The organism is Cryptosporangium japonicum, from assembly GCF_039524755.1.
GTDB lineage: Bacteria > Actinomycetota > Actinomycetes > Mycobacteriales > Cryptosporangiaceae > Cryptosporangium > Cryptosporangium japonicum.
Window position 1 is genome coordinate 195,145 of record NZ_BAAAGX010000016.1, and the last position, 54,527, is coordinate 249,671.

At 72.3% G+C, this 54,527-nt stretch carries 57 protein-coding genes (1 of these 57 running past the window's edge); 24 read left to right on the top strand and 33 right to left on the bottom strand.

From position 1 onward, the window contains the following. Positions 1-198 (bottom strand): VOC family protein (locus tag ABD437_RS20500; protein ID WP_486304009.1); only part of this gene is annotated, 198 nt, incomplete at its 3' end. Then, complete coding sequence (locus ABD437_RS20505; protein WP_344650492.1) at positions 195-749, bottom strand: DinB family protein; 555 nt, start codon at positions 747-749, stop codon at positions 195-197. The genes ABD437_RS20500 and ABD437_RS20505, both read right to left, overlap by 4 nt. Before the next feature lie 61 nt (positions 750-810). On the opposite strand from ABD437_RS20505, the gene ABD437_RS20510 reads away from it, so the two are divergent. Then, positions 811-1,767, top strand: a complete 957-nt coding sequence (locus ABD437_RS20510) for a helix-turn-helix transcriptional regulator (protein ID WP_344650493.1) — start codon at positions 811-813, stop codon at positions 1,765-1,767. On the opposite strand, the gene ABD437_RS20515 is transcribed toward ABD437_RS20510, so the two are convergent. Beyond that, positions 1,741-2,967, bottom strand: a complete 1,227-nt coding sequence (locus tag ABD437_RS20515; RefSeq protein ID WP_344650494.1) for an MFS transporter — start codon at positions 2,965-2,967, stop codon at positions 1,741-1,743. The two genes, ABD437_RS20510 and ABD437_RS20515, sit on opposite strands and share 27 nt — an antisense overlap. Positions 2,968-3,034: 67 nt before the next feature. Here ABD437_RS20515 and ABD437_RS20520 point away from each other — a divergent pair, with 67 nt between their 5' ends. Further along, positions 3,035-4,003, top strand: coding sequence for an ArsR/SmtB family transcription factor (locus ABD437_RS20520; protein WP_344650495.1), 969 nt, complete (start codon positions 3,035-3,037; stop codon positions 4,001-4,003). Here ABD437_RS20520 and ABD437_RS20525 read toward each other — a convergent pair. Beyond that, on the bottom strand, positions 3,992-5,686 hold the full coding sequence (locus ABD437_RS20525; protein ID WP_344650496.1) for a cholesterol oxidase substrate-binding domain-containing protein: 1,695 nt from the start codon (positions 5,684-5,686) through the stop codon (positions 3,992-3,994). The genes ABD437_RS20520 and ABD437_RS20525 overlap by 12 nt on opposite strands. Before the next feature lie 111 nt (positions 5,687-5,797). Next, entirely contained in the window at positions 5,798-6,994 is a 1,197-nt protein-coding gene (locus tag ABD437_RS20530) for an SfnB family sulfur acquisition oxidoreductase (protein WP_344650497.1), read from the bottom strand. Between the two features lie 56 nt (positions 6,995-7,050). On the opposite strand from ABD437_RS20530, the gene ABD437_RS20535 reads away from it, so the two are divergent. Beyond that, positions 7,051-7,509, top strand: a complete 459-nt coding sequence (locus ABD437_RS20535) for a hypothetical protein (RefSeq protein ID WP_344650498.1) — start codon at positions 7,051-7,053, stop codon at positions 7,507-7,509. A gap of 319 nt (positions 7,510-7,828) precedes the next feature. Then, positions 7,829-8,758, top strand: coding sequence for a DUF7710 domain-containing protein (locus tag ABD437_RS20540; RefSeq protein WP_344650499.1), 930 nt, complete (start codon positions 7,829-7,831; stop codon positions 8,756-8,758). 74 nt (positions 8,759-8,832) lie between these two features. Here the strand turns inward: ABD437_RS20540 and ABD437_RS20545 are convergent, their stop codons facing one another. After that, the gene (locus ABD437_RS20545; protein WP_344650500.1) at positions 8,833-9,396 is read right to left on the bottom strand and encodes a TetR/AcrR family transcriptional regulator; all 564 of its coding nucleotides are present in this window, start codon (positions 9,394-9,396) and stop codon (positions 8,833-8,835) included. A gap of 66 nt (positions 9,397-9,462) precedes the next feature. On the opposite strand from ABD437_RS20545, the gene ABD437_RS20550 reads away from it, so the two are divergent. Beyond that, the gene (locus ABD437_RS20550; RefSeq protein WP_344650501.1) at positions 9,463-9,840 is read left to right on the top strand and encodes a VOC family protein; all 378 of its coding nucleotides are present in this window, start codon (positions 9,463-9,465) and stop codon (positions 9,838-9,840) included. Between the two features lie 41 nt (positions 9,841-9,881). After that, a complete protein-coding gene (locus ABD437_RS20555; protein ID WP_344650502.1) occupies positions 9,882-10,481 on the top strand; it encodes an AAA family ATPase in 600 nt (199 codons plus the stop codon). On the opposite strand, the gene ABD437_RS20560 is transcribed toward ABD437_RS20555, so the two are convergent. The 5 genes from ABD437_RS20560 to ABD437_RS20580 form a co-directional block, all read right to left on the bottom strand. Further along, on the bottom strand, positions 10,445-11,104 hold the full coding sequence (locus tag ABD437_RS20560) for a response regulator transcription factor (RefSeq protein ID WP_344650503.1): 660 nt from the start codon (positions 11,102-11,104) through the stop codon (positions 10,445-10,447). The two genes, ABD437_RS20555 and ABD437_RS20560, sit on opposite strands and share 37 nt — an antisense overlap. After that, on the bottom strand, positions 11,101-12,219 hold the full coding sequence (locus ABD437_RS20565; protein ID WP_344650504.1) for a sensor histidine kinase: 1,119 nt from the start codon (positions 12,217-12,219) through the stop codon (positions 11,101-11,103). The genes ABD437_RS20560 and ABD437_RS20565 overlap by 4 nt, the downstream gene beginning before the upstream one ends. A 4-nt stretch (positions 12,220-12,223) precedes the next feature. Continuing rightward, positions 12,224-13,720 carry a multicopper oxidase family protein gene (locus tag ABD437_RS20570; protein WP_344650505.1) on the bottom strand — a complete coding sequence of 499 codons (1,497 nt, stop codon included), beginning with the start codon at positions 13,718-13,720 and terminating at the stop codon, positions 12,224-12,226. Between the two features lie 104 nt (positions 13,721-13,824). Beyond that, complete coding sequence (locus ABD437_RS20575) at positions 13,825-14,937, bottom strand: SGNH/GDSL hydrolase family protein (protein ID WP_344650506.1); 1,113 nt, start codon at positions 14,935-14,937, stop codon at positions 13,825-13,827. A gap of 22 nt (positions 14,938-14,959) precedes the next feature. Then, positions 14,960-15,361 (bottom strand): nuclear transport factor 2 family protein, encoded by a 402-nt coding sequence (locus tag ABD437_RS20580; RefSeq protein WP_344650507.1) that lies wholly within the window; start codon positions 15,359-15,361, stop codon positions 14,960-14,962. A 78-nt stretch (positions 15,362-15,439) separates the two neighbouring features. Between ABD437_RS20580 and ABD437_RS20585 the strand changes: the two genes are divergently transcribed. Both ABD437_RS20585 and ABD437_RS20590 read left to right on the top strand, forming a co-directional pair. Then, positions 15,440-16,006: a TetR/AcrR family transcriptional regulator gene (locus ABD437_RS20585; RefSeq protein ID WP_344650508.1), complete on the top strand. Its 567-nt coding sequence runs from the start codon at positions 15,440-15,442 to the stop codon at positions 16,004-16,006. 18 nt (positions 16,007-16,024) lie between these two features. Beyond that, positions 16,025-17,368, top strand: coding sequence for a glucose-6-phosphate dehydrogenase (locus tag ABD437_RS20590; RefSeq protein WP_344650509.1), 1,344 nt, complete (start codon positions 16,025-16,027; stop codon positions 17,366-17,368). A 78-nt stretch (positions 17,369-17,446) separates the two neighbouring features. On the opposite strand, the gene ABD437_RS20595 is transcribed toward ABD437_RS20590, so the two are convergent. From ABD437_RS20595 to ABD437_RS20605, 3 genes are all read right to left on the bottom strand, one after another. Beyond that, complete coding sequence (locus ABD437_RS20595) at positions 17,447-17,716, bottom strand: hypothetical protein (protein ID WP_344650510.1); 270 nt, start codon at positions 17,714-17,716, stop codon at positions 17,447-17,449. Between the two features lie 144 nt (positions 17,717-17,860). Further along, the gene (locus ABD437_RS20600; RefSeq protein WP_344650511.1) at positions 17,861-18,286 is read right to left on the bottom strand and encodes a universal stress protein; all 426 of its coding nucleotides are present in this window, start codon (positions 18,284-18,286) and stop codon (positions 17,861-17,863) included. Between the two features lie 43 nt (positions 18,287-18,329). Further along, positions 18,330-19,442, bottom strand: a complete 1,113-nt coding sequence (locus tag ABD437_RS20605) for an NDMA-dependent alcohol dehydrogenase (protein WP_344650512.1) — start codon at positions 19,440-19,442, stop codon at positions 18,330-18,332. A gap of 108 nt (positions 19,443-19,550) precedes the next feature. Here ABD437_RS20605 and ABD437_RS20610 point away from each other — a divergent pair, with 108 nt between their 5' ends. From ABD437_RS20610 to ABD437_RS20620, 3 genes are read left to right on the top strand one after another with little or no spacing between them, the layout of a single operon-like run. Then, positions 19,551-20,447, top strand: a complete 897-nt coding sequence (locus tag ABD437_RS20610; RefSeq protein WP_344650513.1) for a helix-turn-helix domain-containing protein — start codon at positions 19,551-19,553, stop codon at positions 20,445-20,447. 24 nt (positions 20,448-20,471) lie between these two features. Further along, positions 20,472-21,188, top strand: coding sequence for an alpha/beta fold hydrolase (locus ABD437_RS20615; RefSeq protein ID WP_344650514.1), 717 nt, complete (start codon positions 20,472-20,474; stop codon positions 21,186-21,188). Further along, on the top strand, positions 21,185-22,540 hold the full coding sequence (locus ABD437_RS20620) for an amidase (RefSeq protein WP_344650515.1): 1,356 nt from the start codon (positions 21,185-21,187) through the stop codon (positions 22,538-22,540). Before ABD437_RS20615 ends, ABD437_RS20620 begins: the two co-directional genes overlap by 4 nt. On the opposite strand, the gene ABD437_RS20625 is transcribed toward ABD437_RS20620, so the two are convergent. Continuing rightward, positions 22,503-22,934, bottom strand: a complete 432-nt coding sequence (locus ABD437_RS20625) for a MarR family winged helix-turn-helix transcriptional regulator (RefSeq protein WP_344650516.1) — start codon at positions 22,932-22,934, stop codon at positions 22,503-22,505. The two genes, ABD437_RS20620 and ABD437_RS20625, sit on opposite strands and share 38 nt — an antisense overlap. A 54-nt stretch (positions 22,935-22,988) precedes the next feature. Here ABD437_RS20625 and ABD437_RS20630 point away from each other — a divergent pair, with 54 nt between their 5' ends. Genes ABD437_RS20630 through ABD437_RS20645 form a run of 4 tightly spaced genes read left to right on the top strand, consistent with a single transcriptional unit; the run spans position 22,989 to position 26,710 of the window. Then, positions 22,989-23,888, top strand: coding sequence for an SDR family oxidoreductase (locus ABD437_RS20630; RefSeq protein WP_344650517.1), 900 nt, complete (start codon positions 22,989-22,991; stop codon positions 23,886-23,888). Beyond that, entirely contained in the window at positions 23,885-24,754 is an 870-nt protein-coding gene (locus tag ABD437_RS20635; RefSeq protein ID WP_344650518.1) for an amidohydrolase family protein, read from the top strand. Before ABD437_RS20630 ends, ABD437_RS20635 begins: the two co-directional genes overlap by 4 nt. Further along, positions 24,747-26,252: an acyl-CoA synthetase gene (locus tag ABD437_RS20640; RefSeq protein WP_344650519.1), complete on the top strand. Its 1,506-nt coding sequence runs from the start codon at positions 24,747-24,749 to the stop codon at positions 26,250-26,252. Before ABD437_RS20635 ends, ABD437_RS20640 begins: the two co-directional genes overlap by 8 nt. Further along, positions 26,249-26,710, top strand: a complete 462-nt coding sequence (locus tag ABD437_RS20645; protein WP_344650520.1) for a MaoC family dehydratase — start codon at positions 26,249-26,251, stop codon at positions 26,708-26,710. Before ABD437_RS20640 ends, ABD437_RS20645 begins: the two co-directional genes overlap by 4 nt. Position 26,711: 1 nt before the next feature. Here the strand turns inward: ABD437_RS20645 and ABD437_RS20650 are convergent, their stop codons facing one another. The 7 genes from ABD437_RS20650 to ABD437_RS20680 form a co-directional block, all read right to left on the bottom strand. Next, positions 26,712-27,842 carry an RNA polymerase sigma factor gene (locus ABD437_RS20650; protein ID WP_425558199.1) on the bottom strand — a complete coding sequence of 377 codons (1,131 nt, stop codon included), beginning with the start codon at positions 27,840-27,842 and terminating at the stop codon, positions 26,712-26,714. A 65-nt stretch (positions 27,843-27,907) separates the two neighbouring features. Then, on the bottom strand, positions 27,908-28,246 hold the full coding sequence (locus tag ABD437_RS20655) for a YciI family protein (protein WP_344650522.1): 339 nt from the start codon (positions 28,244-28,246) through the stop codon (positions 27,908-27,910). Continuing rightward, on the bottom strand, positions 28,243-28,743 hold the full coding sequence (locus tag ABD437_RS20660; protein ID WP_344650523.1) for an SRPBCC family protein: 501 nt from the start codon (positions 28,741-28,743) through the stop codon (positions 28,243-28,245). The genes ABD437_RS20655 and ABD437_RS20660 overlap by 4 nt, the downstream gene beginning before the upstream one ends. A gap of 92 nt (positions 28,744-28,835) precedes the next feature. Continuing rightward, on the bottom strand, positions 28,836-29,327 hold the full coding sequence (locus ABD437_RS20665) for a TFIIB-type zinc ribbon-containing protein (protein ID WP_344650524.1): 492 nt from the start codon (positions 29,325-29,327) through the stop codon (positions 28,836-28,838). A 3-nt stretch (positions 29,328-29,330) separates the two neighbouring features. Beyond that, complete coding sequence (locus ABD437_RS20670) at positions 29,331-29,810, bottom strand: MaoC family dehydratase (RefSeq protein WP_344650525.1); 480 nt, start codon at positions 29,808-29,810, stop codon at positions 29,331-29,333. After that, positions 29,807-30,940 (bottom strand): acyl-CoA dehydrogenase family protein, encoded by a 1,134-nt coding sequence (locus ABD437_RS20675; RefSeq protein ID WP_344650526.1) that lies wholly within the window; start codon positions 30,938-30,940, stop codon positions 29,807-29,809. The genes ABD437_RS20670 and ABD437_RS20675 overlap by 4 nt, the downstream gene beginning before the upstream one ends. A 15-nt stretch (positions 30,941-30,955) precedes the next feature. Further along, entirely contained in the window at positions 30,956-31,558 is a 603-nt protein-coding gene (locus ABD437_RS20680; RefSeq protein ID WP_344650527.1) for an SACE_7040 family transcriptional regulator, read from the bottom strand. Positions 31,559-31,642: 84 nt separating this feature from the next. On the opposite strand from ABD437_RS20680, the gene ABD437_RS20685 reads away from it, so the two are divergent. Beyond that, entirely contained in the window at positions 31,643-32,452 is an 810-nt protein-coding gene (locus ABD437_RS20685) for an AraC family transcriptional regulator (protein ID WP_344650528.1), read from the top strand. Here ABD437_RS20685 and ABD437_RS20690 read toward each other — a convergent pair. From ABD437_RS20690 to ABD437_RS20735, 10 genes are all read right to left on the bottom strand, one after another. Then, positions 32,407-33,261 (bottom strand): SDR family oxidoreductase, encoded by an 855-nt coding sequence (locus ABD437_RS20690; protein ID WP_344650529.1) that lies wholly within the window; start codon positions 33,259-33,261, stop codon positions 32,407-32,409. The two genes, ABD437_RS20685 and ABD437_RS20690, sit on opposite strands and share 46 nt — an antisense overlap. Continuing rightward, positions 33,261-33,986: an SDR family oxidoreductase gene (locus ABD437_RS20695; protein WP_344650530.1), complete on the bottom strand. Its 726-nt coding sequence runs from the start codon at positions 33,984-33,986 to the stop codon at positions 33,261-33,263. Before ABD437_RS20695 ends, ABD437_RS20690 begins: the two co-directional genes overlap by 1 nt. Before the next feature lie 241 nt (positions 33,987-34,227). Next, positions 34,228-34,884 (bottom strand): DUF2461 family protein, encoded by a 657-nt coding sequence (locus tag ABD437_RS20700; protein WP_344650531.1) that lies wholly within the window; start codon positions 34,882-34,884, stop codon positions 34,228-34,230. A gap of 13 nt (positions 34,885-34,897) precedes the next feature. Further along, the gene (locus tag ABD437_RS20705; protein WP_344650532.1) at positions 34,898-36,319 is read right to left on the bottom strand and encodes an NAD-dependent succinate-semialdehyde dehydrogenase; all 1,422 of its coding nucleotides are present in this window, start codon (positions 36,317-36,319) and stop codon (positions 34,898-34,900) included. 28 nt (positions 36,320-36,347) lie between these two features. Next, positions 36,348-37,532 carry an iron-containing alcohol dehydrogenase gene (locus ABD437_RS20710; protein ID WP_344650533.1) on the bottom strand — a complete coding sequence of 395 codons (1,185 nt, stop codon included), beginning with the start codon at positions 37,530-37,532 and terminating at the stop codon, positions 36,348-36,350. Further along, complete coding sequence (locus ABD437_RS20715; protein WP_344650534.1) at positions 37,525-38,271, bottom strand: SDR family NAD(P)-dependent oxidoreductase; 747 nt, start codon at positions 38,269-38,271, stop codon at positions 37,525-37,527. The genes ABD437_RS20710 and ABD437_RS20715 overlap by 8 nt, the downstream gene beginning before the upstream one ends. Next, positions 38,264-39,061 carry an HpcH/HpaI aldolase family protein gene (locus ABD437_RS20720; RefSeq protein WP_344650535.1) on the bottom strand — a complete coding sequence of 266 codons (798 nt, stop codon included), beginning with the start codon at positions 39,059-39,061 and terminating at the stop codon, positions 38,264-38,266. Before ABD437_RS20720 ends, ABD437_RS20715 begins: the two co-directional genes overlap by 8 nt. Next, positions 39,058-39,969, bottom strand: a complete 912-nt coding sequence (locus tag ABD437_RS20725; RefSeq protein WP_344650536.1) for a cupin domain-containing protein — start codon at positions 39,967-39,969, stop codon at positions 39,058-39,060. The genes ABD437_RS20720 and ABD437_RS20725 overlap by 4 nt, the downstream gene beginning before the upstream one ends. Next, on the bottom strand, positions 39,966-40,895 hold the full coding sequence (gene kce / locus ABD437_RS20730) for a 3,5-dioxohexanoate:acetyl-CoA acetone transferase (RefSeq protein WP_344650537.1): 930 nt from the start codon (positions 40,893-40,895) through the stop codon (positions 39,966-39,968). The genes ABD437_RS20725 and kce overlap by 4 nt, the downstream gene beginning before the upstream one ends. Continuing rightward, a complete protein-coding gene (locus tag ABD437_RS20735; RefSeq protein WP_344650538.1) occupies positions 40,895-41,815 on the bottom strand; it encodes a DUF6282 family protein in 921 nt (306 codons plus the stop codon). Before ABD437_RS20735 ends, kce begins: the two co-directional genes overlap by 1 nt. Before the next feature lie 204 nt (positions 41,816-42,019). Between ABD437_RS20735 and ABD437_RS20740 the strand changes: the two genes are divergently transcribed. Genes ABD437_RS20740 through ABD437_RS20770 form a run of 7 tightly spaced genes read left to right on the top strand, consistent with a single transcriptional unit; the run spans position 42,020 to position 50,063 of the window. Continuing rightward, positions 42,020-42,904: an ABC transporter permease gene (locus ABD437_RS20740; protein ID WP_344650539.1), complete on the top strand. Its 885-nt coding sequence runs from the start codon at positions 42,020-42,022 to the stop codon at positions 42,902-42,904. Continuing rightward, complete coding sequence (locus ABD437_RS20745; RefSeq protein WP_344650540.1) at positions 42,904-43,734, top strand: ABC transporter permease; 831 nt, start codon at positions 42,904-42,906, stop codon at positions 43,732-43,734. The genes ABD437_RS20740 and ABD437_RS20745 overlap by 1 nt, the downstream gene beginning before the upstream one ends. Before the next feature lie 8 nt (positions 43,735-43,742). Continuing rightward, positions 43,743-44,840 (top strand): ABC transporter ATP-binding protein, encoded by a 1,098-nt coding sequence (locus ABD437_RS20750; RefSeq protein WP_344650541.1) that lies wholly within the window; start codon positions 43,743-43,745, stop codon positions 44,838-44,840. A 31-nt stretch (positions 44,841-44,871) separates the two neighbouring features. After that, positions 44,872-45,936: an extracellular solute-binding protein gene (locus tag ABD437_RS20755; RefSeq protein ID WP_344650542.1), complete on the top strand. Its 1,065-nt coding sequence runs from the start codon at positions 44,872-44,874 to the stop codon at positions 45,934-45,936. An 8-nt stretch (positions 45,937-45,944) separates the two neighbouring features. Next, positions 45,945-46,703 (top strand): IclR family transcriptional regulator, encoded by a 759-nt coding sequence (locus ABD437_RS20760; protein WP_344650543.1) that lies wholly within the window; start codon positions 45,945-45,947, stop codon positions 46,701-46,703. Further along, positions 46,687-47,655, top strand: a complete 969-nt coding sequence (locus tag ABD437_RS20765; protein WP_344650544.1) for a cyclase family protein — start codon at positions 46,687-46,689, stop codon at positions 47,653-47,655. Before ABD437_RS20760 ends, ABD437_RS20765 begins: the two co-directional genes overlap by 17 nt. A gap of 41 nt (positions 47,656-47,696) precedes the next feature. Then, positions 47,697-50,063 (top strand): ATP-binding cassette domain-containing protein, encoded by a 2,367-nt coding sequence (locus ABD437_RS20770; RefSeq protein ID WP_344650545.1) that lies wholly within the window; start codon positions 47,697-47,699, stop codon positions 50,061-50,063. Here the strand turns inward: ABD437_RS20770 and ABD437_RS20775 are convergent. Further along, positions 50,048-53,749 carry an NB-ARC domain-containing protein gene (locus tag ABD437_RS20775; protein ID WP_344650546.1) on the bottom strand — a complete coding sequence of 1,234 codons (3,702 nt, stop codon included), beginning with the start codon at positions 53,747-53,749 and terminating at the stop codon, positions 50,048-50,050. The genes ABD437_RS20770 and ABD437_RS20775 overlap by 16 nt on opposite strands. A 103-nt stretch (positions 53,750-53,852) precedes the next feature. Here ABD437_RS20775 and ABD437_RS20780 point away from each other — a divergent pair, with 103 nt between their 5' ends. Then, positions 53,853-54,527: the 5' portion of an SDR family NAD(P)-dependent oxidoreductase gene (locus ABD437_RS20780; protein WP_344650547.1), read on the top strand. It continues 87 nt past the right edge of the window; 675 of the gene's 762 nt are visible here — the first part of the coding sequence; the start codon lies at positions 53,853-53,855; its stop codon lies beyond the right edge, outside the window.

Genomic DNA, 54,527 nt, shown 5'->3' on the forward strand with positions numbered 1-54,527 from the left:
CGCCGATCGGCTGTTCCGGAACTCCTCCGGGACGCCGATCCGCGCGAGGAAGTCGTCCCAGGCCGCCAGCGGGTCGGCGTCCGCGGGCACGTCGACGCCGGGCGGGCCGGGGATGACGTAGCCCAGGGCGTCGGCCCAGAACACCGACTGCGCGCGGGGGTCGTGGGCGTCGAAGGTGACCTGGACGGTCCGGCTCATCGGGGCGCTCCGTTCGTGTGCTGGTAGAGGTCACGCAGGAGCGCGACCTCGGAGAGATGGTGGATCAGTTCGCGGTGGATGTGCAGCACCAGGTCGGCCATCGGGGCGTCCGGGTAGGGCTCCTTCGCCCCGACCGGCACCGCGAGGTCGTCGTCACCGAGCCCGCGGACCCCGGCCGTCCAGACGTCCAGCTGAGTGTGGAGCTGGTCCAGGGCGGCCTGCGCGGTGCCCGCGTACGCCCAGGTCCCGTAGGCCGCGGGCGGCGCGCCGAAGTGGGCCGCGTTGCGTGCGGCGAGCACGCCGACGATGACGTGGCCGAGCCGCCAGGCGATCGTCGTGAACGGCGGCGGTGTGGGTTGGGGGAACGCGAAGTCGATCGTGAAGTCCCCGGTGCCCGGTTCGCCCTCCGCGGTTCGCCGGCGCACGTTCCAGGCCTCGCCGGGCACCGGTGACCAGAAGTACTCGTCGTCGGTGAGGCCGGCCAGGCGTTCCCGCACCTGACTGTTCCAGTGCCATTCCCACTGCTCACGAAGTGCGCGGTTCCAGTTCATGGGGACACTGTGGCAGCCCTGGCGGACAGGATCGGTCCGCTATTCGTGGTGAACTGGGTTCATGGACACGGCCGAGCGGGTGCTCGCGTTGCTGGGGCTGCTGCAGCAGCGCCAGGTCTGGACCGGGCCCGACCTCGCCGAGCGGCTCGGGGTGACGGCGCGGACGGTACGGCGCGACGTCGAGCGGTTGCGCACGCTCGGGTACCCGGTGCACGCGAGCCAGGGGGTCGGCGGCGGGTACCAGCTGGGGCCCGGGCAGGACCTGCCACCGCTGCTGCTCGACGACGAGGAGGCGATCGCCACCGCGGTGTCGCTGCTGGCCGGGGCCGGTGGCGGGGTGGCGAGCGCCGGTGACGCGGCGCTGCGGGCGCTGACGAAGCTCGACCGCCTGCTGCCGACCCGGCTGCGGTCGGAGGTGCGTGCGCTCTCCGGGGCGGTGGAGTCGTTCGGGCGCGGCGGGCGGACGCCGGTCGACCCGGACGTGCTGATGGTGCTGGCCCGGGCCTGCCGCGATCAGGTCGAGGTGGAGTTCGCCTACTCGTCGGGTCCGCGGCGGGTCGAGCCGTACCGGCTGGTCTCGTCGGACCGGCGCTGGTACCTGCTGGCGTTCGACCGCGACCGCGACGACTGGCGGACGTTCCGCGTCGACCGGATGACCGCGGTGACCGCGCGGACGTGGCACTTCCGGCCGCGGGCCGACGCTCCGGACGCGGCGACGTACGTGCACGAGGGCGTCGCGAGCCGGGTCTACGCGCGCCGGGCGCGGTTCCTGGTGCACGCGCCGGCGGAGCTGGTGCGCGACGAGATCCCGGTGTCGGCGGCCGTCGTGTACCCGGCCGGCGACGGGCGGTGCGAGGTGCGTGCCGGGGCCGACAACCTCGACGGTGTGCTGCTGCACATGGCGCTGCTCGACCACGAGTTCGTGGTGCTCGACCCGCCCGAGCTGGCGGCCCGCTGCCACGAACTGGGCACCCGCCTCCGTGCCGCCGGCTCATCCGCCCGGCCGGAACCCGGCTGACGCGGGTGCCACCCGGCGCACGCGGGACGCGTACCCCACCACCAGGCCGACGGTGGGCAGCGCGATCACGGCGCCGCCCGCGATCACGGCGTGCACCGGGGCGAACTCGGCGGCGGCGCCGGCGAGGGTCATGCCCAGCCCCTGCGCGGTCATCGACCCGGCGGTCAGCAGCGTCATCGCCCGGCCACGCAGGTGCTCGGGCACCACGTCGAGGAACCACGCGTCGACGCCGAACGTGTAGACGATCCCGGCGCCGACGCCGATCTGGCAGAGCAGCGCCACCGCGACCCCGGGGTGGGTCAGGTAGCCCAGCGGCGGCAGCGTGGCCGCGAGCACGACCGGGAAACACAGCCGCACCCGCGCGCGGTGGCCGAGCAGCGTCCCGGCGAGCAGCGACCCTCCGATCGCGCCGATCGGCATCCCGCACATCAGCGGCCCCAGCCCGGCCGGGCTCGCGCCCAGCGCGCCGACGTAGGACGTCAGCAGCCCCTCGGACACCACCACGAACATCGGCGGCACCCACGCCAGCGCCAACAACGCCCGTACCCGACGATCGGCGAGCAGCACCCGCGCGCCGCTCCACGAGGCGCTCAGCAGCGCGCCGCCGTCCACCGACCGCGCCGGGCGCGCCGGTGTGCCCACGGCGAGCAGCAGCGCGGAGACCAGGAACGTCGACACGGTGACGCCGAGCACCGCCCGGGGCGGGATCGCCGCCAGGAGCACGCCCCCGACCGCGAACCCGGTCAGCTGCGCGGTCTGGTTGGTCACCCGGAGCAGCGAGGTGCCGAGCGAGAACAGCGCACCGCCGGGCAGGACGTCGCCGAGCGTGGCCGCCCGCGTGCCGGCGAACACCGGGGCGATCGCCGCGACGACGCACCGCAGCGCCAGCAACGCGGCCACCGGCATCCACGGCACCAGCAGCCCGGCGGCCAGCCCGGCGCACACCAGGTCGCAGGTGACGAGCACGCGGCGCGCCGGGAACCGGTCGGCCACCGCCGAGAGCACCGTGCCGCCGAGCACGTACGGCAACAGCCCGAGCGCGAACGTCAACGCGCTGAGCAGCGGCGACGCGGTGCGCTGGAAGACCAGCACGGCGAGCGCGAGCTCGCACACCACGGTGCCCAGCGTGGAGAGCGCGTGGGCCGCGAACACGAACCGGAACTCCGGCACCACCAGGACCGCACGGTAACCCGTCGACATGGGCGGCAGCGTCGCGCGGCCCGGCGTCGGCGGAATAGTCTTTCGGCTGCTGACGAATGAGAGACGGATGCCTCTCCGACTCCGCTTCGCCGAAGCGGACCTTCTGCGGTGCCGGTTCGCGGTGTCGCCGCTGTGCGAGACCCACGAGGCGGTGCGTACGCTGCTCCGGCCGGCGCGGCACGGCTACCACCAGGCGTGGCTGGGCCGTACCCGGCCGGATCTCGGGCCGTTGCCGCTGCTCATGCCGGTCGCCGGGTATACGCCGGACTTCCTCGGCCCGCCCCCGGCCGCTCCGCTCGGCCGCGACCCCGACTTCGCCGACGAGCTCGCGCGGCTGCGCGCCACCGATCCGGACGCGGCGCGGGCCGAGATGAGCCGCTCGTTCGCGAGCACCGGCGCCGACACGACGCACCCGGCGCGCCGTCGTCTGCTCGACGATCCGGCCGCGGCGGTCCGGGCGCTGGCCGACGCCACCGAGCGGGCCTGGGACGCCCTCGTCGCTCCGCGGTGGGACCGGCTGCTGGCCGTGCTGGAGGCCGACATCGACGAGCGTTCGCGCCGGGTGGCCGCCGGTGGGCTCGGTGCGCTCTTCGACGGCCTGCACCGCGACCTGAGCTGGGACGGCGGCACGCTCACGCTGCACAGCGGCAGCGCGTCGTTCGCGCAGGACCTGGCCGGGCGGGGGCTGCTGCTGATGCCCAGCGTGTTCGCCTGGCCCGAGGTGATCAGCGGGTTCGCCGCACCGTGGCAGCCGACCGTGATCTACCCGGCGCTGGGGATGGCGCGGGCCTGGGAGATCCGCCGAGCGGCGGAGCCGCTGTCCCGCCTGCTCGGGCCGAACCGGGCCGCGCTGCTGAGCGGCCTGGACGAGCCGACGTCGACGACCGCGCTGGCCCGGCGGCACCGGCTGGCCGCGTCCACGGTGTCCGCGCACCTCGCGGTGTTGCGCGACGCCGGGCTGGTGACCGCCCGGCGGCAGGGCCTCGCAGTGCTCTACCGCCGGACGGCACTCGGCACGGCGCTCCTAGGGCAGTAGGACGTCCAGGAACGTGTTGCTGAAGATGCGGTGCGGGTCGGCCGCGTTGAGCGTGGCCCGGGCGGTGTCCCAGTTGTCGCCGGACGGCTGCCCGGCGCGGAGGCTCTGCGGGATGCGCCCGGTGAGCGTGGCGTTGTCGGTCCAGGCGCCGGACGGCGTGACCGCCCACGCCTTCGACCACTCCGGACGGACGGTCGCGTAGCTGCCGCTGTAGTTGGCGACGATCCACGCCTCCATGTCGGCGTAGAACGCGTCGCACTCCGGGGTGCCGGGGATCGTGCCCATGTCGAGCCAGACCACGGTGTCCCACTCCGGGTGGTCGGGGCGCGGCCGGGCCGCCGAGAGCTGAGGGCTCACGCCGCCGCCCGCCACCTCCGCCGGGGCGTCGACGCCGGTCACCCGGATCTCGACCGGGCCGTTCATCGGGAACTTGCCCTGGGCCTGGTAGGCGGTGATGCGCTCCTGGTACTTGACGTAGAACTCGTGGACGACCCGCTGGGCGTTGGCCCGCGAGGTGAGCACCGCGTACCCGGCCTCGACGATGCGCAGCGTGGTCGGCTGGACGTAGAGCAGCGAGTTCTTCGACCAGCCCCAGATGTCCCAGGTGCCGGTGACGATCAGCCCGGAGCCGACGATCGAGATCTGGAGGTTCTGGAACGCCGGGGTGCCGCTGACGTCGCCCTTGACGATCTTGGACAGGAAGTTGCTCTGCTCGGGCGTGAGGAAGTTGGCGAACGTGTACGCGTAGGGCGCGGTGACGGTCTTGGAGAGCACCGGTTTTGTCGGTGCGATGGTCCAGACTTTGAGCCAGGGCCGGTCGGTGAACGGGAACCAGATCGCTTCCACCCGGCCGCTGGAGTTCAGGTAGCTCGAGAGCGTGCGCCCGCCGGTGCCGGGCGCCCCGAACAGCGTGGCGGTGGGGATGTCGTAGAAGCTCTGGCAGCGCAGCCTGGTGTTCGTGCCCACCTGCAGCGTGGCGCTGACGACGAACGCGCGGCCGAGGTGCACCAGGAACGCGGCGATGTCGGGCTGGGTGCGGGTGTAGGTCTTCAGCGCGTAGGCGGTGCCGTTCCACGCGACCACGGTGAGCGAGAGGACGAGGTTGCTGAGCGTTCCGTAGCTGGTGCCGGGGATCCGGGTCTCCCCGGTGGCCGGGACGGCCGAGCCGTGGGCCCCGATCGCCAGCACGCCGCCGACCGTGAGGTTGCCGGGGGCGGTGAGGGCGGCCAGCCCTTTGCCGGCGTTCTCCAGGGCGACCGTGAGCTGGTCGATCGTCGCGCCGGCCTGCACGGTGACGCTGCTGCTGCCGACCTGGATGCTCTTGAGGTTCCTGGTCAGGTCGACGAGCACGACCTTGCTGACGTCGGCGCCGGCCGGCAGGAGCGTCGGCGACCAGCCGTGGCTCATGCCCTTGGGGCGGACCCGGTAGCCGTTGGCGTGGGCCCAGTTGGCGACCGTGACGACGTCGGCCGGGGTGGCCGGTGCGCAGGTCCAGACGTCGGCGAGGTCGATCTCGCCGGACCAGTTCACGTAGGCCTGCTGGTAGAGCTCGATACCGGAGGGGAACGCGGGGGGCGGGGCGAGCGTGGCGGCGGACGCCGGAAGGGCGAACGCTTCGGCGGCGAACCCGGCGGCGGCGAGTGCGGCCGCGCCTTTCAGGACGGTTCTGCGGTTGACGGGCATGGACCACTCCTCTCATCGGCGAGAGTGGGTGTGACCAAGCGATTGCTTGGGGTACGCGACCGTACTCCTCTTCGATGGTGTGGTTCCAGAGGTCCGATGTGGCCTTAAGGCTTAGATCAGAGTGTTCGCCGGGTCGGGGCCTTCGCCGGTGACCAGGAACGTGCCCAGCGCCAGCTCCTTGAGCCGCGCCGGGTCGTGCAGGGTGTGGGTGCGGGCGTTGCGCCAGTGCCGGTCCAGGTCGTGTCGGCGGTCGGCCGCGCTCGAGCCGGAGAAGTCGAACAGCCGGGTGGCGACGTCGAGCGCGACACGACCGGCGAACGCCTTGGCCGCCGCGACCTCGAGCCGGGCGTGGGTGACCCGGTCCGGAGCGGCCTGGGCGTCCGCGCCGGCGCCGGCGGCGTCCGCGTCGTCCACCGCACGGGCCGCGGAGACCAGCAGCGCCTCCGCGGCACGCACGTCGATCTCCAGCTCACCGGCGAGCCGGACCAGGTGCGGGTCGTCGACCGCCCGGTCGTACCCGGAGCCGTGCGCCGGCCGGGCCTTGTCCCGCAGGAACGCCACGCCGTCGGTGAGCGCGCCCCGGGCGATGCCGACCTCGATCGCGGCGTGGATGATCTGGCCGAACGCGGAGAACGTCGTGCCGGCGACGACGCGGAACGGCCGGCGCAGCACGTGTGCGGCCGGCACCACGACGTCGGTGAGCCGGGTCGTGCCGCTGAACGTCGCCCGCTGGCCGAACGCGTTCCAGTCCTGGTCGACGTCGACACCCGGCGTGTCCCGGCGCACGTAGGCCACCGAGACCTCGTCGAGCTCGTCGAGGCCGAAGACCGGGATCCACTGGGCGGTGAGCGCGCCGGTCGAGTAGTACTTCGTGCCGTTCACAACGTAGTCGTCGCCCCTCGGCAGGATCCGCGTCCGGTAGGCGCGCGAGGTCGTGGTGCCCCGCTCGGAGAGGGCGTTGCCGAGGCGCGCGCCGGCCAGGAACTCGGCCGCGAAGAACTCGCGCTGGGCCGGGGTGCCCGCGCGCAGCACCAGGTCGACGAACGCGACGTGGTTCTGCGGGATCTGGCCGACCGCGGGATCGGCGGCCGAGAGCACCCGGAACACCTCGGCGACGGTGGCGGTGCTGACACCGGCGCCACCGAGCTCCCGCGGCACCCGCAGGCCGAGCAGGCCGGTCGCGGCGAGCTGCTCGAGCTCGCGGTACGGGAGCGCGGCGGTGGCGTCGCGTTCCTCCGCACCGGCCCGGAGCGTCGGGGCGAACGCGGAGGCGGCGGCGAGGACGGCCGCGTCGTCGGGAAGGATCACGACGCCCACCCTAGGGGTGGCCCCGGCCACTCGACGTCGAGCTGCCGCGTGAGCGGTTGGTCCGGGCGCTGGAGCAACGCTGGGATCGCCGGCTGACCACCCTGGTCGCCGGGGCCGGGTTCGGGAAGACCACCGCACTGGCCCAGGCGTTCCGGGCGTCCGCGCTCGCTCCGCGCGGCATCGAGGCCTGGGTGAGCTGCGACCCGGAGCACGAGGACGCCGGCCGGCCGATCCGGGCCCTCCTCGACTCGCTACCGGGGGGCGCGGACGCGACCGACGTCGTCTCCGCGGTGATCGCACTCGCGCCGGCGGAGGTCTGCGTGACCGTCGACGACGCCTGCTCCGCCTCGACACCGACGATCTCGCGTTCACCGACGTGGAGGTCACCGCTCGGGGGCGTCGGCTGGCACCCCACACGGGCGTTGGCCGAGCGGCCCGGTACGACGGCTGGCCCGCGCTGGCCCGGCTGGCGCTGTCACGGCAGTTCGCCGTTGGTCACCGGGTTGCCGTTGTAGCACTCGTCCTGCGGGTGATCGCCCCCGTCGAGATGGTAGCGATCGCGGCCGCCTGTGCCTCGGTGAAGCCAGCGCACTCAGGCACGGCCTGCGCCGGTGCCGCGGCGAACACGGTCAGCGCCGTCATCAGAGCGAGACCGGCGGTCGCCGCCAGCCCTCGTGTCACATGCATCAGTTCTTCCCCTTCGTGGGTGTCGGCCACCGCGTTCGCGGCGCCTGCCGGAAGGGTCCGGGGGCGGCGTTAGCCGATCGCCAACGGGAGACGGAGGCTGACTCGAGCGTGCGGCCCGGCCGCCCCGGGGTGACATGATCACCATCGATGAGCAGCGATGAAGGTTCCATCCTCCGAGAGGCGCGTCAGCACCTTCGCACGCAGGTGAACGGAGCACTTCGTCGGCCCGGCATGTACGGCCGTCAGGAGACGGCGGAGCGGTTGCTGCTGGATGCGATGGCGGCCGTGGACGGCAGCTCACCTCGGTGGGAAGCAGAGCTCGACGGGCTCCGCAAACGCCACGCCTTCACCGCCACCGGAGTGGAGGGCGCCTACAGCAACGTGCTACCGGCAGACGGGTTGCGCGACGCCACCGCGTCGCTCTACGCCGCCATCGCGCACCGATGCGGCTGGCTCGACCTGGATCGAACCTTGGCGGCAGCGGAATACCACCGGTTGGCTGCGGACATCGACGACTGGGTCCGGGAAGATCGGACGCTTTCCCAGGCCCTCGACAGGTTCGGCGCCCCATCGCTGTGGGTCGGCGGCCGTAATCCTTTGTGGCCCAAAACACTCTGCTACGCCACGGCGAATCCCGACGACGAACTGATCTGCATTCACGTGTGGAACTCCGTGGGGAACTCCGACGCTGATGAGCAGGAGGGGATCCATCCGGAGCCGGTGGTTCTAGCCGTGCGCCATCGTCCGGGTGACTTTCCCCGTTCGTTCTCGTTCACCCCGGAGGGGATGCGTCGCCGGCCCACCGATGACCAGCGAAGTCCGCTGCGCACGACGGTCTGGATCTTCCACGGTGACCGGGCCCGCTACGCGTCAGGTGTCTTCGAGACCGAGAAGGCCGGGCTGACCTGGGCGGCCCACCACCGCGTGACCGGTGTCCTCGCCGAGTATGCCTACGGTGGCACCTACGACGCTGCGGTCAGCGAAGGCCGCTTCACGGCGTCCGAGGCTGGCCACGGCGTCGCCGCTGTTACTCCCGGCCTGCGGCGTGTCCACCTGGTTGACGGCCACTGGGACTGAACGGACACGCAGTGACCAGATTCGACCGGACAACCCGAATGCCCAGATGCCGCTGACTGTGGTTCCGGCTTGCCCTAGGTCGTGGCCCGGGTGAGTGCGTCGCGGACGATGTGGTGGATCGCGGCGTCGTGGAGGGGTTCGCGGGAGAACCAGCGGCGGTAGAAGAGGGGTCCGGCGATCGCGGCGACGAGGTCGGCCGGCTCCCGGCCGGCTGCGAGTTCGCCTCGGGCCTGGGCGCGTTCGGTGACGGTGGTGAACGGTTCCATGATTTCGGCGTGGAGGGTGGTGTGCAGGCCGGCCAGGTCGGGGTCTCGTTCGGCGGCGTCGATGATCGAGGGCAGGACGGCGGCCCAGCGGGCGGTACGCAGCTGCTCGGCCAGCCGTTCGGTCAGGGCGGTGAGGTCTCCCGCGAGGCTTCCGGTGTCGGGCGTCTCCGGTGGTGTGCCGATGCTCGAGCAGGCGTCGAGCAGGAGCGCGACCTTGGACGGCCAGTGCCGGTAGATCGTGGTCTTAGCCACTCCGGAGCGGCGGGACACTTCCTCGATACTGACGCCGCCGATGCCGCCCTCGGTCAGTAGCTCATAGGTCTGCGCGAGCACCGCCGCTCTGGATTTCTGCACGCGACTGTCGGGGGCCATCAGTGAACTCCGCTCTCTACTCCGCTACGCTACTGTATCGTAGCGGAATGATGAAGGAGAGTTCAGATGAAGCTCGCATCGGTACGGCTGGTGACTGATGACCTGGCCGCGCTCACGGCGTTCTACCGCGTCCTCCTCGCCACCGATCCGGTGACTCCCTTCGGTGGTGAGGACTACGTCGAGATGCACGCCGGCGGGGCGGTCCTGGCGCTGGTGACCACCGCGGGCGTCAACCGTTACAACAACGGGGCGGCCTCGGCCCGGGCCAACCGTTCGGCGATCCTGGAGTTCCAGGTCGAGGACACCGATGAGGTGCGTACGCGGCTTGACGGCCACGTCACCGACTGGGTTCAGGAGCCGGTCAGCCAGCCCTGGGGCAACCGGTCGATGCTTTTCCGCGATCCCGACGGGAATCTCCTCAACGTGTACTCGACCCCCAACTAGCGGCTGGGCCGGGAGCCGGCCCTCGGCTGCTACGGTTTCGCATGCCGAGTGGCCAGGCGTCCGAGCACGGCGCGCGCACGTCCCCGGAGTCGTCCGTCCTGGTGGTCCTGCGGGGGAACTCCGGCTCGGGCAAGAGCACGGTCGCGCGCGAGCTGCGCCGGCGGCACGGGCGCGGATGTGCGCTCGTCGACCAGGACTACCTGCGGCGCAGCGTGCTCTGGGAGCACGACGTGGCCGGTGGGCTGGCGCCGACGCTGATCGCCGCGACCGCGCGGGTGGCGCTCGCGCACGGGTACTCGGTGGTCGTCGAGGGAATCCTGACCGCGGAGCGCTACCGCTCGGAGCTGGTGGCGCTCGCGGCCGGGCACCCCGGACGCTCCACGTTCTTCTGGTTCGACGTCAGCCTGTCCGAGACGCTGCGCAGGCACGCGGGCCGGTCGCTGTCGGCGACGGTGGGCCCGGACGCGCTGACCAGTTGGTACCTGGAGTCGGATCGGCTCGGGGTGCCCGACGAGCACGTGATCGCCGAGTCCTCGACGCTCGAGGAGACGGTCGCGTTCGTCGCCGAGCGCAGCGGGCTCCCGCAGGACGGGCGCACCGAGGACTACCTGCCGCTCGGCCGGACCAGGCCGGTCTCGTAGGCGAGCACCACCAGCTGGGCCCGGTCGCGGGCGGCGAGCTTCGTGATGATGCGGGTGACGTGGGTCTTCGCGGTGAGCGGGCTCATCGCCAGCGCGTTGCCGATCTCGGCGTTGTTGAGGCCCCTCGCGATCAGCGTGAGGACCTCGCGCTCGCGGTCGGTGAGCGCCGCGAGCCGCTCCGGGCTCGACTCCGGTGGCTCCACCCGGCGGCTGAACTCGGCGATGACGCGCGCGGTGACGCTCGGGCTCAGCAGCGCCTCACCGCCGGCGACCACCCGCACGGCCCGGCAGAGTTCGTCGTGGCTCACGGTCTTGGACAGGAAACCGCTCGCCCCCGACCGCAGCGCCTCGAAGACGTAGGCGTCGATCTCGAACGTCGTCAGGATCACGATGCGGACGTCCGGCTGGGCGGCCGCGAGCCGGCGGGTGACCTCGAGGCCGTCCAGGTGCGGCATCCGGATGTCGAGCAGCGCCACGTCCGGACCGACCCGGGCGGCCTCGCGCAGCGCCTCCGGGCCGTCGGCGGCCTCCGCGACGACCGCGATGTCACCGTCGAGCTCCAGCAGGCTGCGCAGCCCCACCCGCACGAGCTGCTGGTCGTCCGCGAGCAGCACCCGGATCACGCGCCCTCCTCCTCGGCCGGTAGCCAGGCCCTCACCTCGAAGCCGCGGCGCGCGGCCGGCCCGGCGCGCAACGAGCCGCCGAGGCTCGACGCCCGCTCGTGCATGCCGGTCAGCCCGTGCCCCCACGCCCCCACCGGGCCGCCGCGCCCGTCGTCGGTGACGGTCACCGCCACCCCGTCCGGCGACCGGTCGACCACCACCGCCGCGGTGGACGCGGACGCGTGGCGCAGCACGTTGGTGAGCGCCTCCTGCACGATCCGGTAGACGGTCAGCCCCACCGCGGGCGGGTAGGGCCCGGCCTCGCCGGAGCGGGCCAGCGAGACGGTCACGCCGCTGTCCGCGGCCCGGCTCACGAGCTCGTCCAGCTGCGACTCGTCGGGCAGCGCCAGCACCGGCTCCTCGCCGTCACGCAGCAGCGTCACGCTGGCCTGCAGCTCGCCGATCGCGTCCACATTGATCCGGCGGGTGCCCTCCAGCAGCGTCTTGGCCGCCTCCGGATCGCGGTCCACCAGCTCCTTGGCCAGCGTGATCTGCAACCCGACGACCGCCACGGTGTGCGCGGTGACGTCGTGCAACTCGCGGGCGATCCGTAACCGCTCGGTGAGCACGCGCTCGGACGCCTCCCACTCCCGCTGCCTGCGCTCGGCCGCGAGGCGCGCCCCGAACTCCGCCGCGAGCCGGTCCCTGGTGCGCACCGCGGTGCCCGCGACCAGCGCCAGCGCGTACACCGCGACCTCGCGCACGACCATGTCGAGCAGCTCCAGCGGCGGCACGCCCGCACGCAGCACCCACCCGGCCCCGATCAGGATCGCGACGGCACCCACCCCGGCGCCGGTGAGCACCCGGCCGGTCCGCGCGACCGTGTACAGCGGCACCAGCAGCGGCCACAGCGGCCCCATCCCGGGGAACCCGGTGCTGTTGTAGGTGAGCACCGCGACCAGCGACGCCACCAGCACGGTCACCGGCCACCGGCGGCGCACCAGCAGCAGCGCGCCGAGCGTGACGCCGAGCGCGGACGCGGCGGCCACCGCACCCGGCCGGGCCTCCTCCGGGCTCACCACCACCGCGACCGTCACGGCCACCGCCGTCACGACGCTCAGCACGACGTTGACCACAGGCTCACTCCCCGTGCCGATGCGCCGGCGCGACGCCCCCGGACCCGACCACGACGTACTGCCCCATCATCCCCGCATCCTCGTGCGCGAGCAGGTGGCAGTGGTACATGTACGGTGTCCGGGCGTCGACGTGCGTGCCGTAGCGCACCGCGAGCGTCACCGTGCTGTCGGCCGGCACGAACACGGTGTCCTTCTCGCCGCGTTCGGTCTCCGGCGGCGCCGCGCCGTCCCGGTCGAGCAGGTGGAACGAGGCGCCGTGCACGTGGACGTTGTGCACGTTCTGGCCGGGGTTGCGGATCTCCCACCGTTCGACGGACCCCGGGGCGACCCGCCGGTCGATCCGCCCGTGCTCCAGCACCGCGCCGTTGAGGTGGAACTCACCGAGCTCCAGCCGGAACGGTTCGGCGACGGTGATCGCGGGTCGGCGCACCCCGGTCGTCAGCCGCTCCGGCACGGCCGGTGAGGGACGCAGCGTGGCCGCCGCACGCACCTGGACGACGTCGAACGTGTCGTCCCCGCCGGCCAGCCGCTGGGTGAGGACGTTGCCGCCGAGCTCGGGCGGCCAGGACCGGAGCACGACCCGCTCCCCCGGCTCGAACTCGACGACGATCTCGGCGCGCTCGCCCGGGGAGAGCCGCAGCCGCGTGCACCGCACCGGCGTCTCCAGCCACCCGGCGTCGGTCGCGACCAGCGTGACCGCGCGGTGGTCGGCGAACCCGAACGAGTAGACGCGGGCGTTGGAGCCGTTGACCAGCCGGAACCGCACCCGCCGGGTGACCACGTCGACGTACGGGTCGTACCCGCCGTTGACCAGGATCGTGTCGCCGAGCAGCCCGGTCGTGGCCAGGCCGCCGAACCCGAGGTTCGCCTCGTCGAGCCGCCCGTCGCGGGTGACGTTCCGGTCCTGGACGATCAGCGGGACGTCGTCGACGCCGTAGTCGTGCGGGAGCGTGTCGCTGTACTCGTCGTCGACGAGGAAGAGCCCGGCGACGCCCCGGTAGACGTGCCGGGCGGTGGTGCGGTGCAGGTGCGGGTGGTACCAGAGCGTGGCCGCGCGCTGCTCGACCGTCCAGGTCGGACGCCAGGTCGCGCCGGGCGCGATCGGCTGGTGCGGGCCCCCGTCGGCGACCGCGGGCAGGTGCATGCCGTGCCAGTGCAGGGAGGTGGTCTCGGGGAGCCGGTTGGTGACCGCGACGCTCACGCGGGCCCCGCGGCGGGCACGCAGCGTCGGCCCGAGGATCGCGCCGTTCGCACCCCAGGTCGGCGTGCTGCGGCCCGGGAGCAGCCCCGACTCCCCGCTCCGCAGCGTGAGCGCGGCGCCGGTGCTCGCGTCGAGCTGCGGCGGGATCGGCAGCCGGTTGCGGAACCGCAGCGTGCCGACGTTGCCGCGCCCGGCGTCGGCCCAGACGAACCCGGCGAGGCCCGCGGACGGCACGACGACCAGCGCGGCCGCCGCCGCGCCCCAGCGCAGCACGGCCCGGCGGGTGGGTGTTGTCGTCATGCCGGGAACGCTAGGAATTCGGCCGGGCCCGCTCATCCTCCCGCCGGTGTCGGCCGCCTACTCCCGCGGGAGTACGTGTGGCACCGCCGAGGGGCTCACCGTGGTCAGGCGGAAGGGGTCAGTGAGTGCGCGAAGCGGTCGGCGATCAGGCGGTGGGTCGCGGCGTCGGGGTGGAGGCGGTCGGGGAGGGGGTGCTCGGCGTGGTCGGCCTCGCCGTACAGGTCGAGCCCGTTCACCAGGCGCAGGTGCGGGTCGGCGCGGACCCCGACGAGCCTCGTCAGCTCGTCGCGGATCACGGTGAGGGTCAGCTTGTCGGGGGCGGGTTCGCCGGTCGCGACGAAGGCCACCCGGCCCTCGCGCAGCGCGTCGACGTCGAAGGCGCCCGGGCCCGGCGTGTTCTCGTGGATCGGGCAGTACAGCGGCGAGATCACCACGATCGGCGTCGTGGGGTGGCCGTCGCGGATCGTGTCGAGCAGGCCGTGCACGGCCGGGGCGAACGCCCGGCGGCGCATCAGGTCGGCGTTGACCAGGTTGATGCCGATCTCGACGCTGATCAGGTCGGCGTCGCTGTCGCGCAGGATGCGCCCGACGAACGGGTCGAGCAGCGCGCTGCCGCCGAAGCCCAGGTTCGTCACGTCGGCGCCGGTCGCCGCCGCGGCCAGCGCCACCCAGGTCGTGGACGGGCTCGCCGCGTTGGAGCCCTGGCTGATCGAGCTGCCGTGGTGCCACCAGCGCGGCCCGGCGTGCTCCGCGGCGGTGACCGGCGCGTTCGCCCGCAGCGCGACGAGCTCGGTGGTCTCGTGGTGCGGCAACCAGATCTCGACCCGCTTGTCGTGCCCGGGCAGGCCGTCGAACGTGAGCGTGCCCGGCTCGCCGACCTGACGCGTCACGGTGCCGGCCGCCGGGTCGACGGTGACCGTGTCGCCGCCGCCTACGCTGCGCTGCGCGGTCAGCACACCGTCGACCAGCAGGTCGTAGACGCCGTCCGGCCGGTCGGGCACGCCCGGGAACTCCCGCCGGGTGCGCACGCTGTCCAGCTCGACCGTGGTGGCCGTGGTGCGCAACGCCAGCCGCACCCCGGCCGGCTGGGCCTCGACGGTGTCGAGCTGCGGGTCCTGCGCCTGGGCGCGGGCCCACGCCGGGAGCCGGTGCGGACGCAGACCGCGGTCGGTCCGCTCGATCTCGACGGCGCCGTGGATCAGGTCGGGGGTGAGCATGCCTCCGATAGTACTTCGGGTTTTAGCTAGTTGCATTAGCTAGTACGCGACCCAGCCGGGCGTGGTCGTGGTAGTCGTGCGTCTCGGCGATGAGCCCGTCGCGGGAGCGCAGATACTGAACGTTCGAGACGCGGACACGCGCTCCGGTGGTCGTCACCTCCACGTCGTAGTCGAACTCCGCGATCGCGACGTCGGGATCGACGGTCTCGTGCACGACCAGCTTCGTGACCGCGAAACGGACCGGCAGGGACGTCATCCGGGCGAAGTGCTCGGCGATCTCGGCGCGGCCGTTCAGCACGGTCGGCTCGGGCAGGGCCAGCGGGATCGTCACGTGGGCGTCCTCGGCGTAGAGCGCGGCGAGCTGCGTCCAGTCGTCGGACGACAGGCCGTCGAGCAGGTGGCGGAACAGGTCGGCAGCAGGCATGGTTCTCTCCTCTAGAATCGGAGTCGTGACTCCGATTCCCTACGATACGGAGTCTCGACTCCGTTTGTCGAGGCCCCGATGACCGCCGACCGTCCGCTGCGTGCCGACGCCCGGCGCAACCGCGCCAAAGTGCTCGAGGCCGCCGAGACGGTGTTCGCCACCCGCGGCACCGGCGCGTCCACCGAGGAGATCGCGCAGGCCGCCGGCGTCGGCATCGGCACGGTCTTCCGGCACTTCCCCACCAAGGAGGCGCTGCTCGAGGCGGTGTTCCTGTCCCGGCTCGACCGGCTCGCCGCCCAGCTGCGCGCCGCCGCCGACCAACCCGACCCCGGGCGGGCGTTCCGGGAGCAGATCGCGCTGGCCGTCGACGCGTCACCGGCGAAGAACGCGATCGCCGACGCGCTGGCCGCGGCCGGCGTCGAACTGGACGCGGTGAAGGCCGGTGTCGGCACCGGCGTACGCGACGCGCTGGACCTGCTGCTCCGCCGCGCCCAGAGCGCCGGTGCGGTCCGCGCCGACCTCGACGTGCCGACCGTGATGGCGCTGCTGATCGGCGCCTCGTACGGCGTCGAGGCGGCCGGGGACGACCGCGGGCGGCGCGCGCTGGTCATCAACGTCCTGCTGGACGGCATGAGTGCCGGGTGAGACGGGCATGGCCGGTACATGACCGACCAGACCTTGCTCATTCTCGGCGCCAGCGGTGACCTGACCGCGCGCCTGCTCCTGCCCGGGCTCGGGAAGCTCCTGGAACTCGGCGGCGCGAAGGACATCGCGCTGGTGGGCTCCGGAATGGACGACTGGGACGACGAGCGGTGGCGCGCCCGGGTGCGCGAATCGTTCGGCCGCGACGAGGAGATCGACGCCCGGTACCTGCGTGCCGACGTCACCGACGGCGACGACCTCACGCGCCTGCTCGACGCGTGCCACGGCGAGATCGTGATCTTCTTCGCGCTGCCGCCCTCGGTCACCGCGAAGGCGTGCGCGGCGCTGCGTGACGTCGGCCTGCCCCCGGGCACCCGGCTCGTGCTCGAGAAGCCGTTCGGCGTCGACGAGAAGACCGCGCACGCGCTGAACGCGCTGCTGGTGCAGCTGGTGCCGGAGGCACGGATCCACCGGGTGGACCACTTCCTCGGCAAGTCGACGGTGCTGAACATCCTCGGCCTGCGGTTCGCCAACCGGATCTTCGAGCCGGTGCTGACCAACCAGCACGTCGAGTCCGTCGACATCGTGTTCGACGAGGACCTGGGCCTGGAGAGCCGGGCCGGCTACTACGACGGCGCGGGCGCGCTCGTCGACATGATCCAGAGCCACCTGCTCCAGATCCTCGCGATGATCGCGATGGACGCCCCGCCGAGCCTGGACGCGCACGAGTTCCGCGACAGCAAGGCGCAGGTGCTGCGGGCGACACACGTCTGGGGTGACGACCCGCGGACCGCCAGCCGCCGGGCGCGCTACACCGCCGGGACGATCGGCGAGCGGTCGCTGCCCTCGTACGCCGACGAACCGGGCGTCGACGCGGCCCGGGGCACCGAGACGCTGGCCGAGGTCGTGCTCGCGGTCGACACCTGGCGGTGGGCCGGGGTGCCGTTCCGGCTGCGGTCGGGCAAGGCGGTCGGGAACCGGCGCAAGGAAGCGGTCGTGACGTTCAAGCCGGCGCCGTGGGTGCCGACCGGGTTGACCGGCCCGGACCGCCCGGACCGGCTCCGGATCCTGTTCAGCCCGGACCGGCTCGAGCTCGACCTGGACATCAACGGTCCCGGCGACCCGTTCGTGCTGGACCCGGTGACGCTCGGGTCGGACTTCGGGCCCGGCGCGCTGCCGCCCTACGGCGAGGTGCTCCGCGGTGTGCTGGAGGACGACCCGACGCTGTCGGTGCGCGGTGACACCGCCGAGATGTGCTGGCACATCGTCCAGCCGGTGATCGACGCGTGGCGCGCCGGCGAGGTGCCGCTGCAGGAGTACCCCGCCGGCAGCGCCGGTCCGTCCGACTCGCTGCTGCCGGGCTAGGGCCTGTTTCACAGGTTCCGGCCGCCGTGGGCGTCGTCCGGTCCCGGCCCGGGAGGCCGTCGACGGCGGCCTCTCCGGTCAGGCGTCGGTGGGCAGCACCCGGTGCCAGAAACGGAAGGCGCCGATCGTGGTCGGGCCGTTCGGGCCGACGGTGACCGCGCCGGTCGGGAGGCCGGCCGGGAGCGCCGGGGCCTCGTCCGGCACGGGCTCGGCGGACGTGCGCGCCAGCTGCGCCCCGATCAGTCCCTGCAGCACGTAGGCGAAGTGCTGATCGCCCACCGGCGCCAGCGGCGCGCGTACCGGCCGCCCTACGGCCGTGGTCGCGTCGATGCTCGAAACCTGGGTCATGTCCACCTCCTCGGATGTGCGGTCGACGAGCTCATCGGTGCCCGCCGCACCGATGCGAGGTCCGCCGGCGCCACGCTCCCGTCGCGCACCCACCCGGGGAGCCGCCCCGCTCACCGCACCCGTCGCGCACCCGGCACGCACCCGTCAGGGCACCACCGTGACCGGCCATCGGCCGGCCTTCACGAGCCGGACGGCCAGGGAACCCACCCAGCGGTGGCCCGCGTGCGTCGACGCGCCCACCACCACCGCGTCGGCCCGCTCGTCGCTCGCCACCCGGCAGATCTCGGTGAACGGGTCACCGCGGACCGCGAGGAACCGCACGGTGACCCCGGCCCACGTCGCCGACGACTCGATGCTCTCGCGCAGCTCGGCGATGGTCTGCTCGACGGCCTCCTCGGCGACCTGCATCGCCTCCGGGGACATCGACGCGAGCGCCGGCCGCGAGGCGACGTAGACGACGAGGAACTCCGCCCCCTGGCGCCGGGCCAGCCCGGCCGCGTACGCCCCGGCCCGCACGGACGTGGGGCTGCCGTCCACACCGGCCAACACGAGGCCACTCCGGCGTTCCACGGGACGACACTATGCCGTACCGCGGAACGCCGGGGTGCGGACTTCAGTGCTCGTGGATCACGACCCCGCGCACGTTCTCCCCGTTGAGCAGGTCCTCGTAGCCCCGGTTGACCTCGTCCAGGCGGTAGGTCCTGGTGACGATCTCGTCGAGCTTGAGGTTGCCGTTCCGGTAGAGCCCGAGCAGCCGGGGGATGTCGGTGGTGGGGTTGCAGTCACCGAACAGGCTGCCGCGCAGCTGCTTGCGGAACAGCGTCATGATCGACCCGGGCAGCTGGATGTTCACCGCGTCGAGCTTGTTGAGCGCGGTCAGCACCACGATGCCGGCCTTGCCGACCAGGTTGAACCCGTCGGCGACGTTCTCGGTGGTGAGCAGGCCCGGGGTGAGGATCGCGGAGTCGGCCATCTGCCCGTGGGTGAGGTCGGAGACCGTCTGCAGGGCCTCCCCGGCCGACGCGAACACGTGGGTGGCGCCGAGTTCCTGCGCCTTGGCCCGCTTGTTCGCCAGCGGGTCGATCGCGACGACGTTCTTCGCGCCGGCGAACGCCGAGGCCTGCACCGCGTTGATGCCGATCCCGCCGACGCCGAGGATGACGACCGTGTCGCCGGGCTTCACCTCGGCGGTGTTGATCGCCGACCCCCACCCGGTCGGCACCCCGCACCCGACCAGCACGGCCTTGTCCAGCGGCACGTCGTCGTCGACCTTCACGACCGAGCTCTGGTGGATGACGCCGTACTGGCTGAACGTGCCGAGCAGGCACATCGCGCCGTACTCGCCGGACCGGCCGGTGATCGGGAACCGGCCACCGGGCAGTGAACCCTCCAGCAGGGTCGCGCCCAGGTCGCAGATCGACTGCTGGCCGTTCGCGCAGTACCGGCAGACCCCGCAGTTCGGAATGAACGAGCAGACGACGTGGTCGCCGGGCTTCACGCGCGTGACGCCCGGCCCGACCTCCTCGATGACGCCGGCCCCTTCGTGGCCGAGGACCATCGGCAGCCGGGCCTCCAGGTCCCCGTGCGCGATGTGGACATCCGAGTGGCACAACCCCGCGTAGAGGTACCGGATCAGCACCTCTCCGTCGCGCGGGCGGTCCAGTTCGACTTCTTCGATCTCGATCGGCTTACCGGGCTCGTAGACGACGGCGGCCTGGGTTTTCATGGGCGCTCCTCGCTCTGACGTTGAGCTGGATACGCCCCATCGTCACCCCGCGCCCGGCGATCCGGAACCCACTTCGTCAGAAACAATCGAGTCGTACGCTCTCGGAGCATGGGCAGCTACCGGGGCGACGCGGGGCTCCGCGCGTTCCGCGCCGAGCTCGCCGACACGCTCGTCGACCAGGACGTGTTCGCCGACGACGGGCCGTTCCGGGCCCGCCTCTCGGTCGCCGGGATCGGTGGCGTCGGGTTCGTCGACGCGGACGTCTCGCCGGTGCGCTCGCGTCGCCGCGCCGGTGACGTCCCGGGCGGGTCCGGGGTGTTCCTGCTGCGGGCCCGGTCTGCGGACGGCGTTCTCGAGCACCGGGGCGGCGCGGAGCCGATCCGGCCCGGGCGCCTGGTGGTGGTACCGGCCGGCGAGTCGTTCACGGTCTCCTACCGCGGCCCGGCCCGGCTGACGTTCCTGGCCGTGCCCGGCCCGGTCGTCGCGCGGCGCTACCCGCAGTTCGCCGGGGCGATCCGGGGCACGGCGCTCTCGCCGTTCACCCACCGGCTGTTCGGTGCGCTCCGCAGTGCCGCACCGGGCGAGGCCACGACCGCGGCGGCGGTGCTCGACGCGCTGCTCGGCGCCGTCGCCGGGGAACTGACACCGCCCGGCCCCGGCGCGGACGTGCGCGCGGACGCCGCCCGCCTCGTCGAGGAGCACCTCGGTGACCCGCGGCTCGGGGTGGCGTTCCTCGCGTCCCGGCTGGGGGTCTCGGTACGCACCGTGCACCGCGCGTTCGCCGACGGCGGGGAGAGCGCGGCCGCCTCGATCCGGCGCCGCCGGCTGGAGGAGGCCGCCCGGCGGCTGCTCCGGAACGCCGCGCCGGTCGGGGTCGTCGCGGCCGATCTCGGCTTCGCCTCGGCGTCCCGCTTCGCCGAGCAGTTCCGCGCCCGGTACGGCTGCCCGCCGTCGCGGTGGCGCGAGCAGGCGGACGCCGTGGCACGAATCGTGTCGCCGCACTGACCAGCGGATTCCTAGCCTCCGGGCATGCGATTCGTACTCGTGCACGGGTCCTGGCAGGACGAGCGGTGCTGGACCGAGACCGTCACCGCGCTCCGGAGCCAGGGCCACGAAGCCCACACGCTGACGTTGCCCGGCAACGGCCACCGCGCCGAGCCGGGCGTCACGATGGCCGCGACCGCCGCCGCGGTCAGCGACCTGATCCGCGACCGGGACCTGACCGACGTCGTCCTGGTCGGGCACAGCTTCGGCGGCGCGGTGGTGCAGCTCGCCGCGCTGCGGGTGCCCGACCGGCTGGCCCGGCTGGTGTTCTTCAACGCCTACGTCCTGGCCGACGCCACGTCGGTGTTCTCCTCCGTGCCGGCGTCGGCCGCGGCGGCCTTCGGTGCGCTCGCCGCGCCGGACGGCACGCTCACGCTGCCCTGGCCGTACTTCCGCGACCACCTGCTCAACGACGCCGACGCCGAGACCGCGAAGCGCGCCTACGCGCTGACCTCCCCCGAGCCGCTGGCGCGCAGCGCGGAGCCGGTGGACCTGACCGGATTCGCCGAGCTGCCGGTGCCGCGCTCCTACGTCTACGCCTACGGCGACAACGTCTTCCCGGCGGCGGAGTTCAGCTGGCACCCGGGAATGTCGCAGCGCCTGGGCGACTTCCGCCTCGTCGTGGTGCCCGGCGGTCACGAGCTGATGTTCTCCGACCCGGGCGCGCTGGCGGTCGCGTTGATCGACGCCGGCCGGGAATGAGCCTACTCGACGCGCCGCTCGCCCGGATCGCGGCCGCGGTGCGGGCCGAGCCGGAGCTGGGCGCGCGGCTCGCCGCGGAGGCCCGGCGGCGGATCGCGGCCCGCCCGGAGCTGGGTGCGGTGGTGGAGCTGGTCGCCACGCCGGGCCCGCCCCCCACCGGCGGGGCGCTCGCGGGGGTGCCGACGCTGCTCAAGGACCTGCAGGCCGACGCGGCCGACCTCCCGCTGCGGCGCGGGTCACGGGCGCTGGCCGACGCCCGCCCGGTGGGCGACTCGACGCTGGTGCGGCGCCTGCGCTCCGCCGGCGCGGTGATCCTGGGCCGCACGAACACCCCGGAGTTCGGGCTGGGCATCACCACCGAGCCGGCGCAGTGGGGGCCGGTACGCAACCCGCTCGACCCGGGACGGTCGGCGGGCGGGTCGAGCGGCGGGGCCGCGGCCGCCGTCGCGGCCGGATTGGTGCCGTTCGCCCACGCGACCGACTCCGGTGGGTCGACGCGCATCCCGGCGGCCTGGTGCGGGGTGGTCGGGTTCAAACCGAGCCGCGGGGTGAACCCGGCCGGCCCGCACCGGCTCGACGACTGGTTCGGGCTCAGCCACGAACACGCGATCACCCGCACCGTGGCCGACACGCGCCTGGTGCTCGCGGTGACCGCGGGCGCCGCGCCCGGCGAGTGGCTGCCCTGCCCCACCCCGGCCGCGCCGGAGCCGGGGGCGGCACGGATCGGCGTGCTGACCGCGGCACCGGCCGGGGACGCGGTGCACCCGGCCTGGGCCGCGGCGGCCGACGCGGCGGCCGGTGCGCTCGCCGACCAGGGGCACGACGTCCGTGCCCTCGCGCCGGCGGTGGAGGCGGAGCGGATCGGGCCGCTGTTCGGCGCGATCGCCGGCGCGCACCTGGCCCGGCTCGTGCCGCCCGACCGCGACGCGCTCCTCGAGCCGGCCGTCCGTGAGGTCGTCGAACGGGGACGGGCCCTGCGCGCGACCGACCTGGTCGGGGCGCTGCACGACCTGCACCGGCTGGCCTTCGACCTGGCCGCGCGCTTCGCCGACGTCGACGTGGTGCTGAGCCCCACCACGGCCTGGCCGGCGCCGCCGCTCGGCACGGTCACCACGCAGCGTCCGGCCGCGGAGCTGTTCGGGGAGATCTTCCGGCTCTCGCCGTTCGTCGCGATGTTCAACGTCACCGGCGGGCCGGGCATCTCGATCCCGTGGGGCCGGGACGGCGAGGGCATGCCGGTCGGGGTCCATCTCGGAGCCGCGCCGGGTCGGGACGGCCCGGTGCTCGCGCTGGCCGAGTCCCTCGAAGCGGCCCCTAGACGGCCGGGACGTCCAGGCCGATCACCCGGCTGAGCAGGGCACGCAGGGTGTCCCGCTCGCTGTCGCTCAGCGCACCCAGCTGGTCGGCGAGCCGGGCGTCGGCACGCTCCCCGACGCGGACCGCGACGCCGCGGCCGCGCTCCGTCGGCACGACGAGCTTGGTGCGGCGGTCGGCCGGTGACGGGCGGCGCTCGACCAGCCCGGCCCGGTGCAGGTCGTCGACGAGCGCGACGACCTGGCTGGGGTCGAGCGCCAGCACCTCGGCCAGGTCACGCTGGGAGAGCCCGGCGTCGGACTCGCAGACGAGCGCGAGCACCGAGTACTGGCGGACCCGCAGCCCGTCCTCGGCCAACGCCGCGTTCGTCGCGCGGACCAGCTGACCGCTCGCCCGGGACATCAGGAAACCGATGTTGTCGACGAACGGCATTAGATGAGCTCCTCATTAATTGACACTCTCAACGGTTGACTCTAGCGTGGCCCCATGGATCTGTCCGGCAAGGTAGCGATCGTCACCGGTAGTGGACGGGGCCTGGGGCTGGCCTACGCCCAGCGGCTGGCCGCCCACGGCGCGAAGGTCGTCGTCAACGACGTGGACGCCGCGGTGGCCGAGGCCGCCGTGAAGTCGATCGGCGGCACCGCGGTCGCGGAGGTCGTCCCGGTGGGCACGAGCGAGGCCGCGCAGGCGCTGGTCGACCGCGCCGTCGGCGAGTTCGGCCGCCTCGACGTCCTGGTGAACAACGCCGGGATCCTGCGCGACACCACGCTCTGGAAGATGACCGACCAGCAGTTCGACGACGTCATCACCACCCATCTGCGCGGCACGTTCACCTGCACCCGCGCCGCGGCGGTGCGCCTGCGCGAGCAGGGCGAGGGCGGCCGGATCATCTGCATCGGCTCCCCCACCGGCCAGGTCGGCAACTTCGGGCAGACGAACTACGCCGCCGCGAAGGCCGGCATCGTCGGCATGGTGCGCACCTGGGCGATGGAGCTGGCCCGCGCACGCATCACCGTCAACGCGGTGGTGCCGGTGGCCGCGACCGCGATGACCGAGACGCTGCCGTTCGTCAAGCCGTACATCGAGGCGCTGCGCAACGGCGAGGAGCTGCCCCCGTTCGCCCGGCGCGAGCTCGGCTTCGGCACCCCGGAGGACGCCGCCGGGCTGATCGCGTTCCTGGCCTCCGACGCCGCCGAGGGCATCACCGGTCAGGCGATCGGCATCGGCGGCGACCGCCTCGCGCTCTGGAGCCACCCCACCGAGGCCGTGGTCGAGTTCGCCGACGGCACCGGCTGGTCGGCCGACGCGATCGCCGACGTCTGGCCCGACCGGTTCGCGCCCTCGCAGCAGACCGTGGGGCAGCAGCTGCCCGAGGCACCGCAGTGAACGTCGACGCGCTCACCGCCATCGACGTGCACGTGCACGTCCACGCCGACCAGCACGGGCACCTCGCGCTGGACCCCGAGCTCTCGGGCGCGGCCGCCAAGTACTTCAAGGGCGAGCCGTACGACCCGACCGTGCCGGAGATCGCCGCGGACTACCGGCGCCTGAACATGGCCGCGGTGATCTTCACCGTCGACGCCGAGGCCGCGACCGGTCAGCCCGCGCTGTCGAACGCCGAGATCGCCGACCTCGCCGCCCAGCACCCCGACGTGCTGATCCCGTTCGGGTCGATCGACCCGGCACGGGGCAAGGCCGGCATCCGCGCCGCCCGCGCGCTGGTGGAGGAGCGCGGCGTCCGGGGCTTCAAGTTCCATCCGAGCTTCCAGAACTTCCTGCCCAACGACCCGGCCGTCTACCCGCTCTACGCGGAGCTCGAGGCGCTCGGCGTCCCCGCGCTCTTCCACACCGGGCAGACCGGCATCGGCGCGGGCCTGCCGGGCGGCCGCGGCATCAAGCTGCGCTACTCCGACCCGATGCTGCTCGACGACGTCGCCGCGGACTTCCCCGGCCTGACGATCATCATGGCCCACCCGTCCGTGCCCTGGCAGGACGCGGCGATCTCGGTCGCCACCCACAAGGCCAACGTCTACATCGACCTGTCCGGCTGGTCGCCGAAGTACTTCCCGCCGCAGCTCGTGCACGCGGCGAACCGCCAGCTCAAGCACCAGGTGCTGTTCGGCTCGGACTACCCGCTGATCCGTCCCGAGCGCTGGGTGAGCGACTTCGAGAAGCTGGAGATCCGCGACGAGGTTCGCCCGCTGATCATGAAACGGAACGCGATCGAGGCCCTAGGGTTGGGCCGTGCGTAACGCGGGCCTCGGGTCGTGGCCGGAGCGGCGTAGGACGATCTCGCCGCACCGGGACGCGCTGTGGTTCGAGGGCGTAACGACGTCGCACCGGCAGTTCTCCGACCGGATCCGGCGGGTCGCGGGCGCGCTCGCCGGCCTGGGCGTGCGGCCCGGCGACCGGGTCGGGTGGCTCGGCACGAACCATCCGGCCGCGCTCGAGACGCTCTACGCGTGCGGCCAGCTCGGGGCGGTGTGGGTGCCGGTCAACGCGCGGCTCACCGCGCCCGAGGCACGCTACGTGCTCGACCACTCCGGCGCGTCGGTCGTCGTCCACGGAAAGGACCACGGCTCCATCGCGGACGCGCTGCGGCCGCTGACCCACGTGCGCCACTGGGTGGCGGTCGAGGCGCCGCACGGCGAGTCGCTGCCGTACGAGGAACTGCTCACCGACCCCGAGTTCCGCGATCTGAACGTCGCGCTCGAGGACCCGTGCCTGATCATGTACACCTCGGGCACCACCGGGCGCCCGAAAGGCGCGGTGCTCACGCACGGCAACATGACGTGGAACGCCGTGAACCAGTTCATGGGCATGGATTTCGCGCAGGACGAACGCACGCTGGCGCTGGCCCCGCTGTTCCACATCGGCGGGCTCAACGGCACGGTGAACCCGACGCTCCTGCGCGGCGGCTGCGCGGTGCTCGTGCGCCGCTTCGACCCGGCCGAGACGCTCGCGGTGATCGAGGAGCAGCGGGTCACGTCGTTCTTCGCCGTCCCCACGATGCTCGACGCGATGTCACGCGAGGAGGGGTTCCGCACCCGGGACCTGTCCGCGTTACGCACGATCGGGGCCGCCGGCGCACCGCTCCCCCTGCCGACGCTGCGCACCTGGCTCGACCGCGGCGTCACCATGCAGCAGTGCTACGGCATGACCGAGGCCGCACCGGGCTGCACCGTGCTCGACTCGGCCGACGCCGTGCGCAAGGTCGGCTCGGCCGGCAAACCGGTGTTCTTCACCGACCTGCGCGTGGTCCGCCCGGACGGCACCGAGGCCGCACCGGACGAGGTCGGCGAAGTCGTCGTGCAGGGTCCGAACATCATGGCCGGGTACTGGAACGACCCGGTGCGCACGGCCGAGGTGCTGGTCAACGGCTGGTACCACACCGGCGACGCCGGCTCGATCGACGACGAGGGTTACCTGTTCATCCGCGACCGCTTCAAGGACATGATCATCTCCGGCGGCGAGAACGTGTACCCCGCCGAGGTCGAGTCGGCGTTGCTGGAGCTGCCCGGCGTGCTCGAGGCCGCGGTGATCGGCGTCCCCGACGAGAAGTGGGGTGAGGTCGGCGTCGCGTTCGTCGTGGCGTCCGGCGGGACCGCTCCGGACGCCGTGCGCGACGCGCTCCGCGAACGGCTGGCCGGGTTCAAGGTGCCGCGCGAGATCCGGCTCGTTCCCGCGCTGCCCAAGACCGCTACCGGCAAGATCTACAAACCCGACCTCCGGAAGGAACTCCAGTCATGAGCACCACGACCACGGTGGCCGAACTCCCGAAGCTCGCCGGCACGGAACTCGGCTCCAGCGACTGGTTCGAGGTCACGCAGGAGCGGGTGAACCTGTTCGCCGACTCCACCGGCGACCACCAGTGGATCCACACCGACCCGGAGCGCGCGAAGGCCGAGAGCCCGTTCGGCGGCCCGATCGCCCACGGGTACCTGACGCTGTCGCTGCTGATCCCGATGTGGTCGCAGGTGCTCACGGTCACCGACGCCACGATGGGCGTGAACTACGGGCTGAACAAGGTGCGTTTCCCCGCGCCGGTGCCGGTGGGCGCCAAGATCCGGCTCACCGCGACGCTCACGAGCGTCGACGAGGTCGCCGGCGGGTACCAGCTCACGGTCGCCGCGGTCATCGAGGCCGAGGGCGCGTCGAAGCCGGTGTGCATCGCCGAGCCGATCTTCCGGACGTACGGCCCGCGCTGAGTCAGCCGAGGGCACGCAGCCGGGCGTCGAGGAAACGGCGCTCGGCGTCGGTGGGTGCGGTTCGCCGGGCCGTGCGGTAGGCGTCGGCGGCCTCCCCCGGGCGGTTCAGCCGGCGCAGCAGGTCGGCGCGGGTGGCGTGGAGCAGATAGTAGTCGTCGAGGCCGGCGATGGTGTCCACCAGCGCCAGCGCCGCCCCGGGACCGTCGGCCTCGCCGATCGCGACCGCGCGGTTGAGCGCGGTGACCGGACCGGGAGCCCGGCGCGCCAGCTCGGTGTAGAGGCCGACGATCTGCGGCCAGTCGGTGGCGTCGGCGGTCGGTGCGGTGGCGTGGCAGGCCGCGATCGCCGCCTGCAACTGGAACGGGCCGGCCCGGCCGCGGCGCAGCGCCCGCTCGCAGACCTCGGCGCCTTCGGCGATCAGCGCCCGGTCCCAGCCCGAGCGGTCCTGCTCGCTCAACGTCACCAGGTCACCGGCGGCGTCGACGCGGGTGGGCCGGCGCGCCTCGTGCAGCAGCATCAGCGCGAGCACGCCGAGCACCTCGGCCTCGTCGGGCATCAGCGCGGCGAGCTCCCGGGTGAGCCGGATCGCCTCCTGGCTCAGCCGGGTGGTGGCCGGATCGCCGTAACCGGCGTTGAAGAGCAGGTACAGCACGTGCAGCACCGCGGAGAGCCGGTCCGGCAGCGCCTCGGCCGGCGGCACCCGGAACGGGATCCCGGCGTACCGGATCTTCTGTTTGGCGCGGAACAGGCGCTGGCCCATCGTCTTCTCGGACACCAGGAAGGCCCGCGCGATCTCGGCCGTGCCGAGCCCGGCGACCGTGCGGAGCACCAGCGCCACCTGCGCGTCGAGGTTCAGCGCCGGGTGGCAGCAGGTGAACATGAGCTCGAGGCGCTCGTCGGGGATCTCGCCGTCGGGAGCCGCCGGCGCCACGGTGGTCACCTCCCGGAGCTTCGCGGCCTCGGTGCTCGCGCGCCGGATGCGGTCGATCGCGCGCCGTCGCGCGGTGGTGGTCAGCCAGGCCAGCGGCCGGTCGGGGACGCCGGTGGCCGGCCAGGTGCGCAGTGCCTGCGCGAACGCGTCCTGGGCGCACTCCTCGGCGAGGTCCCAGTCGCCGCCGGTGAACCGGATCATGGTCGCCACGATCCGGCTCCACCCGTCGGCGTAGACCGCGGCGATGCGGTCGTTGACCGGGTCGGTCACTCGCCCAGCGGCCAGACCGGACGCAGCTCGATCAGGCCGCGCCAGGCCATCGGGTGCTTCGCGGCCACCTCGATGGCCTCGTCCAGGTCGGCGCAGTCCAGGACGTCGAACCCGGCGATCTGGTCCTTGGTCTCGGCGAACGGGCCGTCGGTGAGCAGCACCTCGCGGTTGCGCACCCGCACGGTCGTGGCGTCGGTCGCGGGCCGGGTGCGGTCCCCGATCACCCGGGTGCCGCGCGCGTTCATCTCGTCCACCCAGTCCTCGATCGCGGGCGCCCCGTCGTTCTCGTCCGGCGTGTGCCCGGGGTCCGTGCACACCAGCATCAGGTACTTCATCGTCGTGCTCCCCGGGTGCGGTCGGTCGCCATCGCGACAATGGTCGTGGTCATGATGCGGCAGAGGCTGACCAGGCGGTCGTCGATCGACCGCGGGTCCTGTCCGGCGCTCGTGCGGAGGCCGGTGGTGCCGGGGCCGTGCGTGAACGTGTGCCGCACGGCGGTGGCACCGCGGTCGTCGGTGTCACGCAGGTCGTAGCGCCAGATCGAGCCGACCTCACCGTCGGGGTCGAGGACGTGCCAGGCGAAGGTGCTCGGCCGCTCGGCTTCGGTGACCACGCACGTCACCGTACTTTCCCGACCGCTCGGGAAGCGGTTGTGGCCGACGAAGCGGGCGAATTCCGCCGGGCCGGTGGCGGGGTCGCACCAGCGCGCGCCGGTCGTTTCGGGGCTCCACTCGCCGATCCGCTCGATCGCGGTGACGAGGTCCCACAGGTGGTGACGATCCACTGGAACGGTCAGCGCGACCGCTACTTCGGCGCCGGTCACCAGGTCCATGTTCGGGCTCCTTTCCCGTTGTCCGCACGAATGACGAACGGGAAAGCCGGCCCACTACCGACGGGGCGAAAAATGTTCGGCCGGGTCGGTGATCAGGGGAGCGTCGCGCGGAGGCGACGGAGGGTTCTTCCCAGCTCGTCGCGGTTCTTGGCCGTCTTCATCCAGGTCGGCAGCTTCTCCAGCATCGACGTGCGGCCGCCCGCCGCGACGGTGCCGCGCTCGCGCCGCCGGGCCGCGACGTAGTCCTCGAGGACGTCGAGGTGCTCGGCGTTCCAGGCCCAGAGGACGTGGCCACCGCAGCAGGAGTCCCGGAGCCACAGCGGCAGCCGGAAGTGCGGGTCGACGTCTCCGCCGACCACGACGCCGCCGCGGTGGGGCCCGTCACCGCCGGCACCCCAGGAGGCGGTGCGGCCGCAGCCGGGGCAGGTCAGCCGGCGCGGCCGGACGAGCGCGGGCGCGTCGCCGGGGAGCGGCCGGCTCACCGCGCAGCCACCGCAGCGTGGGCACACGACGAGCACGTCGAACCCGGCGAAGTCCGTCAACCGGCCGCGCGGGTCACGGAACCGGTCCCGGTGGGCGTCCACGCCCTAGGTGTACTCGGCCGGGGGGCGCTTGCGGACCAGGGTGGTGCGTACCGCGGTGGCGACGACGTCGTCGTGCTGGTTGCGGCCGGTGTGTTCGAAGGTGACGATGCCCTCGCCGGGGCGGCTCCTCGACTCGCGCAAGTCGGTGATCACCGTCGAGGCGTAGAGCGTGTCGCCGTGGAAGAGCGGCTTGGGGAACGCCACCGCGCCGAAGCCGAGGTTGGCCACGATCGTGCCCTGGGTCAGCTGCGCCACCGACAGCCCGACCAGCGTCGAGAGCGTGAACATCGAGTTCACCAGGCGCTGCCCGAACGCGGTGCCCTCGGCGAACGCCGCGTCCAGGTGCAGCGCCTGGGTGTTCATCGTCAGCGTCGTGAACAGCACGTTGTCGGCCTCGGTGATCGTCCGGCCGGGGCGGTGGTCGTAGACGACGTCGGTCTCGAACTCCTCGAACCACAGGCCCCGCTGGACTTCCCGCCTCACAGGCCGGCCTCCCGCGCGATGAGCATGAGCTGCACCTCGGTGGTGCCCTCGCCGATCTCCAGGATCTTGCTGTCGCGGTAGTGCCGGGCCACCGCGTACTCGTTCATGAAGCCGTAGCCGCCGTGGATCTGGGTGGCGTCACGTGCGTTGTCCATGGCCGCCTCGCTCGCGACCAGCTTGGCGATCGACGCCTGCTTCTTGAACGGCTTCCCGGCCAGCATCCGCGCGGCCGCGTCGTAGTACGCGACCCGGGCGGTGTACGCCCGCGCCTCCATCCGCGCGATCTTGAACGCGATCGCCTGGTGCCGTCCGATCGGCGAACCGAACGCCACCCGCTCCTTCGCGTACCGCACCGACTCGTCGACACAGCCCTGCGCGGCCCCGGTGGCCAGCGCCGCGATCGCGATGCGCCCCTCGTCGAGGATGCGCAGGAAGTTGGCGTAGCCCCGGCCGCGTTCGCCGAGGAGGTTCTCGGCCGGCACCCGGACGTCGTCGAACGAGAGCGGGTGGGTGTCGGAGGCGTTCCAGCCGACCTTGTCGTAGGCGGGCTCGGCGCGGAAGCCGGGCGTCGAGGTCGGCACCAGGATCGTCGAGATCTCCTTCGGCCCGGTCACGGCGGTGACGGTGACCAGCGACGTGATGTCGGTGCCGGAGTTCGTGATGAACTGCTTGGAGCCGTTGACCACCCACGAGTCGCCGTCGAGGCGCGCGGTCGTGCGCGTGCCGGACGCGTCGCTGCCGGCCCCGGCCTCGGTCAGGCCGAACGCGGCCAGTGCGCGCCCGGACGTCAACGACGGCAGCCACGCGTCCTTCTGGGACGCGTTCCCGAACCGGAACACCGGCATCGCGCCGAGCGACACCCCGGCTTCGAGCGTGATCGCGACGCTCTGGTCGACCTTGCCGAGCTCCTCCAACGCGAGGCAGAGCGAGAAGTAGTCGCCGCCCTGGCCGCCGTACTCCTCGGGGAACGGCAGGCCGAACAGCCCCATCTCGGCCATGCCCGCCACGACCTCGTACGGGAACGAATGCTCGGCGTCGTGCTTGGCGGCCACCGGAGCGACCACCTTCTGGGCGAAGTCCCGGACCGCGAGCGCGAGGTCGCGATACTCCTCGGTCAACAAGTCGGTCACCGGAGGCTCCCTCAGTTAGTCGTCATTAACTGAAGCCAGCGTAGCGGCCAGCGCCATCCCCCGGAGGATCTCCCGGGAACGGCCGGGCGGCGCCGCCGCCGCGCTGTAGGGCGTCGAGTTGATCAGGCCGAAGACGGCGTGCGCCTGCACCCTGGCGTCGTCCTCGGCCAGGCCGGGGCGCACCGCGCAGAGCACCGTCACCCACAGCTCGACGTAGGTGCGCTGGGTCTGGCGCACCCGGTGCAGCGCGTCGGCCGGCAGCGCGGTGAGGTCGCGGTCCTGGATGCGGATCAGCTCCGGCTCACCGAACGCGAAGTCGAGGTGGAAGTCGACCAGCCCGTGCAGCGCCTCGTCCGGCGTGCTCGCGTCGACGACGACCGCGTGCCCGCCACGCAGCAGCCGGTCGCTGATGCCGACCATGATCTCGACGAGCAGGGCTTCCTTGCTCGCGAAGTGGCGGTAGACGGCCGGGCCGCTGATGCCGACGGCGGCGCCCAGGTCCTCCAGGCGCACACCGGGGAACCCGCGCTCGGCGATCAGCTCCGCGCCGGCACGCAACAGCTGCCGACGCCGGTCGGCCTTCTGCATGCTCCGCCGCGTGGGCTCGGCGAGCTCCATTCCCGCTCCGTCCAGCTCAGTTAACCGAAGTTTACTCAGCCGACACGGCGTTTAGGTAACCGCCCACCGAGACACGGAACAGGCGTGACCCTGCCCTCGCGATTACTGCGATCGAGCGACTGGAACACGGTGTCCGCCGCGCTGTACCTCGATCCGCCGGTCGCCGCGCCGTTCCGCACGGCCGCGTCCGACGATCTGCTCGTCGTGGCCGTGCTGAGCGGCCACTACACGATCGAGAGCGCGTCCGGGCGGACCACCTACCACCCCGGCTCGGTCGGCCTGACCGCGCCGGGCAACACGTCCGAGCTGCGCTGGGAGGCGCTGCGGCCGGATCCGATGGAGTCGGTCCACATCCGGCTGCGCCCGTCGCTGTTCGAGGGTGCGACCGGACTGCCGGACGCGCTCGTCACCGACGACCCGCTGGTCAGCGCGCTCGCCACCGCGCTGGGGGACGCCGTGTGGCGCGACGCGGACGCGCTCTACGCCGACACGATGGCGCAGGCGCTGGCGGTGCAGCTCGCCGCGCCGCCCCGGCGCGACCCCGGCCCGCTGGGCCGCAGGCAGGTCGACCGCGTCGTCGAGTACATGCGTGCGCATCTGTCCGACGACGTGTCGCTGGACGCGCTGGCCGCGCAGGCGAACGTCAGCAAGTTCCACTTCGTCCGACTGTTCACCCGCGCGACCGGCGACACACCCCACCGCTATCTGCGCCGCCTGCGTCTGCGCCGCGGCGCGGACCTCCTGGCCGGCCCGGAGTCCGTGCAGCGCATCGCGCTCGTGTGCGGCTACCGCAGCCCGGGCCAGTTCGCCACCGCGTTCCGGCGCGAGTTCGGCGTCTCCCCCACCGACTACCGGCGCGGCGACAGGAGGTCGGACAAGCCGACGCGCTCGTAGAACTCCGAGCGCACCCGGTCGCCCACCGCGTTGACCTCCTCGGCGCCGTCGTTCGCCGGGTCGATGTGCACCCGGAACGGCCGCTGCCCCTTCGGCAGCCCGACGACGCGGACGATCTGGCGCGCCACCTCCTCGGGGTCGGCGTCCGGTGGGGCGAGCGCGGCGAGCTTCTGCGACACCTGGTCGAGCAGGCCCGCGTACCGCTCGTCGTAGGCCGCGACGACCTCCTCGTCGGACGCGTGCCCGGCGTGCGCGAAGTGGTTCGTGCCGGTGGTGAACGAACCGGGCACGACGATCGTCGTGTCGATGCCGAAGCGGGCGAGCTCGGCGGCGTAGCTCACCGCGAGGGCGTCCTCGGCCGCCTTGGCCGCGAAGTACGGCGCCAGGTAGGGCGGGGTGCCGCCGCGGGTGCTGCTCGAGCCGACCCAGATCAGCAGCCCGTCGCCGCGCGCACGCAGCCCCGGCAGCACGGCCCGGTTGACCCGCTGGGTGGACAGGACGTTCGTGTCGTACACCTCGGCGAGCTGCTCGGGCGTGAACGCCTCGGTCGGCCCGAGCACCATGTGACCGGCGTTGTGCACGACGACGTCCAGCTCGCCGGCCTGCTTCACCGCGGCGTCCACCGAGGCCTGGTCGGAGACGTCCATCTCGACGACGTGCGCGTATGCGCCGGCCTTCGCCGCGGCCTCCTTGTTCCGGCCGGCGACGTCGCGCATCCCGGCGTACACGGTGTGCCCGGCGTCGGCGAGCGCCTTCGCGGTCATCGCGCCGAAGCCGCTGGAGGCCCCGGTGATCAGGATCCGGCTCATCAGGCGATTCCTCCGTTCACATAGATGGTCTGGCCGTTCACCCAGCGAGCCGGGCCGGCGAGGAACGCCACGGCCTCGGCGATGTCGTCGGGCACCCCGAGACGCTCCAGCGGTGGTTGTTTCGCCAGTTTCTCGATCGTCGACTCGTCCTTGCCGTCCAGGAACAGCGGCGTCGCGGTGGGGCCGGGCGCGACCGCGTTCACGGTGACGTCGCGGCCGCGTAGTTCGCGGGCCAGTACCGGCGTGAGCGCGTCGACCGCGCCCTTCGAGGCCGCGTAGGCCGAGTAGGTGGGGAGCGCGAGCTTGACGACCGAGGTGGAGAAGTTGATGATCGCGCCGCCGCCGCGGACCCGCTGCACGGCCTGCTGGTTGACGACGAACGTGCCCCGGATGTTGATGCGGTGCATGCGGTCGAGGTCGTCGAGTTTCAGTTCGGCGAGCGGGGCGAGGATCATGATCCCGGCGGTGTGGACGACGACGTCGACGCCGCCGTACTCGCGCTCGGCGGTCTCGAAGAGCGCGGCGACCTCGGTCTCCTCGGCGACGTCGGCCTGGGCGGCGGTGGCGGTGCCGCCCGCTTCCCGAATCGCGTCCACGGCCTCGTCGGCGCGGCGCGGGTTGCCCGCGTAGTGCACGAGCACGTTCATTCCGTCGGCGGCCAGACGCTGCGCGACCGCGCGTCCGATGCCGCCGGATCCTCCGGTGACCAGGGCTGTTCTTGTCATGCACCGCTGGTGCCCCGCGGCGGCGCGGTCGCCTTCCCCGCCGTTGCGCGCCTCGTCCCCGCGATTGCGCTATCCCCGCCGGAGCCGCGTCATCGCCGTCGGGGCCGCGTCTCATCGCCGCCAGAGCCGCGTCTCATCGCCGCCAGAGCCGCGTCTCATCGCCGCCAGAGCCGCGTCTCATCGCCGCCAGAGCCGCGTCTCATCGCCGCCGGAGCCGCGTCTCATCGCCGCCGGGGCGGCCTCATCGACGCCGGGGCGGCGGCTCGGTGCTGGGGCCCACGTGCTCGTCGAGCCAGCGGACCACCGGCGAGGCGGTCCGCCAGGTGTCGCGGACGAACGCGCGGCCCTCCTCGGCGCCGACGCCGCCGCCGACCGGGAGCCGCCGCCCGAGCGTGATGCTGGTGAGCCGGAGCAGCGCGATGCGGGGATGGTCCCGCGGGACGCCCCGCGGCGCGGTCGCCACACCCTGGCTCCACTGTTCCAGCCCCGCGCCCTCGGCGTCGGCGATGCGTGCGGCGAGGTCGTCGTCCGCCGCCGCGCGGTACCGGGCGAGCTGGTCGCGGGCCATCCGCCAGTACCCGGCACCGGCGGCGAGCCCGTCGGCCGAGACCCCGGCGAACAACCCGGCCGGGCTGAGCGACGACCCGCTCAGCACCCCGTACGTCCGCGTTTTGTACGGCGATTTGTCGGCCGAGAACCGCACGTCCCGGTGCTGCCGGAACACCGTGGTCTCCCCGCCGAGCTCCGCCGCGAGGTCCGCGAGCAGCGCCGTGAACTGCCCGCGAACCTGCTGTTCGTAATACGCCTTGTGCGCGGCGAAGTACTCCCGCGAGTTGTCGGCCTCCAGGCCTTCGAACCACGCGGTCACCCCGGCGTCGAACCCGTCGAACTCCCCCATACGGGGTATCGAATCACGCGGTCAGGGCGATGTACTTCTCCTCGAGGAACTCGAGGATGCCCTCGGAGCTGCCCTCGCGGCCCAGGCCGCTCTGTTTCACGCCGCCGAAGGGGGCGGCCGGGTCGCTGACGACGCCCCGGTTGACCGCGACCATGCCGGCCTCGAGGCGGCGGGCCACCGCGACGGCCGCGCGCTCCTCGCCGAACACGTACGCCATCAGCCCGTACTCGGTGTCGTTCGCCATCCGGACGGCCGCGTCGACGTCGTCGAAGCGCACGATCGCGGTGACCGGGCCGAAGATCTCGGTGGTCGTGATCGTCGAGCCGTGCGTGACGCCGGTGAGCAGCGTGGCGTCGTAGAACGCACCCTGCTCCGACGCGTTGCCGCCCAGCTTCAGCGTCGCGCCGTCGTCGACCGCGCCGGCCACCAGGGCGGCGACCTTGTCCCGCTCGGCCACCGACACCAGCGCGCCGAGGCCGTTGGCCCGGTCGAGACCGGAGCCGACCTTCACCTTCGCCAGCGCGTCGGTCATCAGCTCGACGAACTCGTCGTGCACCGAGTCGTGGACGTAGAAGCGGTTGGCCGCGGTGCAGGCCGAGCCGCCGTTACGCATCTTCGCCAGCAGCGCGCCCTCCACCGCCGTGGGCAGGTCGGCGCCGGGCAGCACGATCAGCGGGGCGTTGCCGCCGAGCTCCATCGACGTGCTCACGATGCTGTCCGCGCACGCGTGCAGCAGGTCACGGCCCACCTCGGTGGAGCCGGTGAAGCTGAGCTTGCGCACCTCGGGCCGGTCGATCATGGCCTTGACCAGCGGCCCGGTCGGCACCGGCGTGACCAGGTTGACGACCCCGGCCGGCACGCCCGCCCGGCGCAGCACGTCCACGACGTAGGCCGCGGTCAGCGGGGTCTCGCGGGCGGGCTTGAGGATCGTGGTGCAGCCGGCGGCCAGCGCCGGGGCGAGTTTGCGCGTCGCCATCGCGGCCGGGAAGTTCCACGGGGTGATCAGCAGCGACACCCCGATCGGCGACCGGTCGACGATGATGCGCTTGTCGCCGGCCGGGGAGAGCCGGTAGTCGCCGGGCACCCGCACGGCCTCTTCGGCGAACCAGCGGAAGAACTCCTTGGCGTAGCCGGCCTCGCCCATCGCGTCCGACCAGGACTTGCCGTTCTCCCTGACCATGATCTCGGCGAAGACCTCGACCTCGTCGGTGAGGATCTGGTACGCCGTGCGCAGCAGCTCGCTGCGCTCACGCGGCGCGGTCGCGGCCCACGAGGGCTGGGCGGCGGCGGCCGCGTCCACCGCGTCCATGCAGTCCTGCTCCGACGCGACCGCGAACTGCGCGACGACCGACAGGTCGGCGGGGTCGATGACGTCGAAGCGCGTGCCGTCGGAGCCCGGACGCCATTCGCCGTCGATGAAGAGGTCAGTGATCACGGGGCAACCTCCTGGTCGGGGTAGAGCCTCATACTGTCAGCGCTCCGTCGTGGGCTCGTTCGAGGATGTCGAGCAGGGCCTCGCGGGTCGGCTCGATCGGGGCGATCGCGAGCAGCCGCTGGGCGCCCAGCGCCAGGTCCGCGATCCGTGGCAGCTGGTCGCGTCCCAGCCCGATCTCCGCGAGCGTGGCCGGTACGCCGATCGCCCGGTTGATCTCGACGACCCGCGCGATCGGCCCGTCCGGCGCGCCGAGGGCCTCGCCCAGTGCGGCGACCCGGTCCGGGACGGCCGGGCGGACCGCGTCGAGCACGTACGGGAGCATCAGACCGGTGCCCAGGCCGTGCGGGGTCTTGGTGAGCGCGCCGATCGGGTACTGCAGCGCGTGGCAGAGGTGCGTTCCGGTGGAGCCGAACGCGATGCCGCCGAGCAGGGAGCCGCGGGCCACCTCGCTGCGCGCCCGCCGGTCGCCCGGAGAGGCGACCGCGACCTCCAGCCACGGCCCGAGGTGCCGCGCGGCCTGCAGCGCGATCGGCTCGATCAGCGCGTTCCGGCCGGTGAAGACCGGCAGCGGGGCGGCCCAGCCGGGATCGAACGCCCGGGCGGTGTAGGACTCCACCGCGTGCACGAGCGCGTCGATGCCCGAGTACGCGGTGACGGTCGCGGGCGAACCGAGCGTGAGCTCCGGGTCGACGATCGCCGCCGCCGGCACCAGGAACGGGCTGGAGATGCCCACCTTGAGCTCGCGGTCGGGGTCGGAGACCACCGCGACCGGCGTCACCTCCGACCCGGTGCCCGCGGTGGTCGGCAGCGCGACGATCGGCACGACCGGCCCGGGCACCAGGTTCTCGCCGTAGTAGCTGTTCAGCGGCCCGCCGTAGGCCGCGAGCAGCGCGATGAGCTTCGCGGCGTCGAGCGCGCTGCCGCCGCCGATCGCGACGATGACGTCCGGACCGTACTCGCGGGCGACCGCACCGGCGGCGTCGAGCGTGTCGACGGGCAGTTCCGGCGTGACGTCGGAGTAGACCCTGACCTGGACCCCCGCCGCCTCCAGCCCGCCGACGGCCGCGGCCAGGTACGGGGTGCCGGTCAGGAACGGGTCGACGACGGCGAGGACGCGGCGGCCGTAGACGCGCACGATCTCCGGGAGCTGTTCCCGGGCGTCGTAGCCGAAGTGCACGCGGTCCGGGAGTCGTAACGTGCCGAGCTCAGGCAACGAAGCCTCCGTCCACCGGCAGGATCACGCCCGAGAGATGGCTCGCGCGGTCGCTGAGCAGGAACGACGCGGTCGCGCCGACCTCGGCCCCGGTGCCGGCCTTGCGCAGCGGCGTCTTCGCGATGCGCTCCTCGACGCCGCCGGGGATCGCCCGGCGGGTCGCGTCGAGCATCGGCGACTCGGTGGGGCCGGGCGCGATCACGTTCACCCGGATGCCGAGCGGGCCGAAGTCGTGCGCCGCGGTGCGGGTCAGGCCGATCACCGCGTGCTTGCTGGCCTGGTAGGCGCCCATGCCGGAGCTGCCGCGCAGGCCGCCGATGCTGCTCATGTTCACGATCGAGCCGTGGTCCTCGAGCGCGCGCACCTCTTCACGGATGCACAGCCACGTACCGCGTACGTTCACCGCCATGATCCGGTCGAACTCCTCCTCCGGAACCTGGTCGAGGCGGCCGGCCTGGGTCATCGCGGCGTTGTTGAACGCGCCGTCGAGGCGGCCGAAGCGGTCGACGGTCGCGTCGACGAACCGCGCGACGTCGGCCGCGTTCGCCACGTCGCCGGTGGTGTACGCGACGTCGTGCCCGTCCTTCTCGAGCTCGGCGGCCAGCTCCGCGAGCGGGCCCTCGGTGCGGGCCACCAGCATGAGCTTCGCGCCGTCGGCGGCGAACACGCGGGCGGCGTCGGCGCCGATCCCCGCGCTCGCCCCGACGACGAGGACGACTTTCCCGTCGAGGTCAGGCATCTGTCCTCCGTGTGGTCGAGGCGGCCGCGCCGGGGTCCGCGACCGAGCGGCCGGCCTGGACGGCGGCGCGCGCGGCGGCACCGAGCAGGCTGCCGTCGTTGCTGAGCAGGGTGAACGTGAAGCCGGTGTCGACGGCGTAGCGCACCGCGTCGGCGGTGGCCCCGCCCGCGTTGCCGACCGGCACGTGCGCGGCGCGCGCGGCGTCGACGACGTCGGCGACCAGGTCGGCGACGTCGGCGCGGCCCTCGCTCACCGACAGGTCGGCCGCGCCGACGAGCAGCGCGTCGATGCCGTCGGTCGCGGCGATCGCGCCCGCGTTGCGCACGCCCTCGGCGCTCTCGATCTGCGCGATGACGACGACCTCCTCCTGGCCGTAGCGCAGGTACTCGGCGCGGGGCAGGGCGCCCCACTGCCCGGCGCGGCTGGTGGAGCCGACGCCCCGGGTCCCGCGCGGCGGGAAGCGCACCGCGGTGGCCACCTCGCGGGCCTGCTCGGGGGTGTCGACGTGCGGCACCATGATGCCGTCGGCACCGGAGTCGAGGACACGCTGGATCAGGCCCTGGTCGCGGCCCGGCACCCGGACGATCGGCGACACCCCGGTGTGCAGGGCGGTGCCGATCAGCCGGTAGGCGGTCTCCAGGTCGACCGGCGAGTGCTCGAGGTCGATCACGACGAAGTCGAACCCGGCCAGCGCGACCAGCTCGACGACCTCCATCGCCGGGATCTTGATCCAGGTGCCGAGCGCCGGGGGTTTCGCCAGCGCCGCGCGGAAGAGGCTGGCGCGCGTCACGGGGCCGGGTAGTCGTCGGCGTTCAACACCCAGCCGCTGGCCGAGAAGTCGACCCGGGGCGGGCCGAAGATGTCGATCAGCTGCTGGTGCTCACCGATGCCCTGGGTGGTGTGCACGGTGGGCGGGGGGATGACGCAGATCGACGGGGTCGCGATCTCGCGGTGCTCGTCCTCGCGCCACTGGGTGGAGTCCGGCCCCCACGGGTAGCGGATGTGGTGCACGAACCGGCCCTTGACCGCGAGCGAGATCTGCTCGAAGTCGTCGTGGTGGTGCGGCGAGAGCTTCTTCACCGGCCGGGGCGCCGACTCCTCGGCGAGGAAGTTGACCATCATGTTCGTGGTGCGGAAGATGCGCCCGAAGCGTCCCTCGGCGATCGGGGTGTCGACCAGCCGGTAGACGCGCAACCGGAACCCGCCGACCGGATCCGGCCAGGGAACCAGCGGCGCCGCCCGCAGGTCCGGCTCGGCGAAGGCGTCGGCGTTGAGCGCCGCGGACGTCAGATCGGACGCCACGGTCGAGAACAGCCGGATGAGGACGCCGTCCGCGTCGACCCGGACCTCGCTGTCACCGGGGGGCACCACGACGAACGCCTCCTCGGCGATCGACTCGGTGGCCTCGCCCGCGGTGACCGTCACCGGCGCGCTGTCGGAGTACAGCAGCACCGCGTACTCGTCGGGCTGCCCGGTGCGGGCGAACACGTCGCCGGCTTTCGCGTCGGTGTAGGCGATCACCAGGTTCGACGCCCGGGCCAGCCAGGTGCGGCTGCCGTTCGGCGCGGTCTCGCTCGGATCCCGCGAGAGGAACTCGATCCACTGCGAGTTCTTGATCGGCGTCGACGGGTCGACCGTGCGTGCCGGGGCCGCCGCCGCGAGCTTCGAGCGGATGTCGTCCGCCGCGTACGTGGTCATGAAGATGTCCTTTCCGAGCCTCGGAGCGCCAGCATCGAACGTGCCTCGTCGGGGGTGGCGATCTCCCGGCCGAGGTCCTCCACCACGGCCCGGATCTTGCGCACCTGCTCGGCGTTGCTCGTCGCCAGCTTTCCCTTGCCGATCCAGAGACTGTCCTCGAGCCCGACCCGCACGTTGCCACCGAGCCAGGCGCTGTGCGTGCCGAACGTCATCTGGTCGCGGCCGGCCGCGAACGCCGAGAAGTAGTAGTCGTCGCCGAAGAGCTTGTCCGCGATCCGCACCATGTGTTCGAGGTTCTCGTGGTCGGCGCCGATCCCACCGAGGATCCCGAACACCCCCTGGATCAACAGGGGTGTGGGGGCCAGCCCGCGGTCCACGAAGTGCGCCAGCGAGTAGAGGTGCCCGATGTCGTAGCACTCGTACTCGAACCGGGTGCCGTTCGCGCCCAGGGTCCGCAGCGTGTTCTCGATCCGGTCGAACGAGTTCACGAACGGCTGGGAGTACGTGTTGAGCACGTACGGCTTCTCCCAGTCGTGCTTCCAGTCGGTCACCTTGTCGGCGATGCCGGAGTACACGAAGTTCATCGAACCCATGTTGAGCGACGCCAGCTCGGGTTCGAACGTCGTCGCGCCGGCCAGGCGCTGCTCCATCGTCATCGCGGTGGAGCCGCCGGTCGTGATGTTGATGACGGCCCCGGTGCGCGCGACGATCGGCGGCACGATCTCGGCGAAGATCTCCGGCTCCCAGGCCGGGCGCCCGTCGGGGTGGCGGGCGTGCAGGTGCACGATCGCGGACCCGGCCTCGACCGACTCCACCGCCGCCGCCACGACCTCGGCTGCGGAGAGCGGCAGGTACGGGCTCTGGGACGGCACGTTCACCGACCCGGTCACCGCGGTCGTGATGATGACTTTCGACGCGCGACGCATCAGGGCTTCTCTTCCAGCCCGAGCAGGTAGGCGGTGTTCCGGCAGATCATCTGGCGGATGTCGGCCGCCGGGATGCCGTGGTCGAGCAGCTGCTGGCCCATGTACAGGTAGGCGTCGACGGGCAGCGGGTTGCCCTTCTGACCGAGGTCGGAGTTGATCACGGTGTGCTCGGGCCCGATCGTGCGGATCCAGTTCACGAGCTTCTCGGTCGGCCAGCCGACGGCCTTCACCTCGGGGTTGTACATCGCGAGGTCGTGTTCGACGAAGACGCCGAGCCCGATCATCTCCTCGATGATCGCGTCGTTCACGTTCACGATGTAGTCGGGGTGGTGCAGCATCATGCGCTTCACGCCGGCCTCGCTGGCCGCCTTGAAGAACGCCAGCATCGAGTCCCCGTCGAGGTGGCCGCCGGTGAGCATGATCCCGGCGTCGGCGACCAGCTTGAGCACCAGGCGGGTGTCGGCGCTGATCTCGCCCGACTCGTCGTAGATCGAGACTTCCTTCTCGTACAGCTCACCGCCGGCGCTGGGGAACCCGTCGCCGTCGCTGTGCGCGCAGATGTGCTGGCCGGCCGAGACCGTCGGGCCCCAGACGCAGCGCCCGCCCATGTTGATCGCCAGCGCGGTGGCCGACGGGTTGATGCCGCCGACCTCGGAGTTGAGCGCGACGCCGCCGTAGACCGGCGTCGGAGCGTCCTTGAGCTGCGTCTTCATGGCCAGGACGTCCATGGCCGTGTTGTGGTGGTGCGACTTGACCAGGATCGCGCGCATGTTGATGCGCGCCCCGTCGTACGAGGCTTCCACGTGGTCGAGCCGGCGCGGGAACGGGCTCGGTCCGGAGTGGCAGTGCAGGTCGACCGCGCCGTCGAGAACCTTTAACAGCGCGGCCGACGGAGCCGATGCCTCTGCAGTGGTGGCCATGCGGGCGCCTCCATCGTTTGTTCATATCGCGTACTGCGTGTGCACACTACGGACAAGAGTTCTGGCAGTCCAGCCCCGGATACGTGCACTTTGTGATGCGCGTTCGTCGGTTGAGTTCACATTGCGAGTTCGACGGTTGCATGTTGAACTTCCGCCTGCTTCACTGTCGGAACTTCAGACACCGACCGCGAGGAGGCGGACGAGATGAGCGTCGAGCAGCGCGGGAGCCCTCCCCGGCGGTGGCGCACGCCGAGCCCGCAGTGGCTGCTCGTGCTCCCGGCACTGGCCCTGCTCACGGGGATCCTGCTGGTACCGCTGGGCCGCAGCGTCGCCACGAGCGTGGGATCGCCGGACTTCACCCTGGAGCACTACACGACGCTGTTCACCGACGGCGTCACGCTGAAGGTGCTGCTGCGCACCGCGGGCACGGCCGCCGCGGTGACGGTGATCGCGCTGCTGCTCGGGTACCCGTACGCGTACGTGATGACCCGGGTCGGGCCACGCATGCGCGGCGTGCTCATGGTCGTCGTCCTGGTGCCGTTCTGGACGTCGGTCATGGCGCGCAACTTCGCCTGGATCATCATCCTGCAGCGCAACGGGCCGGTGCACTCGTTCTTCCAGCTGTTCGGGCTGGACGTCGTGCTCTTCCAGACCGTCGGCGGCGTCACGATCGCGATGAGCCAGGTGCTGCTGCCGTTCATGGTGCTCCCGCTCTACACCGCGCTGGCCGGCATCGACCGCCGGCTGCTGCTGGCCGCCCGCGGGCTCGGCTCGCACCCGGTCAAGGCGTTCTGGACGATCTACTGGCCGCTCTCCCGCGGCGGGGTGGTCTCCGGGCTGATCCTCGTCTTCACGCTCAGCCTGGGCTTCTACGTCACGCCGGCGCTGGTCGGCGCCCCGCAGCAGTCGCTCGTCGCGCAGCTGCTCGGTCAGCGCACCACCCAGCTGCTGGACTTCGAGGGCGCCAGCGCGCTCGGCCTGGTCGTGCTCGTCGTCTCGCTCGTGCTCGTGGCCTGGGCCAACCGGGTGGGCGGCACGATCTCGGCGATCGGCGCGGTCGCGTCCACCGCTCCGGAGAAGGGCCGCTGATGACCGCGACACTGACCGCCCCGAAAGCGGCCGGGAAAGCCAGGAAGGTCGACGCGGTCCCGTGGTGGCTGAAGCTCGTCACCGGGGTCGTCGCGCTGTACTTCGTCCTGCCGACGCTGTTCGTCATCCCGATGAGCTTCAGCAGGGCGACGACCTTTCAGTTCCCCCCGAAGGGCTTCTCGCTCGGGCTGTACGAGAACTTCTTCACCAACCCGGTCTGGCTCGACGCCCTGCGCAACTCGGTCGTCGTCGCGTTGCTGGCGTCGCTGCTGGCCACGGTGATCGGCACCGCCGCCGCGCTCGGTCTGCACAACCTGCAGGGCCGGCTGGCCCGGTTCGCCCGGACGATGCTGATGATCTCGATCGTCACGCCGGCGATCGTCATCGCGGTCGCGGTGTACATCTCGTTCCTGCAGTGGCGGCTGGTCGGCACGCTCGCCGGGTACGTCCTGGCGCACGCGGCGATCGGCGTGCCGTTCGTGCTGGTCGCGGTCACCAGCGCGCTGGGTGGTTTCGACCCGAAGCTGCTCCGCGCGTCGGCCTCGCTCGGCGCCCCGCCGGTGCGCACGTTCCTGCGGGTCACGATGCCGCTGATCAGCCGGGGCATCGTCACCGGCGCGGTGTTCGCGTTCGTCACCTCGTTCGACGAGGTCGTCATCGCGCTCTTCCTGCGTTCGCCGGCGCTCCAGACGCTGCCGGTGCAGATGTACAACTCCGTGACCGTCGAGATCGACCCGACGATCGCCGCCTCGTCCAGCGTCGTGGTCACCGCCGTGACCACCGCCTGCCTGATCCTGCAGTTCGTGGGCAGCCGCCGGAAGTCCCGTTAGGAACCCCCATGCCTGTCGAAGCAACCACCACCACGACCAGCACCGGCATCCGGCTGGAGAACGTCACCAAGAACTACGGTCTGGCGACGCCGGCCGTGGACGACGTGTCGCTGAGCATCGAGCCGGGCGAGTTCATGACGCTGCTCGGCCCCAGCGGTTCGGGGAAGACCACGACGCTCAACCTGATCGCGGGCTTCGAGACCCTCACCGCCGGCACCATCGCGTTCGACGGCGCCGACGTGAGCAGCCTGCCGCCGCACAAGCGCAACCTCGGCATGCTCTTCCAGAACTACGCGCTGTTCCCCCACATGACCGTGGCGCAGAACGTCGCCTATCCGCTGCGCGAACGGAAGGTTCCGAAGCCGGAGATCGCCCGGCGCGTCGCCGAGGTGCTCGAACTCGTCCAGCTCACCGGGCGGGACGGTCACCATCCGAACCAGCTGTCCGGTGGTCAGCAGCAGCGGGTCGCGCTCGCCCGCGCGATCGTGTTCGACCCGAAGGCGCTGCTCCTCGACGAACCGCTGGGCGCGCTCGACCGCAACCTGCGCGGCACGCTGCAGGCCGAGATCCGGCGGATCCACCGCGAGGTCGGCACGACGTTCGTCTTCGTCACGCACGACCAGGAAGAGGCGATGAACCTCTCCGACCGGATCGCGTTGTTCAACAACGGCCGGATCGAGCAGGTCGGCACACCGGAAGACCTCTACCAGCGCCCGGAGACGCTCTTCGCGGCCCGCTTCCTCGGCGACTCCAACGTCTTCGCGCTCGAGCAGGCGCCCGAGGGCGACAAGGTCCGCTGGGAGGACAACGTCTGGGCGGCCGAGCCCGGCACCGGGTCCGCCGGCGACGACACCGCGCTCGTCGTGCGTCCGGAGGACGTGCGGTTGGCGCCCGACAACGGCGAGACGCCGCCGGGCGCCAACGCTGTCGGCGCCACCGTCCGCGACCTCGAGTACCTCGGTTCGTACCGGATGGCCGTGCTCTCGCTCGGCCGGTCCGGTGTGACCGGCAAAGCGCGGCTCGACGCGTCGCACTCCGATCTCACGCTCGGTCAGCCGGTCACCGCGTGGTGGCCGGTCGACCGCCAGCGTCTCGTAGCCATCTGACCGACCCCCACCCCCTGCGAAAGAGGCAACGATGCCCAGACGTCTGTCGGCCGTGCTCAGCACGGTCCTCGCCGTGAGCCTGCTGGCCGCGTGCGGCGGCGGCGGCGCCGCCGAGAACGACCCCGACGGCAAGGTCACGCTCACCTTCACCGGCTACGGCGGCGACGGCCAGAAGGCCATGATCGCCTCGTACCAGAAGCCCTACTCGGCCGAACACTCCAACGTCAGCTTCGTCAACACCTCCCCGCCGGACGTGGCGCAGGTGAAGGCCCAGGTGCTGAGCAAGTCGGTGAAGTGGGACGTCGTCGCGGTGGCGCCGGCCGCCGCCACCCAGAACTGCGGCACCCTGTTCGAGGAGCTCGACTTCTCCGACCTGGCGGAGAAGAACAACCTGGTCGACGGCACGGTCGGCAAGTGCTACCTGGGCAACTGGATCAACGCGAACCCGATCGCCTACCGCACCGACGCCTTCCCGGACGCGGCCAAGGCCCCGAAGACGGTCGCGGACTTCTTCGACGTGAAGAAGTTCCCCGGTAAGCGCGGGGTGCTCACCAACATCCAGAACGGCGTGCTGGAGTACGCGCTGCTCGGCGACGGCGTCGCACCGGAGAAGATGTACCCGCTGGACGTGCCGCGGGCGCTGAAGAAGCTCGACACGATCCGCAGCCAGACGACGTTCGCGCCGAACGTCGGTGCGTTGCAGCAGGCCGTCGGCGCCGGTCAGGTGGACATGTTCATCCTCCCGGACTCGCGCCTGGTGCCGCTGATGAACTCGGGCACGAAGATCACCGTCACCTGGGACGTGACCGTCACGGCGCTGAACGCGTTCGCGATCCCGAAGGGGTCGCCGAACAAGGAGGCCGCGCGCCGGTTCATCGAGACCGTCGTTTCTCCACAGTCGGTCGAAGCGATCTCCGAGGCCCTGGGGACACAGCCCATCAACACGGCCGCGAAGGCCACACTGTCGGAGAACGCGCAGAAGGTCCAGGTGGCCGGTCCGCAGAACACCGGGAAGGTCGTCCAGCAGGACGTCGACTGGTACTCGAAGAACTTCGATCAGGTCAACACGCAGGTCAACAACTGGCTCGTAGGCTAGGACAGAACATGGCGAACTCAGACCCGAGTGATGTCTCGACCCCCGACATCCAGGCGGTCACCCGCGTCGGTCAGATCTGTGCGCTCTTCGGGCCCAGAGTCCCGGAACTGTCGGCGTCCGACGTCGCCGACCGCACCGGGCTGAACCGCACGACGGCGTACCGGTACTGCACGTCGATGGTCCAGGCCGGCATCCTCGAGCGCGGCACCCGGCGCGGCACGTTCGCGCTCGGGCCGCTGATGCTGGACCTCGGGGCGTTGGCCCTGGGGCGTCAGCGGGTCGTCGAGATCGCCCGTCCCCACCTGCAGAAGCTGAGGACCGCCGTCCGGATGACGGCGGTGCTCAGCGTCGCCGGCGCGCACGGCCCGATCGTCGCGCTGGTCGAAGAGGACACCAGCCGGGTGGTGGTGATGACCGTGCTTCCCGGGACGAAGCTCGACGTCACCGCCGCGCAGACCCGGCTGTTCCTCGCCCACGCCGACGCGTCGGCCACCGAGGACCTGCTCGCGGACCTGTCCCCGGTCGAACGGGTCCGCCTGGAGGCGGACGTTCGGTCGGCCCGCGAGCAGGGCTTCAGCTTCGTCCGGCCGCCCGGGGGTCCCACCGCGGTGGCCGCGCCGATCTTCGACGCCAACGGTCTGTGCGCGACCGTGGCGATCCTCTCGGCGGGCGACATCCCCGACCTGTCCCCCGCGCTCGAACACCTCCTGGCCACCGCCGGGGGGCTGAGCGACGAACTAGGAGCTGCCCGTGCCGCCGAAGTATGACGACCTGGCATCGGCCGAACCGCCCTACTCCAGCTGGGAGTACTTCGGCCGGGACGACCAGCGGGGCACGATCAACTTCCTGACGCCCGAGCGGGTGGCCGCCGCGGCGCGGCTCATCCGCACCGGCACGCAGTTCGGGCTCGACTACCCGGTGAACGCGTTCGAGCCGTACCCCACCGGCACGCGGCCGGCGACGCGGCACCACGTGTTCGCGAACAACGAGTTCCACCGCGACGACTGGATCGACTCGTTCTACCTGCAGTCCACGTCCCAGGTGGACTCGCTGCGCCACATCGGACACCCCGCGCACGGCTTCTACAACGGGCGGTCGCCGGCCGACAACGACCCGCCCTCCACCGACCTGGGGATCCACGTCTGGGCCTCCACCGGCATCGCCGGGCGGGGGGTCCTGCTCGACGTCGAGCGGTACTACCCGGGGCCGGACTACGACCTCGAGAAGACCGTTCCGCTCGACGCCGCGACGCTCGACGCGGTGGCCGACGCGCAGGGCGTGACCTTCTCCGGCGGGGAGATCCTGCTGCTGCACACCGGGTGGGCGAAGCACTACCTCGCCGCGCCGGCCGACGACCGGGCCCGGATCAAGAACCTGTCGCCCGGGCTGGCCCAGCGCCGCGAGGTCGTGCGCTGGCTCTGGGACCACGAGATCGCGCTCGTCGCGTCCGACAACCTGGCGGTCGAGGCCGATCCGGTGGTCGAGTCGGACTTCCGGATCCCGGGCGCGCGCCCGCCGGAGCGGGGCGTCAACCACGACGGCATGCTCCACCGGCCGCTGATCGCGCTGCTCGGAATGGCGATGGGCGAGATGTGGAAGCTCGACGAGCTCGCCGCCGACTGCGCCGCCGACGGTCGCTACGACTTCTTCCTGACCTGCAAGCCCCTGCACCTCATCGGGGGTGTCGGCTCTCCCGCGAACGCCATCGCGGTGAAGTGAACAATCGTTTGCCTCGGCGGGAACGTGCAACGATCGCGGGCATGTCCTCGAGAACGCCTGCTGTCGCCGACACCCACGACGTCATCCGCGTGCACGGAGCCCGCGAGAACAACCTGAAGGACGTCAGCGTCGAGCTGCCCAAACGACGGCTGACCGTCTTCACCGGCGTCTCCGGGTCGGGCAAGAGCTCGCTGGTGTTCGACACGATCGCCGCCGAGTCCCGGCGGCTGATCAACGAGACCTACAGCACGTTCGTCCAGGGCTTCATGCCCACCCAGTCGCGGCCCGACGTCGACGTCCTGGAGGGCCTCACCACCGCGATCATCGTCGACCAGCAACGCATGGGCGCCGACCCGCGTTCCACCGTCGGCACCGCCACCGACGCCCATGCGATGCTGCGCATCCTGTTCAGCCGGCTCGGGCAGCCGCACATCGGCTCACCGCAGGCGTTCTCGTTCAACGTCGCGTCGATCAGCGGTGCCGGCGCGGTGACCGTCACCAAGGGCGGGCAGACCGTCAAGGAACGCCGGGAGTTCTCGGTCACCGGCGGGATGTGCCCGCGGTGCGAGGGGCGCGGTTCGGTCAACGACATCGACCTCTCGGCGCTCTACGACGAGGACCGGTCGCTGAACGAGTCCACGATCAAGATCCCCGGCTACAGCATGGAGGGCTGGTACGGGCGGATCTTCCGGGGCGTCGGCTACTTCGACCCGGACAAGCCGATCAGGGACTACACGAAGAAGGAACTGCAGGACCTGCTCTACCGGGAGCCGACGAAGGTCAAGATCGACGGCATCAACCTGACCTACTCCGGGCTCGTCCCCTCGATCCAGAAGTCGTACCTGTCCAAGGACATCGACTCGCTGCAGCCGCACATCCGCGCGTTCGTGGAGCGGGTCGCGACGTTCACGACGTGCCCGGAGTGCGGGGGCTCGCGGCTCAACGAGGCGGCCCGGTCGTCGACGATCGACGGCATCAACATCGCCGACGCGTGCGCGATGCAGATCACCGACCTGGCCGGGTGGGTGCGCGGCCTGTCCGACCCGTCGGTGGCTCCGCTGCTGGCGACGCTGCAGCACACGCTCGACTCGTTCGTCGAGATCGGACTCGGCTACCTCTCGCTCGAGCGGCCGTCGGGCACGCTGTCGGGCGGCGAGGCGCAGCGCACGAAGATGATCCGGCACCTCGGGTCGTCGCTCACCGACGTCACGTACGTGTTCGACGAACCGACCATCGGGCTGCACCCGCACGACATCGCGCGGATGAACACCCTGTTGCTGCAGTTGCGCGACAAGGGCAACACGGTGCTCGTCGTCGAGCACAAGCCGGAGGCGATCGCGATCGCCGACCACGTCGTGGACCTCGGGCCGGGCGCGGGCACCGGGGGCGGCGAGGTGATGTTCGAGGGCACGGTGTCCGGCCTGCGCAGCAGCGGGACGCTCACCGGTCGCCACCTCGACGACCGGGCGTCGCTGAAGCCGTCGGTGCGTACCCCCACCGGGACGCTGGAGGTCCGGGGCGCGTCCACGCACAACCTGCGCGACGTCGACGTCGACGTGCCGCTCGGGGTGCTGGTCGTCGTCACCGGCGTGGCCGGGTCGGGCAAGAGCTCGCTGATCCACGGCTCGGTGGCCGGCCGCGAGGGCGTGGTGGCCGTCGACCAGACGCCGATCCGCGGTTCCCGGCGCAGCAACCCGGCCACCTACACCGGCCTGCTCGAACCCATCCGCAAGGCGTTCGCCAAGGCCAACGGGGTGAAGCCGGCCCTGTTCAGCGCGAACTCCGAGGGCGCGTGCCCGAACTGCAAGGGCGCCGGCGTCATCTACTCCGACCTGGCGATCATGGCCGGTGTCGCGACCGTCTGCGAGGTGTGCGAGGGCAAACGCTTCTCCGCCGACGTGCTCGAGTACACGTTCGGCGGCAAGGACATCAGCGAGGTGCTCGGGATGCCGGTCGCCGAGGCCGCCGGGTTCTTCGCCGACGGCGGCGGCAAACTCCCGGCCGCGCACAAGATCGTCGAACGCCTCGCCGACGTGGGCCTGGGCTACCTGACCCTCGGGCAGCCGCTCACCACGCTCTCCGGCGGGGAACGGCAGCGGCTGAAGCTGGCCACCCAGATGGGCGACAAGGGCGGGATCTACATCCTCGACGAGCCGACCACCGGCCTGCACCTGGCCGACGTCGAGAACCTGCTCGGGCTGCTCGACCGGCTCGTCGACGCGGGCAAGTCGGTGATCGTCATCGAGCACCACCAGGCCGTGATGGCCCACGCCGACTGGATCATCGACCTCGGCCCCGGCGCCGGCCACGACGGCGGCACCGTCGTCTTCGAGGGCACCCCCGCCGACCTGGTGGCCGCCCGCTCCACCCTGACCGGCGAACACCTCGCCGGCTACGTGGGCGGGTAGTACTCGAAGCCGTAGAGGCCGGCGGCGCCACCGGCCGCGACGAGACCGTCCGCGCCGACCGCGACCGAGAAGAGGGGCCCGTCGACGCGGACGTGCACCAGACCGCGACCGGCCGCCGGATCCCAGATCCGGACGGTCCGGTCGCTGCTCGCGGAGGCGATCCACCTCCCGTCCGGCGCGACCGCCACCGCGTTCACCGGGCCGGCGTGGCCGTCCAGCGTGCGGCGGAGGTCGCCGGTGTCGGCATCCCAGAGCCGGACGGTCCGGTCGCCGCTCGCCGTGACGATCCAGGTGCCGTCGGGCGCGACCCCGACCGCGGTCACCGGGCCGGTGTGCCCGTCGAGGGTCCGCAGACGCTCTCCGGTCCGCAGATCCCAGACGAGGGCGATCCCGTCGTGGCCGACGGAGACGATCCAGCGCTCGTCCGGCGAAACGGCGACACCGTACACGCGGCGCGTGTGGCCGGTCAGGGCACGGATCTTGGCGCCGCTGTGGACGTCCCAGATCCGCACCGTCGTGTCCGCGCCGCCGGTCACGATCCGCGTACCGGACGGGGTGAACGCCGCCGCGTGGACGTGCCCCCGGTGACCGGTCAGAGTCCGGACATGGGTCTGCCGGGGCGCGTTCCAGACCTGCATCGTCCCGTCGTGGTCCGCGGTGACGATCCACCCGCCTCCCGGGGAGATCGCCGCGGTGTTCACACGATTCAGATGACCGGCCAGGGTGGAGGCGATCGCGCCGGTCCGGGCGTCGCAGATCCGTACGCGTCCGTCGCCCCCACCGGTCACGACACGAGTCCCGTCCGCGGACAGCGCCACCGCGTAGACCCGGCCCGGATGGCGCTCGTCACTGATCCGTGGCGTCCCGGCGTCCGGGTTCCACACCCGGACGGTCCGGTCGTGGCTCGCGGTGAACAGCAGCCTGCCGTCCGGTGACAGCGCGGCCGCGCCGACCGCGGACGTGTGTCCGGTCAGGGTCCGGACTTCGCGCCGGTGCCGGGGATCCCAGACGTGCACCACACCGTCGCTGCTCGCGCTGGCCACACGTGTACCGCCGGCGGCCCAGGTGATCGCCTGCACGGGTGCCTGATGCTTCACCCCCCACCTCGACTGCGCCGTCCGCACCCCGCGGATCCGGACCGACCAGTCCCTACCGCCGGACGCGAGCCACTCCCCGTCCGGCGACACGGCCAGCGCCAGAGTTCCGTCGTCGTGTCCGCGGCGGACCTCGAGGAGGGTTCCGTCCGCCGCGTTCCACCGGCGCACGCTCGCGTCGTCGCCCGCGGTCGCGAGCCAGGCGCCGTCCGGCGACACCGCCAGCGCCCGCACCGCGCCGTACCGGCCCGGCAGCGTGCGCCGCAACGCGCCGGTGCCCGAGTCCCAGATCCGGACCGTGCCACCCGAGCTACCGCTCATGATCCCGCTGCCGTCCGGTGAGACCACCACCACCTGCACGGCGGTCCGGTGGCCGGTCAACGTCCGCAGCAGATCTCCGGTGCGAACGTCCCAGATCCGGATCTTCCTGTCGTCGCCGCCGGTCGCGATCCAGGTCCCGTCCGGAGAGATCGCGACCGTCCGGACCCCGCCGGAGTGCCCGTCCAAGCTGCGCGTCACGGCGCCCCGCCGCGCATCCCAGACCAGCGCCGCGCCGTCCTCGCTCCCGGTCACGAGCAGCGTCCCCTCGGATGACACCGCCACTGCGCGAACCGGACCGGTGTGGGCGGTGAGAGTGCGCAGGAGCGCCGGATCAGGTCGGTCGGGAAGCGGCCAGCGATTCGCGATCCGGGGCATCGCCGCATCCGCGGGTTGCCCGGCGATCAGCGACCCGAGCCCGGCATATCCGTCGAGCCTGGATCGGAGCGTCGTCTCCAGACTCTGCGGTGGATCCGCGGGGACGAGCAGGTGCGCGTTCTGGCCGACCGCCTGCGACAACACTCCACCACGAGGGTGACCGGCACGGGCCAGATCGATCTGCAACCCGCCGGGCCCCTCGTGGCGCAGCCGATAGGTCATCCACTCGATGCGCTCGACCAGCGCGCCCGCCTGATCGGCCTGCCCGGCGGCGACCAGGTGCACGGTGACGTGCGCGCGGAGGTAGGCGGACGCTGCGGGCAGCGTCCACCACGCGGCGGTCCCGCTGTCGCGCGTCAGCCGGGTCCGTGCGGCGCGCAGCAGGGCGAGGTGCGCGGCGGTCTGCTCGGAGGAGTGCCGCAGGTAGGCGTGCAGAACGTCGTGCAGTCGCAGAGTCTGCTGGTCGGCACGGTAGAGCGCGAGCGACCGGGCGGACAGCGTACGCACGAACCGCCGGCACTCGTCGGGGGTCAGCTGACCCGTCTCGCCCCAGAGCAGCTCGAGGACGTCGAGCGGGATCTCCGTGTCGTCGTCGAAGATCGCCAGCTCGGCGTACCGGGCCCGCCGAGCAGGCGCGAGCGTCGCGAGGCTCGCGCGGATCGTGGCGTCGAACGCGTGCTGCCGGTCGTCGGCGTCCTCCAACGCCAGGACCGCCGGGCCGTCGGCGGCGATCTGCCCAGCGAGGCGCGCGGCGGCCGCCCGGGGTTCGGCGCCCTCGTGGATGTCGGCATCGAGGATGCCCTGAACCAACCGGAGCAACAACGGCCAACCGCCGGTCAGGGCGATCAGCTGGTCGACCGAGGCTTCGTCGAGCGCGTCCAGCGCGCCGGTGACGAGGAGCGCCCGCGCCTGATCCGAGGTCATCGGATCGACCGGGACGCGGCGTGACATCGGTGGAAGGACGTTGCGGTCGCGGGTGGTGACCAGCCGCGTGACCGTCGACGGGCCGTGGAGGAACGGCTGGAGATCCACGGCGTTCCACACGTCGTCCACGACGAGCAACACAGCCGGGTACCGGGTGAGCACCTCACCGAGATGCAATCCGGCCTGTTCCGGATCGGCGAAGGACGGTCGGTCTCCGGTCAGCCGGGCCACGAGGTCGTTCACCTTCACGGCGATGTCCGCGGGTGCCGGGTGCTCGCCGAGCGTCACCCAGAGGACCCCGCCCGGATAGCGCGCAGCGATCCCGGGGCGCCCGCAGACGAGCTGCGCGAGCGTCGTCTTCCCGATCCCGCCCGCGCCGTGGATCCCGATCACGCCGACGGTCGCCTCGATCAGGGCGGTGACCAACGATCCGCTCAGCTCGGGCCGGTCGATCACGTCGGCCGGAGCGTGCGGAGCCAGGATCGGACGCGAGCGCGCCTCGATCGCGCGTAACGCATCGGTGAGGAGTTCCTTCAACCGCGCCGGGCTGTCGAACGAGGGGGCGACCCGTCCGGTCTGCGCCTTCTTCCGGAACGCTTCCTGCCGGTGGGCGGTCGGCGCCTCGTGGAACCGCGCCGGGACGGGAGCATCCAGGTCGAGCTGGAGGACCAAGCACGTCAAGCCACCCTCGGTGGCCGTGTCGAACTCCAGCTCGCAGTAGGAGCGCTCATCGGGGTCGCCGGGAACGGGCGATCCGTACCGGTGACCGAGGATCCCGACGTAGACGTCGCAGTCCAGGACCACCCGGGAGCTCTCGCGACCGGCGGACGAGTCGGCCGGGGGGAACCACCGCATGTCGACCGGCACATGGCCAGCCTTGCCGACCGCCTCGATCGCCGCGTCGACGTAGGAGAGCCCCTCCGGGAACGACGCCAGTTCACCGGTGTGGGACAGGAAGACCCGCAGAGGCACAGCACCATCCTGGACCATCGCGGTCGGCGGATCGCCGCGCTCGATGGGACCCATCCGGATTACTCATTTCCGCAGCGCTCCGGTGCGTCCTAGCGTTCGCGTCATGAGGATCCGTTCGGGCGGGCGCTGCGCGGGGAAGATCGTGGTCGTGACCGGGGCGGCGCAGGGGCAGGGGGCGGCCGAAGCGGCCGCCCTGGCCCGTGCGGGTGCCACCGTGATCGCCACCGACGTCCGTGATCCGGCCGAGGCCATCACCGGGGTGGTGTTCCGCACGCTCGACGTGACCTCGGCCGACGGGTGGGCCGCGCTGGCGGCCGAGCTCGGCGACGTCCACGGGCGGGTCGACGGGCTGGTCAACAACGCCGGGGTGGCGGCGCGTGACCGGCTGCCGGACGTGCCGCTCGACGCCTGGCACCGGGCGATCGAGGTCAACGCCACCGGGCCGCTGCTCGGCATCCAGGCGTTGGCGCCGCTGATGGGGCCGGGGTCGTCGATCGTGAACGTCTGCTCGGTCGCGGCGCTGGGCGGACACGCCGCGGCCGCGTACACCGCCAGCAAGTGGGCCCTGCGTGGCCTGACCCGCACCGCGTCGATGGAGCTGGGCGCGCGAGGCGTCCGCGTCAACGCGGTGATGCCGGGGCTGATCGACACGCCGCTGATGGCGGACGCCTCCCCCGCGTTCGCCGCGGCGGCGCTGCGCGAGATCCCGCTCGGCCGGGTCGGCACACCCGCGGACGTCGCGCCGCTCGTGGTGTACCTGATCTCCGACGAGTCGGGC

What these genes read in the sequence shown, in the direction of transcription:
- ABD437_RS20505 (WP_344650492.1), bottom strand. Translation starts at nt 749, where the DNA reads ATGAACTGGAACCGCGCACTTCGTGAGCAGTGGGAATGGCACTGGAAC.
- ABD437_RS20510 (WP_344650493.1), top strand. Translation starts at nt 811, where the DNA reads ATGGACACGGCCGAGCGGGTGCTCGCGTTGCTGGGGCTGCTGCAGCAG.
- ABD437_RS20515 (WP_344650494.1), bottom strand. Translation starts at nt 2,967, where the DNA reads ATGTCGACGGGTTACCGTGCGGTCCTGGTGGTGCCGGAGTTCCGGTTC.
- ABD437_RS20520 (WP_344650495.1), top strand. Translation starts at nt 3,035, where the DNA reads ATGCCTCTCCGACTCCGCTTCGCCGAAGCGGACCTTCTGCGGTGCCGG.
- ABD437_RS20525 (WP_344650496.1), bottom strand. Translation starts at nt 5,686, where the DNA reads ATGCCCGTCAACCGCAGAACCGTCCTGAAAGGCGCGGCCGCACTCGCC.
- ABD437_RS20540 (WP_344650499.1), top strand. Translation starts at nt 7,829, where the DNA reads ATGAGCAGCGATGAAGGTTCCATCCTCCGAGAGGCGCGTCAGCACCTT.
- ABD437_RS20545 (WP_344650500.1), bottom strand. Translation starts at nt 9,396, where the DNA reads ATGGCCCCCGACAGTCGCGTGCAGAAATCCAGAGCGGCGGTGCTCGCG.
- ABD437_RS20550 (WP_344650501.1), top strand. Translation starts at nt 9,463, where the DNA reads ATGAAGCTCGCATCGGTACGGCTGGTGACTGATGACCTGGCCGCGCTC.
- ABD437_RS20555 (WP_344650502.1), top strand. Translation starts at nt 9,882, where the DNA reads ATGCCGAGTGGCCAGGCGTCCGAGCACGGCGCGCGCACGTCCCCGGAG.
- ABD437_RS20570 (WP_344650505.1), bottom strand. Translation starts at nt 13,720, where the DNA reads ATGACGACAACACCCACCCGCCGGGCCGTGCTGCGCTGGGGCGCGGCG.
- ABD437_RS20575 (WP_344650506.1), bottom strand. Translation starts at nt 14,937, where the DNA reads ATGCTCACCCCCGACCTGATCCACGGCGCCGTCGAGATCGAGCGGACC.
- ABD437_RS20580 (WP_344650507.1), bottom strand. Translation starts at nt 15,361, where the DNA reads ATGCCTGCTGCCGACCTGTTCCGCCACCTGCTCGACGGCCTGTCGTCC.
- ABD437_RS20585 (WP_344650508.1), top strand. Translation starts at nt 15,440, where the DNA reads ATGACCGCCGACCGTCCGCTGCGTGCCGACGCCCGGCGCAACCGCGCC.
- ABD437_RS20590 (WP_344650509.1), top strand. Translation starts at nt 16,025, where the DNA reads ATGACCGACCAGACCTTGCTCATTCTCGGCGCCAGCGGTGACCTGACC.
- ABD437_RS20595 (WP_344650510.1), bottom strand. Translation starts at nt 17,716, where the DNA reads ATGACCCAGGTTTCGAGCATCGACGCGACCACGGCCGTAGGGCGGCCG.
- ABD437_RS20605 (WP_344650512.1), bottom strand. Translation starts at nt 19,442, where the DNA reads ATGAAAACCCAGGCCGCCGTCGTCTACGAGCCCGGTAAGCCGATCGAG.
- ABD437_RS20610 (WP_344650513.1), top strand. Translation starts at nt 19,551, where the DNA reads ATGGGCAGCTACCGGGGCGACGCGGGGCTCCGCGCGTTCCGCGCCGAG.
- ABD437_RS20615 (WP_344650514.1), top strand. Translation starts at nt 20,472, where the DNA reads ATGCGATTCGTACTCGTGCACGGGTCCTGGCAGGACGAGCGGTGCTGG.
- ABD437_RS20620 (WP_344650515.1), top strand. Translation starts at nt 21,185, where the DNA reads ATGAGCCTACTCGACGCGCCGCTCGCCCGGATCGCGGCCGCGGTGCGG.
- ABD437_RS20625 (WP_344650516.1), bottom strand. Translation starts at nt 22,934, where the DNA reads ATGCCGTTCGTCGACAACATCGGTTTCCTGATGTCCCGGGCGAGCGGT.
- ABD437_RS20630 (WP_344650517.1), top strand. Translation starts at nt 22,989, where the DNA reads ATGGATCTGTCCGGCAAGGTAGCGATCGTCACCGGTAGTGGACGGGGC.
- ABD437_RS20645 (WP_344650520.1), top strand. Translation starts at nt 26,249, where the DNA reads ATGAGCACCACGACCACGGTGGCCGAACTCCCGAAGCTCGCCGGCACG.
- ABD437_RS20650 (WP_425558199.1), bottom strand. Translation starts at nt 27,842, where the DNA reads ATGATCCGGTTCACCGGCGGCGACTGGGACCTCGCCGAGGAGTGCGCC.
- ABD437_RS20655 (WP_344650522.1), bottom strand. Translation starts at nt 28,246, where the DNA reads ATGAAGTACCTGATGCTGGTGTGCACGGACCCCGGGCACACGCCGGAC.
- ABD437_RS20660 (WP_344650523.1), bottom strand. Translation starts at nt 28,743, where the DNA reads ATGGACCTGGTGACCGGCGCCGAAGTAGCGGTCGCGCTGACCGTTCCA.
- ABD437_RS20680 (WP_344650527.1), bottom strand. Translation starts at nt 31,558, where the DNA reads ATGGAGCTCGCCGAGCCCACGCGGCGGAGCATGCAGAAGGCCGACCGG.
- ABD437_RS20690 (WP_344650529.1), bottom strand. Translation starts at nt 33,261, where the DNA reads ATGAGCCGGATCCTGATCACCGGGGCCTCCAGCGGCTTCGGCGCGATG.
- ABD437_RS20695 (WP_344650530.1), bottom strand. Translation starts at nt 33,986, where the DNA reads ATGACAAGAACAGCCCTGGTCACCGGAGGATCCGGCGGCATCGGACGC.
- ABD437_RS20700 (WP_344650531.1), bottom strand. Translation starts at nt 34,884, where the DNA reads ATGGGGGAGTTCGACGGGTTCGACGCCGGGGTGACCGCGTGGTTCGAA.
- ABD437_RS20715 (WP_344650534.1), bottom strand. Translation starts at nt 38,271, where the DNA reads ATGCCTGACCTCGACGGGAAAGTCGTCCTCGTCGTCGGGGCGAGCGCG.
- ABD437_RS20725 (WP_344650536.1), bottom strand. Translation starts at nt 39,969, where the DNA reads ATGACCACGTACGCGGCGGACGACATCCGCTCGAAGCTCGCGGCGGCG.
- kce (WP_344650537.1), bottom strand. Translation starts at nt 40,895, where the DNA reads ATGCGTCGCGCGTCGAAAGTCATCATCACGACCGCGGTGACCGGGTCG.
- ABD437_RS20735 (WP_344650538.1), bottom strand. Translation starts at nt 41,815, where the DNA reads ATGGCCACCACTGCAGAGGCATCGGCTCCGTCGGCCGCGCTGTTAAAG.
- ABD437_RS20740 (WP_344650539.1), top strand. Translation starts at nt 42,020, where the DNA reads ATGAGCGTCGAGCAGCGCGGGAGCCCTCCCCGGCGGTGGCGCACGCCG.
- ABD437_RS20745 (WP_344650540.1), top strand. Translation starts at nt 42,904, where the DNA reads ATGACCGCGACACTGACCGCCCCGAAAGCGGCCGGGAAAGCCAGGAAG.
- ABD437_RS20750 (WP_344650541.1), top strand. Translation starts at nt 43,743, where the DNA reads ATGCCTGTCGAAGCAACCACCACCACGACCAGCACCGGCATCCGGCTG.
- ABD437_RS20755 (WP_344650542.1), top strand. Translation starts at nt 44,872, where the DNA reads ATGCCCAGACGTCTGTCGGCCGTGCTCAGCACGGTCCTCGCCGTGAGC.
- ABD437_RS20760 (WP_344650543.1), top strand. Translation starts at nt 45,945, where the DNA reads ATGGCGAACTCAGACCCGAGTGATGTCTCGACCCCCGACATCCAGGCG.
- ABD437_RS20770 (WP_344650545.1), top strand. Translation starts at nt 47,697, where the DNA reads ATGTCCTCGAGAACGCCTGCTGTCGCCGACACCCACGACGTCATCCGC.